Annotated in this window: 57 protein-coding genes and 8 tRNA genes; 41 read left to right on the top strand and 24 right to left on the bottom strand. The window is 40.1% G+C overall.

All coding sequences use genetic code 11. From position 1 onward, the window contains the following. Nucleotides 1-128: 128 nt before the first annotated feature. On the top strand, nt 129-1,433 hold the full coding sequence (locus tag B9T24_RS07975; protein ID WP_143223739.1) for an FAD-dependent oxidoreductase: 1,305 nt from the start codon (nt 129-131) through the stop codon (nt 1,431-1,433). Between the two features lie 5 nt (nt 1,434-1,438). Then, on the top strand, nt 1,439-2,266 hold the full coding sequence (locus B9T24_RS07970; protein WP_086165285.1) for an SAM-dependent methyltransferase: 828 nt from the start codon (nt 1,439-1,441) through the stop codon (nt 2,264-2,266). A gap of 97 nt (nt 2,267-2,363) precedes the next feature. Here B9T24_RS07970 and B9T24_RS07965 read toward each other — a convergent pair. From B9T24_RS07965 to B9T24_RS07940, 6 genes are all read right to left on the bottom strand, one after another. Beyond that, nucleotides 2,364-2,439 (bottom strand) — tRNA-Thr (locus B9T24_RS07965). Nucleotides 2,440-2,559: 120 nt separating this feature from the next. Further along, entirely contained in the window at nt 2,560-2,793 is a 234-nt protein-coding gene (locus B9T24_RS07960) for a hypothetical protein (RefSeq protein WP_004650715.1), read from the bottom strand. Nucleotides 2,794-3,060: 267 nt separating this feature from the next. Then, the gene (locus B9T24_RS07955) at nt 3,061-4,119 is read right to left on the bottom strand and encodes an asparaginase (RefSeq protein ID WP_416224353.1); all 1,059 of its coding nucleotides are present in this window, start codon (nt 4,117-4,119) and stop codon (nt 3,061-3,063) included. Between the two features lie 539 nt (nt 4,120-4,658). After that, nucleotides 4,659-5,768 carry a protein adenylyltransferase Fic gene (fic, locus tag B9T24_RS07950; protein WP_086165407.1) on the bottom strand — a complete coding sequence of 370 codons (1,110 nt, stop codon included), beginning with the start codon at nt 5,766-5,768 and terminating at the stop codon, nt 4,659-4,661. 379 nt (nt 5,769-6,147) lie between these two features. Continuing rightward, nucleotides 6,148-6,852 (bottom strand): integrase arm-type DNA-binding domain-containing protein, encoded by a 705-nt coding sequence (locus B9T24_RS07945; protein ID WP_213032947.1) that lies wholly within the window; start codon nt 6,850-6,852, stop codon nt 6,148-6,150. A 179-nt stretch (nt 6,853-7,031) separates the two neighbouring features. Further along, a tRNA-Ser gene (locus B9T24_RS07940) sits at nt 7,032-7,121 on the bottom strand. A gap of 122 nt (nt 7,122-7,243) precedes the next feature. Between B9T24_RS07940 and B9T24_RS07935 the strand changes: the two genes are divergently transcribed. Then, nucleotides 7,244-9,124: a potassium transporter Kup gene (locus B9T24_RS07935; RefSeq protein WP_086165283.1), complete on the top strand. Its 1,881-nt coding sequence runs from the start codon at nt 7,244-7,246 to the stop codon at nt 9,122-9,124. Between the two features lie 80 nt (nt 9,125-9,204). Here B9T24_RS07935 and B9T24_RS07930 read toward each other — a convergent pair whose 3' ends face one another. Continuing rightward, nucleotides 9,205-9,897, bottom strand: a complete 693-nt coding sequence (locus B9T24_RS07930) for a hypothetical protein (protein WP_086165282.1) — start codon at nt 9,895-9,897, stop codon at nt 9,205-9,207. 254 nt (nt 9,898-10,151) lie between these two features. On the opposite strand from B9T24_RS07930, the gene B9T24_RS07925 reads away from it, so the two are divergent. From B9T24_RS07925 to B9T24_RS07915, 3 genes are all read left to right on the top strand, one after another. After that, nucleotides 10,152-11,297 (top strand): DNA/RNA non-specific endonuclease, encoded by a 1,146-nt coding sequence (locus B9T24_RS07925; protein ID WP_086165281.1) that lies wholly within the window; start codon nt 10,152-10,154, stop codon nt 11,295-11,297. 75 nt (nt 11,298-11,372) lie between these two features. After that, complete coding sequence (locus B9T24_RS07920; RefSeq protein WP_086165406.1) at nt 11,373-12,434, top strand: DNA/RNA non-specific endonuclease; 1,062 nt, start codon at nt 11,373-11,375, stop codon at nt 12,432-12,434. Between the two features lie 68 nt (nt 12,435-12,502). Next, the gene (locus tag B9T24_RS07915) at nt 12,503-12,748 is read left to right on the top strand and encodes a hypothetical protein (RefSeq protein ID WP_086165280.1); all 246 of its coding nucleotides are present in this window, start codon (nt 12,503-12,505) and stop codon (nt 12,746-12,748) included. A 119-nt stretch (nt 12,749-12,867) separates the two neighbouring features. Here B9T24_RS07915 and B9T24_RS07910 read toward each other — a convergent pair whose 3' ends face one another. Then, nucleotides 12,868-13,866, bottom strand: a complete 999-nt coding sequence (locus B9T24_RS07910) for an AraC family transcriptional regulator (RefSeq protein ID WP_086165279.1) — start codon at nt 13,864-13,866, stop codon at nt 12,868-12,870. 105 nt (nt 13,867-13,971) lie between these two features. On the opposite strand from B9T24_RS07910, the gene B9T24_RS07905 reads away from it, so the two are divergent. After that, entirely contained in the window at nt 13,972-14,589 is a 618-nt protein-coding gene (locus tag B9T24_RS07905) for a sterol desaturase family protein (RefSeq protein ID WP_086165405.1), read from the top strand. 367 nt (nt 14,590-14,956) lie between these two features. Here B9T24_RS07905 and hisF read toward each other — a convergent pair whose 3' ends face one another. After that, the gene (gene hisF / locus B9T24_RS07900) at nt 14,957-15,718 is read right to left on the bottom strand and encodes an imidazole glycerol phosphate synthase subunit HisF (RefSeq protein ID WP_322853450.1); all 762 of its coding nucleotides are present in this window, start codon (nt 15,716-15,718) and stop codon (nt 14,957-14,959) included. Nucleotides 15,719-15,828: 110 nt separating this feature from the next. Between hisF and B9T24_RS07895 the strand changes: the two genes are divergently transcribed. Genes B9T24_RS07895 through B9T24_RS07885 form a run of 3 tightly spaced genes read left to right on the top strand, consistent with a single transcriptional unit; the run spans nt 15,829 to nt 17,843 of the window. Beyond that, entirely contained in the window at nt 15,829-16,779 is a 951-nt protein-coding gene (locus B9T24_RS07895; protein ID WP_086165277.1) for a homoserine kinase, read from the top strand. Between the two features lie 14 nt (nt 16,780-16,793). Beyond that, nucleotides 16,794-17,420: a DUF1294 domain-containing protein gene (locus B9T24_RS07890; RefSeq protein WP_086165276.1), complete on the top strand. Its 627-nt coding sequence runs from the start codon at nt 16,794-16,796 to the stop codon at nt 17,418-17,420. A 30-nt stretch (nt 17,421-17,450) separates the two neighbouring features. Further along, entirely contained in the window at nt 17,451-17,843 is a 393-nt protein-coding gene (locus B9T24_RS07885) for a DUF4870 family protein (protein ID WP_086165275.1), read from the top strand. Between the two features lie 343 nt (nt 17,844-18,186). Here B9T24_RS07885 and B9T24_RS07880 read toward each other — a convergent pair whose 3' ends face one another. Continuing rightward, nucleotides 18,187-18,546 (bottom strand): helix-turn-helix domain-containing protein, encoded by a 360-nt coding sequence (locus B9T24_RS07880; RefSeq protein ID WP_086165274.1) that lies wholly within the window; start codon nt 18,544-18,546, stop codon nt 18,187-18,189. A gap of 98 nt (nt 18,547-18,644) precedes the next feature. On the opposite strand from B9T24_RS07880, the gene B9T24_RS07875 reads away from it, so the two are divergent. Beyond that, nucleotides 18,645-19,976 (top strand): APC family permease, encoded by a 1,332-nt coding sequence (locus B9T24_RS07875; RefSeq protein WP_086165273.1) that lies wholly within the window; start codon nt 18,645-18,647, stop codon nt 19,974-19,976. 43 nt (nt 19,977-20,019) lie between these two features. Continuing rightward, nucleotides 20,020-21,432 (top strand): NAD(P)/FAD-dependent oxidoreductase, encoded by a 1,413-nt coding sequence (locus B9T24_RS07870; RefSeq protein ID WP_086165272.1) that lies wholly within the window; start codon nt 20,020-20,022, stop codon nt 21,430-21,432. Between the two features lie 52 nt (nt 21,433-21,484). On the opposite strand, the gene B9T24_RS07865 is transcribed toward B9T24_RS07870, so the two are convergent. Next, nucleotides 21,485-22,381, bottom strand: a complete 897-nt coding sequence (locus B9T24_RS07865; protein WP_086165271.1) for a DMT family transporter — start codon at nt 22,379-22,381, stop codon at nt 21,485-21,487. Nucleotides 22,382-22,469: 88 nt separating this feature from the next. Between B9T24_RS07865 and B9T24_RS07860 the strand changes: the two genes are divergently transcribed. Further along, a complete protein-coding gene (locus B9T24_RS07860) occupies nt 22,470-23,021 on the top strand; it encodes a helix-turn-helix domain-containing protein (protein WP_086165270.1) in 552 nt (183 codons plus the stop codon). Nucleotides 23,022-23,072: 51 nt separating this feature from the next. Here the strand turns inward: B9T24_RS07860 and hisA are convergent, their stop codons facing one another. The 5 genes from hisA to hisB form a co-directional block, all read right to left on the bottom strand. Then, nucleotides 23,073-23,804 (bottom strand): 1-(5-phosphoribosyl)-5-[(5-phosphoribosylamino)methylideneamino]imidazole-4-carboxamide isomerase, encoded by a 732-nt coding sequence (gene hisA / locus B9T24_RS07855; protein ID WP_086165269.1) that lies wholly within the window; start codon nt 23,802-23,804, stop codon nt 23,073-23,075. A gap of 69 nt (nt 23,805-23,873) precedes the next feature. Next, complete coding sequence (locus B9T24_RS07850; RefSeq protein WP_086165268.1) at nt 23,874-24,554, bottom strand: 3'-5' exonuclease; 681 nt, start codon at nt 24,552-24,554, stop codon at nt 23,874-23,876. A 107-nt stretch (nt 24,555-24,661) separates the two neighbouring features. Then, nucleotides 24,662-25,180 carry a DUF805 domain-containing protein gene (locus B9T24_RS07845; RefSeq protein ID WP_086165267.1) on the bottom strand — a complete coding sequence of 173 codons (519 nt, stop codon included), beginning with the start codon at nt 25,178-25,180 and terminating at the stop codon, nt 24,662-24,664. A 134-nt stretch (nt 25,181-25,314) separates the two neighbouring features. Continuing rightward, complete coding sequence (hisH, locus tag B9T24_RS07840; RefSeq protein ID WP_086165266.1) at nt 25,315-25,932, bottom strand: imidazole glycerol phosphate synthase subunit HisH; 618 nt, start codon at nt 25,930-25,932, stop codon at nt 25,315-25,317. Beyond that, nucleotides 25,932-26,525 (bottom strand): imidazoleglycerol-phosphate dehydratase HisB, encoded by a 594-nt coding sequence (gene hisB, locus B9T24_RS07835; protein ID WP_086165265.1) that lies wholly within the window; start codon nt 26,523-26,525, stop codon nt 25,932-25,934. Before hisB ends, hisH begins: the two co-directional genes overlap by 1 nt. Nucleotides 26,526-26,621: 96 nt before the next feature. Between hisB and B9T24_RS07830 the strand changes: the two genes are divergently transcribed. The 5 genes from B9T24_RS07830 to B9T24_RS07810 all read left to right on the top strand — a co-directional run bounded on the left by B9T24_RS07830 (nt 26,622) and on the right by B9T24_RS07810 (nt 29,074). Continuing rightward, nucleotides 26,622-26,999 (top strand): GNAT family N-acetyltransferase, encoded by a 378-nt coding sequence (locus B9T24_RS07830; RefSeq protein ID WP_086165264.1) that lies wholly within the window; start codon nt 26,622-26,624, stop codon nt 26,997-26,999. 198 nt (nt 27,000-27,197) lie between these two features. Next, nucleotides 27,198-27,273 (top strand) — tRNA-Phe (locus B9T24_RS07825). A gap of 135 nt (nt 27,274-27,408) precedes the next feature. Next, a tRNA-Phe gene (locus B9T24_RS07820) sits at nt 27,409-27,484 on the top strand. Nucleotides 27,485-27,612: 128 nt separating this feature from the next. Next, the gene (locus tag B9T24_RS07815; RefSeq protein WP_086165404.1) at nt 27,613-28,347 is read left to right on the top strand and encodes a class I SAM-dependent methyltransferase; all 735 of its coding nucleotides are present in this window, start codon (nt 27,613-27,615) and stop codon (nt 28,345-28,347) included. A 268-nt stretch (nt 28,348-28,615) separates the two neighbouring features. Then, nucleotides 28,616-29,074 (top strand): hypothetical protein, encoded by a 459-nt coding sequence (locus B9T24_RS07810; protein WP_086165403.1) that lies wholly within the window; start codon nt 28,616-28,618, stop codon nt 29,072-29,074. A 156-nt stretch (nt 29,075-29,230) separates the two neighbouring features. Here the strand turns inward: B9T24_RS07810 and B9T24_RS07805 are convergent, their stop codons facing one another. From B9T24_RS07805 to fadB, 6 genes are all read right to left on the bottom strand, one after another. After that, nucleotides 29,231-29,677, bottom strand: coding sequence for a hypothetical protein (locus B9T24_RS07805; RefSeq protein WP_086165263.1), 447 nt, complete (start codon nt 29,675-29,677; stop codon nt 29,231-29,233). Nucleotides 29,678-30,069: 392 nt separating this feature from the next. Further along, complete coding sequence (locus B9T24_RS07800) at nt 30,070-30,768, bottom strand: hypothetical protein (protein ID WP_086165262.1); 699 nt, start codon at nt 30,766-30,768, stop codon at nt 30,070-30,072. A 180-nt stretch (nt 30,769-30,948) separates the two neighbouring features. Then, nucleotides 30,949-31,572: a PH domain-containing protein gene (locus B9T24_RS07795; protein WP_086165261.1), complete on the bottom strand. Its 624-nt coding sequence runs from the start codon at nt 31,570-31,572 to the stop codon at nt 30,949-30,951. A gap of 235 nt (nt 31,573-31,807) precedes the next feature. Next, nucleotides 31,808-32,659: a hypothetical protein gene (locus tag B9T24_RS07790; protein WP_086165260.1), complete on the bottom strand. Its 852-nt coding sequence runs from the start codon at nt 32,657-32,659 to the stop codon at nt 31,808-31,810. A gap of 173 nt (nt 32,660-32,832) precedes the next feature. After that, complete coding sequence (fadA, locus tag B9T24_RS07785) at nt 32,833-34,005, bottom strand: acetyl-CoA C-acyltransferase FadA (protein ID WP_086165259.1); 1,173 nt, start codon at nt 34,003-34,005, stop codon at nt 32,833-32,835. A 12-nt stretch (nt 34,006-34,017) separates the two neighbouring features. Further along, nucleotides 34,018-36,171, bottom strand: coding sequence for a fatty acid oxidation complex subunit alpha FadB (fadB, locus tag B9T24_RS07780; RefSeq protein ID WP_086165258.1), 2,154 nt, complete (start codon nt 36,169-36,171; stop codon nt 34,018-34,020). A 501-nt stretch (nt 36,172-36,672) separates the two neighbouring features. Here fadB and B9T24_RS07775 point away from each other — a divergent pair. The 4 genes from B9T24_RS07775 (at nt 36,673) to pgsA (ending at nt 40,589) form a co-directional block, all read left to right on the top strand. Next, on the top strand, nt 36,673-37,086 hold the full coding sequence (locus tag B9T24_RS07775; protein WP_086165257.1) for a PH domain-containing protein: 414 nt from the start codon (nt 36,673-36,675) through the stop codon (nt 37,084-37,086). Between the two features lie 102 nt (nt 37,087-37,188). After that, nucleotides 37,189-38,994, top strand: a complete 1,806-nt coding sequence (uvrC, locus tag B9T24_RS07770; RefSeq protein WP_086165256.1) for an excinuclease ABC subunit UvrC — start codon at nt 37,189-37,191, stop codon at nt 38,992-38,994. 104 nt (nt 38,995-39,098) lie between these two features. Then, the gene (locus B9T24_RS07765) at nt 39,099-39,893 is read left to right on the top strand and encodes a thioesterase family protein (protein ID WP_086165255.1); all 795 of its coding nucleotides are present in this window, start codon (nt 39,099-39,101) and stop codon (nt 39,891-39,893) included. Nucleotides 39,894-40,001: 108 nt separating this feature from the next. After that, entirely contained in the window at nt 40,002-40,589 is a 588-nt protein-coding gene (gene pgsA, locus B9T24_RS07760; RefSeq protein ID WP_004650677.1) for a CDP-diacylglycerol--glycerol-3-phosphate 3-phosphatidyltransferase, read from the top strand. Between the two features lie 495 nt (nt 40,590-41,084). On the opposite strand, the gene B9T24_RS07755 is transcribed toward pgsA, so the two are convergent. Together B9T24_RS07755 and argH are read right to left on the bottom strand one after the other, a co-directional pair. Then, on the bottom strand, nt 41,085-41,357 hold the full coding sequence (locus B9T24_RS07755; RefSeq protein WP_004650676.1) for an oxidative damage protection protein: 273 nt from the start codon (nt 41,355-41,357) through the stop codon (nt 41,085-41,087). Between the two features lie 13 nt (nt 41,358-41,370). Beyond that, nucleotides 41,371-42,801 carry an argininosuccinate lyase gene (argH, locus tag B9T24_RS07750; RefSeq protein ID WP_086165254.1) on the bottom strand — a complete coding sequence of 477 codons (1,431 nt, stop codon included), beginning with the start codon at nt 42,799-42,801 and terminating at the stop codon, nt 41,371-41,373. Between argH and B9T24_RS07745 the strand changes: the two genes are divergently transcribed. From B9T24_RS07745 to B9T24_RS07655, 19 genes are all read left to right on the top strand, one after another. Beyond that, the gene (locus B9T24_RS07745; protein ID WP_086165253.1) at nt 42,792-43,946 is read left to right on the top strand and encodes a sensor histidine kinase; all 1,155 of its coding nucleotides are present in this window, start codon (nt 42,792-42,794) and stop codon (nt 43,944-43,946) included. The genes argH and B9T24_RS07745 overlap by 10 nt on opposite strands. Nucleotides 43,947-43,999: 53 nt before the next feature. Next, nucleotides 44,000-44,740 (top strand): LytR/AlgR family response regulator transcription factor, encoded by a 741-nt coding sequence (locus tag B9T24_RS07740; RefSeq protein ID WP_086165252.1) that lies wholly within the window; start codon nt 44,000-44,002, stop codon nt 44,738-44,740. Nucleotides 44,741-44,847: 107 nt separating this feature from the next. Then, nucleotides 44,848-45,765: a hydroxymethylbilane synthase gene (hemC, locus tag B9T24_RS07735; RefSeq protein ID WP_086165251.1), complete on the top strand. Its 918-nt coding sequence runs from the start codon at nt 44,848-44,850 to the stop codon at nt 45,763-45,765. A 1-nt stretch (nt 45,766) separates the two neighbouring features. Continuing rightward, complete coding sequence (locus B9T24_RS07730; protein WP_086165250.1) at nt 45,767-46,546, top strand: uroporphyrinogen-III synthase; 780 nt, start codon at nt 45,767-45,769, stop codon at nt 46,544-46,546. Continuing rightward, nucleotides 46,543-47,376, top strand: a complete 834-nt coding sequence (locus B9T24_RS07725; RefSeq protein ID WP_086165249.1) for a hypothetical protein — start codon at nt 46,543-46,545, stop codon at nt 47,374-47,376. The genes B9T24_RS07730 and B9T24_RS07725 overlap by 4 nt, the downstream gene beginning before the upstream one ends. Nucleotides 47,377-47,383: 7 nt before the next feature. Continuing rightward, entirely contained in the window at nt 47,384-48,577 is a 1,194-nt protein-coding gene (locus B9T24_RS07720; RefSeq protein ID WP_086165248.1) for a hypothetical protein, read from the top strand. A gap of 12 nt (nt 48,578-48,589) precedes the next feature. Next, nucleotides 48,590-49,018 (top strand): acyl-CoA thioesterase, encoded by a 429-nt coding sequence (locus tag B9T24_RS07715; protein ID WP_086165247.1) that lies wholly within the window; start codon nt 48,590-48,592, stop codon nt 49,016-49,018. 150 nt (nt 49,019-49,168) lie between these two features. After that, nucleotides 49,169-49,495, top strand: a complete 327-nt coding sequence (locus B9T24_RS07710) for an H-NS family nucleoid-associated regulatory protein (protein WP_004650666.1) — start codon at nt 49,169-49,171, stop codon at nt 49,493-49,495. Nucleotides 49,496-49,667: 172 nt separating this feature from the next. Next, nucleotides 49,668-50,411 carry a type II secretion system protein N gene (gene gspN / locus B9T24_RS07705; protein WP_086165246.1) on the top strand — a complete coding sequence of 248 codons (744 nt, stop codon included), beginning with the start codon at nt 49,668-49,670 and terminating at the stop codon, nt 50,409-50,411. Beyond that, a complete protein-coding gene (locus tag B9T24_RS07700) occupies nt 50,411-51,253 on the top strand; it encodes a type II secretion system protein N (protein ID WP_086165245.1) in 843 nt (280 codons plus the stop codon). Before gspN ends, B9T24_RS07700 begins: the two co-directional genes overlap by 1 nt. Nucleotides 51,254-51,296: 43 nt before the next feature. Continuing rightward, nucleotides 51,297-53,561: a type II secretion system secretin GspD gene (gspD, locus tag B9T24_RS07695; RefSeq protein WP_086165244.1), complete on the top strand. Its 2,265-nt coding sequence runs from the start codon at nt 51,297-51,299 to the stop codon at nt 53,559-53,561. A 69-nt stretch (nt 53,562-53,630) separates the two neighbouring features. Further along, nucleotides 53,631-54,362: an FHA domain-containing protein gene (locus tag B9T24_RS07690; RefSeq protein WP_086165243.1), complete on the top strand. Its 732-nt coding sequence runs from the start codon at nt 53,631-53,633 to the stop codon at nt 54,360-54,362. An 89-nt stretch (nt 54,363-54,451) separates the two neighbouring features. Then, complete coding sequence (locus tag B9T24_RS07685; protein ID WP_086165242.1) at nt 54,452-55,123, top strand: phosphoglycolate phosphatase; 672 nt, start codon at nt 54,452-54,454, stop codon at nt 55,121-55,123. A 114-nt stretch (nt 55,124-55,237) separates the two neighbouring features. Then, the gene (gene trpE, locus B9T24_RS07680) at nt 55,238-56,731 is read left to right on the top strand and encodes an anthranilate synthase component I (protein WP_086165241.1); all 1,494 of its coding nucleotides are present in this window, start codon (nt 55,238-55,240) and stop codon (nt 56,729-56,731) included. A gap of 98 nt (nt 56,732-56,829) precedes the next feature. Then, a tRNA-Thr gene (locus B9T24_RS07675) sits at nt 56,830-56,905 on the top strand. 54 nt (nt 56,906-56,959) lie between these two features. Beyond that, nucleotides 56,960-57,043: transfer RNA gene (locus tag B9T24_RS07670), tRNA-Tyr, on the top strand. A gap of 37 nt (nt 57,044-57,080) precedes the next feature. Next, nucleotides 57,081-57,156 (top strand) — tRNA-Gly (locus B9T24_RS07665). A 15-nt stretch (nt 57,157-57,171) separates the two neighbouring features. After that, nucleotides 57,172-57,246, top strand: a tRNA-Thr gene (locus B9T24_RS07660). Between the two features lie 147 nt (nt 57,247-57,393). Then, the coding region (locus B9T24_RS07655) for a GTP-binding protein (RefSeq protein ID WP_228145696.1) at nt 57,394-57,671 on the top strand (278 nt) is incomplete at its 3' end.

Below are 57,671 nucleotides of genomic sequence, written 5' to 3'. Positions count from 1 at the left end.
AATGTCTGGCTGATATTCATCATGATGACTTTTGTTAAAAAGATAGATTCTGGAATATTTTAATACCGCCTTTTAATCCTGCTTGGTTCATAATTTCAGTAATCTTATATAACTGACGGATAATAATTTTGGATATAGCCGTTATTGGTAGTGGCATGGCTGGGCTAGCTACCGCAAGAATTCTTAAAGATGCAGGGCATAGCATTACGATTTTTGAAGCATTGCCTGGGCGTGGTATGGATAGCCATAGTACTGAATTTGAAGGTGGCTTAATTGATGCGCCATTGCGCGTCATGAACCCGCATTTGTGGAAAAATACCTTAAGTTTGGCGACTTATTTAGGGATTGAAACTTTTCCCGTTCGTACTTATATGGCGTGTAGTTGGCTTTTTGAAGATCGTATTGAAACATGGTTAACCACCTCTCGTAGTCGTATTGGTAATTTTCCGATTATTAACAATCGCAAAGGCATTCAACAGTACGGTTGGCGCTTAGTCAAAGGGATGTTGCAACTTAAAACGGCCATCGCTAAGTTTTTCAAGTCAAAAGACCAAGAAATCACGCTGGCTGAATTTATCAATAACAATGATATAGAAGAGGTGTTTTTACATGGCGTGGTCATGCCCGTGCTGTATACCATTTGCACCTGTAGTTCTAAAACCATTGGCGAATGGCCAGCAAAACCCTTATTGATTTTCTTACGTCAATTGACCGATGGTGATGCTTTATTGCGCATGCAAGGTGGCACGCCTGCATTGGTGGACAAATTGATTGCAGGGATTCAAATTCATAATGGTTCTGCAATTACCCAAGTCAAAGAACAAGATAGTCGCGTACTGGTTGAAAATGCTTTGGGTGAACAATACATTTTTGATCGGGTCATTGTGGCAACACCGACCAATAAAATTGAAGATTTCTTAAATACTGAACAATTTGCTGATGACATTGCACTGTTAAAGAAATTTAAATTTGAACAAGGTAAATTGGTGATTCATACCGACCAAACAGTGATGCCGCCAAAACGTAAAGATTGGGCAGTACTCAGTTATATGATGGATCGTAAATTTACCCGTCAGCAATTTACAGTGTGGTTGAATGCAGTCGAACCAAGTTTAGTCGGTAAAACAGCAGTGTTCCAAACATGGCAACCCGTGATTGATATTGATCCTAAAAAAATCATTTCCACCGTGACTTTAACCCGTGCTGTGGTCGATTCACAAACCGTGGCTTTGAATAAAGAGTTACAGGTTCGTCATAAAGATGCAAACCGTAAAGTATTTTATTGTGGTTCATGGTCTTGTGATGGTTTACCTATTTTAGAGTCAGCCGTGACATCCGCCATGCATATTGCAGAAATTTTTAATGCACCCTTGCCGTTTGTTGGATTAAAACCTAAAGTTGAGGTTTCCCCACAACTTGGTTACTACTACTAAAATACATGAAATGGCTTCAAGCAATTCGTCAGCATTTTATCCAACATAAATATGCGATTAATGCAAAACAGTTAGGAGATGATGCAGCGCTGGCTTGGAGCAATTTGGGCTATTGGGATGATGCAACATCGTCCTATCCAGAAGCTTGCCGCCAACTGGCTCATCAATTGGCGCAAGCTGTGCATTTAAGCTCAGCCGATAAACTGCTCGATTTAGGCTGTGGGCAGGGCGCAAGTTTAGCTTTGTGGCAACAGCAATATCAGCTGCAATATATAGAAGCGGTTGAATTACAATCCCATTGTGTGACTCACATTCAAAAGCATCTTCCGCAACTTGCGGCAATTCACCAACAATCTTTTTTAAATTTAAAACAAATTCAATTCAAAGTCGCTTTTGACGTAGTGCTCTGTATTGATGCTGCGTATCACTCAAATTTAAATTCATTTTTAGCATCGGTCTGCGCGGTTTTAAATGCAAAGGGCAGACTGGGTTTTCATTCTTTAATCTTGTCTGAAAAGTGGTCGGCTTTAACCACCTTGCAAAAGCAAAAATATAAGTGGTTATTAAAATCTGCCGATGTGAATTTGGATGATTTAATGACGCAATCCGTCTTGAAACAAACTTTGCAGCATTATGATTTTAGCGAGATTGCAGTTGTTGATTTATCTCAAGCGGTCTTACATGGGTTTTCGCATTATATTCAACAATCGCCATCATCTCATCTAGGATTAGATGCGGTTAAAATTCAACTGACTGCAAAGTTATGCCATAAGCTATATGTTGATGGTTTGGTGCAATATGTGCAAATTAGTGCAAAAAAGAACGCGCCATAATAATGATGTGATTTAGATTTTTAAGATGCTATTTAAATTTTTAAAATAAACGTGCAAAAACAACAAAGCCCCACTAAAAGTGAGGCCAAGTATAACATGGTGCCGGCACACGGATTCGAACTGTGGACCTACTGATTACAAGTCAGTTGCTCTACCAACTGAGCTATGCCGGCGTTGTTGGATGAATAATAGCGAATTTGGTTAAAAATGCAAGCCAAAAAATGAACGATTGAATTGCACAGCTATTTTTAAGCATTAAAAAATCAACTTAAATCAAAAATTTTTTAATCTTATCAGAGAGATTTACGCCTTAAAATTTGATCGAGGTCTTGCGCACATTCTTCTAGGGTTAAAGCCATATCAATTTGCATTTGTGGTTTGAGTTCGTTGGCCAGTTTTCTCCATTGATCAATCAGTCGAATGGCTTTCTGAATTTTATGTTTGTTAATATCCTTTGCAATGGTTGGGGTGTAACCACCACGTTTAGCATTCTTGATCTGTTTGACATAATTATTGCTGGTATTCATATTTACTCCCGAATAGCAGTTTTCTATGTATTCAATGTGCTTCGATGATTCGACTTAAACTACTGTCCTATGATTGTTAGCATGGAAATATTGCAGCTTTATGATATTTTTTAAGTTTTTATTGTCTCTTGTCATGATTGAGTCAGTGCTTAAATTTATTTTAAAAGAGGTGGACAGTTCTTTTTAATTTTCGATCAACCGAGCAATTTTTTTAATATGATGAATGAAGAAAGTATCGGTAAATACTTTCTTCAGTTGAGTTAAATCTTAATATTCCCAAAACATGCGCTGAATTTCTTTTGCATCTTTGGTTTTGGTGAGGGCAAGTGCAGCCAGTAATTTTGCTTTTTGTGGATTTAAATCATGTGCCACGACCCAATTGTATTGATCATCTGGTTGTTCTGCATTTCTTAAGACAAAACCTTGTGGCACACGAGATGAACGGATAATTTGCACGCCTTGTTTTTGTAGCTCATTTAAAGTGGGCACAATATTCTTTGCAACGGATCCATTGCCCGTACCTGCATGAATAATGGCTTTCGCTCCTGCTTTTGCATAGGCCGTATAGGCATCGGGAATCATATTGCCAGAACCATATACAATTTGAACCAAAGGCAAAGTATCGCCCTGAATATTTTCAATATTAAATTCAGAGCTGTTATTAAAGCGTTTCGCGATATTTCTAAACCAATAAGCTTTACCCTCGACCAGTGTACCCAACGCACCCCACTGACTCGCAAAGCCATTGGTGTGAATATTAATGGTTTTGGTGACATCTCGTGCTGCAAAAATATCATCATTCATGAGCACAAAAACACCTTTGCCTTTTGCATTGTCGTTGGCCGCAAGGGCAACAGCACTATACAAATTTAAAGGGCCATCCGCAGACAATGCTGAAGGTGGACGCATTGAACCTACGACCACAATGGGTTTGTCGGTATGAACGGTTAAGTTTAAAAAGTAAGCTGTTTCTTCTAAGGTGTCCGTACCGTGTGTGATCACAACGCCATGTACATCTGGCTTTTTCACCAATTCATTGACTTTTCGTGCAATGGTTAACAGCTCTTTGTCGGTCATGCTTTCGGATGCAATTTGAAGTGCTTGTACACCCGTGACATTGGCAAGGTTCTGAATTTGAGGAACGGCCTTAAGCAAATCATCAACAGGCACTTTGGCCGCAGTATATGTTGCACTGTTGGTGGAGCTGGCTCCTGCACCTGCAATTGTGCCACCTGTGGCAACCACGACGACATTATTTTTAGCAAAAACTGAAAAGGGTAATAATAAACCGAGGCTTAAAGTGAGTGCCGTAAGTGTCTTTTTCATCATTTTTCCTTATAAAAAGTTCAGTACAATCCAAGCATTTTTTGTACCACTTATAACCTAATCTAAAGAAATGAGTTTTGCCTATACCAAATTGGAAATATGGATTTCATCATCAGAAATATAAGACCAATCATTTTTAGATTTGCTGAATGAGCTGGGAGACAAAGATACCGAATGATTTCTTTGCTGATAAAATCGCCATGTTGAGGGTGTGAAGGCTAATTTTGCCAAAGATGTGACATAGATGTTTTTAAGAGAGGAGATTAATAAAAGGCTAAAGCATCTCTGAATTCTAATGGGTCGCATGGGTTTTTCCCATATATAGCCCGATCGCAATACATGGAATGTCGTTGCCATAGACAACAAAAAAGGCCTAAACCCTTTAGAATTAAGCCTTTCGTTACTGCTTTGGAGTGCAGTTCTTTGCAATTTGGTGGGAGAGAGGGAATAAACTAATTGGTATAAGCTATTGAATATTAATAATTATGTAGATCAATAAATTGGTCTATACCAACAAAAAACAAAAGTACCCCTTATTTTTACCTGTAAATTGTAAATGAATTATTATCACTGGTTAATAGCTGTAATAGTTTTGGATGTAAAAAGAGTTTCTCTTTACCTATATTTATTTCTTCCAGTACACCAATTTCAACCAATTTTTTAAGGTATGTAGATGCTGATTGACGTTTTGCTATATCACGATCTACTAAGTTCGATATTCGGCTGTATGGCTGTTCAAAAATAATATCGACTAATTCCCTTGAATAGATTTTTGGGGCATCGGATTTAACGTACTCAATGGTATGTTCGTGTAATTGCCTAATGCTGTTGATTTTGGCTATTGTCCACTCGCTTGTATTTTTAACTGCCTGCAAGATGAATAAAATCCATTCCTGCCAATTTTCTTGGATAGTTACACTTAAGAGTAATTCATAGTATTTGGCTTTATTCATAATAATAAAGCGGCTTAGGTACAGAATTGGCAAAGTAAGTAGCTGGCAATCCATTAAATACAGAATATTTAAAATACGTCCTGTACGCCCATTACCATCAATAAACGGGTGTATGGCTTCAAATTGATAATGAGCGATTGCCATTTTAATTAATGGATCTAGTTCATCGTTGTAGTGTAGGAAGTGGTCTAAATTCGATAATAGATTACGGATAGCATCTTGACCGACTGGTGGGGTGTAGATGACTTCATTTGTATAGCTGTTCTTTAGTGCTGTTCCTGTTGTTGCCCTAATATCTAAATCAACACCTTTGATGGTTTGACATATCTCTATGGCTGTACTGGTGCTCAATGGACGTTCTTTGATGGATTGCACACCCTTATACAAAGCTGTTCGATATCTTAAAGCTTCTTTAGTTGCATGGTCTGCTTGATTTTCACTGCCTTGGGCATGTTGGAATAGCTTATCTGTTGTGGTGACAATATTCTCAATCTCTGAACTGTCTTTTGCTTCCAGTAAAGGGATGATGTTAATTAATATGGTTTGATTGGGTATTAGCTCGCCAGCCTGCTTTAATTCCGCCAATGCAGCTCTTGCCTCAATACAGAGTTTTAAAACCTTTTTGGTTTCTACATCTTGAATAGGTGGCAGGGTAGGTAATTCATTGTATGGGCTTGAGGCTTGCCATGCTGTCATCGTCTTAACCTTTATTGTTATGTCGATAAAACCTATAAAAATCGACATGAGATTATTGTCATGTCGATAGCATAAACATATTTATAGTGTCATGTCGATAAAACAAGAAAAAATCGACATGAGGTTGTTGATGTGTCGATGCTATAAACATGTTTATAGTGCCATGTCGATGAAATGAGAAAATATAAACATGAGGGTATTTAAATGAGGCTTCCTATCAGTTGGGGGTATATCCAAATTTGGATGTATCTTGGTCTGCATAATGCGCCCGCGCATTTTCTTTCTTGATTATCACTAAGCTATATATCGGTTTGTTGTGTTTTATCGCCGTGCATTTATTCTAAGTCGGTACGCATTGGTACGCACCAAAACAGCATATTTAAAATGCCGAATTAATTTGGTCGCGTTTTAAATGTGAGCAAGTTTGCGCATATCTCACATGTAGGAAAGGGTCGCATTTGAAATGCCTACCTACTCCATCAATTGATGGTTCAGGTAAGGCTTCTTGTAAATGTGGGGTAGGATCATTTTCTATTAAACCTTTTCGGATTGAGTACCTAAATACACGACCAGCCAAAGGAATAGAACGCTTAGCCATTTCCTGTGCGCCTCGATCTTCAATACGCTGGGCACACTCTAAAACGTCTTTACCTTTGATTTGATCAATTGGCAGATTACCAATGTATGGGAATAGGTCTTTTTCAAATACGGATAAATCCCTTAAATACGTCGGCTCTTTGATTACCGCCTTTCTACTGTCCAGCCATTCAAGGGCAAGTGTTTTAAAGAGGCTACTTTCATCTATTTCTATTTTTTGTTCTTTCTTCTGTTCTGCTGGGTCTAATCCATTGGCTAAGGCTTTTCTAGCTTCTAAGTGTTTCATTCGTGCTTGTGCCAATGACATGAACTCATAAGAGCCTAGAGTAATATTTTTCTGTTTACCGCTAAAACGGTACGCATATATCCATGTCATACGCCCATTAGGGAAAACGTGTAGCTGTAGTCCGTTCCCATCACTGTATTTATCAGGTTTTTTTGCATTTAAGGGTGGTTTTAAACGCTTTATCTTTGAGTCGGTTAGCATGGGTTTCCCCTAATTTGTTGGTATCAAATGCTGGTATTGAAAACGATACCAACAATTATACCAACACTATACCAACGATTGCAGCGTATTGCACTTCATTGCCATAGACAACAAAAAAGGCCTAAACCCTTTAGATTTAAGCCTTTCGTTGCTGCTTTGGAGTGCAGTTCTTTGCAATATGGCGGTGAGAGAGGGATTCGAACCCTCGATACGCGCAAACGTATACACACTTTCCAGGCGTGCTCCTTAAGCCACTCGGACACCTCACCATTCGGCCGCGATAATAACCAAAAAAATGGACTCTGCCAAGTTGAAACAATTGATTTAGAGCAAAAAAAATTTCTCGGTGATATTATTCGGAAAAATTCTGTCTACATTAGAAGACGCATATATGCAAAATACCGCAAAAAAAGCGGCATTGCCTGCAATTACCTTAGCAGCACTAGGTGTTGTATTTGGAGACATTGGAACCAGTCCATTGTATGCCCTGCGGCAATGCTTCCTCACCGCACATCTCGCTATTACTGAAGCGACAGTTCTTGGAATTCTGTCGCTGATTTTTTGGTGCATGATGCTGACGATCAGTTTTAAATACGTCACCATCATCATGCGTGCAGACAATAATGGTGAAGGCGGGATTATGTCTTTGCTGGCATTGAATTTGCGAACCACTCGGATCGCTGAGAACAGGAAAATTTATCTCATTGCTTTAGGCTTTATTGGTGCATCGCTATTCTTTGGTGATGGCATTATCACGCCAGCAATTTCTATTCTCTCTGCAATTGAAGGCTTAAGTATTGCTACACCGATGTTTAACCAATGGCTCATGCCTTTAGCGATTGGTATTTTGGCAGGATTATTTTTAGTACAGCGGCATGGTACAGCCACCATGGGTAAATTTTTTGGCCCATTAACCATGACTTGGTTTCTTTCTATTGGCGCAGTGGGCGTGTGGAGTATTATTCAAACCCCATTTGTATTGACGATGGTTAGTCCACATTGGGCCTTTAATTTTATTGTTCATCAACCCTACGTTGCTTTTCTGACCATGGGGGCTGTCATTTTAACCATGACAGGTGGTGAAGCTTTGTATGCCGATATGGGGCATTTTGGTCGTTTACCTATTCGCCTTGCTTGGTTCATTATTGTTTTACCGTGTCTACTGTTTAACTATGCAGGACAGGGGGCATTATTACTACGTAACCCAGAGGCGATTTCGAATCCATTTTATATGCTGGTTCCGGATTGGGGTTTATATCCAATGATTGGCTTGGCGACAGCTGCCGCAGTCATTGCCTCTCAGGCAGTCATTACGGGTGTGTTTTCAATGACCAATCAGGCCATTCAACTACGCTATTTACCCCGTTTAACCGTGCATCACACCTCGGATGTTGAACAAGGTCAAATTTATTTGCCGTTCATTAATTGGGTGCTGTTTATTTCCGTGGTGATCCTGATTTTATTGTTTGAAAATAGTGCCAATTTAGCCAGTGCTTATGGGGTTGCCGTGACCATGACCATGCTGTGTGGGACGATTTTAATTTCGTTCCTCGCCTATGGTTTTTGGCGTTGGCCCGTGTGGAAGGTTCTGCTCTTTACGATCCCATTCTTGTTCATTGATTTGATCTTTGTTGCCTCTACATCGTTAAAAATTATTGCGGGTGGCTGGGTGCCTATTTTAATTGGTGCAGTAGTTTATAGCATTCTGATGACATGGAAAATGGGACGAGAAATTGTCTTTGCACGTCTAGAAAAAGATGCTTTACCGATTGATCTGTTTATCAAAAGTATTGGCATGAGTGCTGAAACACAATTTGTTCCCGGTGTAGCCGTATTTCTGACGGGGACACCCAATATTGTGCCGCATGCCATGTTGCATAATATTAAGCACAATAAAGTGCTGCATGAACTGAATATGATGGTGACTGTGGTGACTCGCGATATTCCTTATGTTGCCGCAGAGGAGCGCATTCAAGTTGAAAAACTGGATGAGCATTTTTATCGGGTCTCGATGTATTATGGTTTTAAAGATCAACCGAATATTCCACAAGCGCTTCAGCAAGCTTATGCACAATTAGGGCTTGAATTTGACATGATGCAAATCAGCTTCTTTATTTCTCGTGATCGATTGATTCACACGGTTGGAGATGGAATGTCTCCATGGCGGGAAAAACTGTTTATTTCGATGCAACGAAATACCAGTCCAGTCAGTGATTTTTATCAAATTCCACCGAATCGTGTGGTCGAGCTGGGCAGTCAAATCGAAATTTAGTCATGAACTGAATAATAGATAAAAAAACCAAGGTCAATCCTTGGTTTTTTTATTGGAGGATAAAGCTCAATACAGAGTGATTAGTTCTCTGTTATTTCTGCAATGGGTGCTTCTGGAGATGCATTGACTGGTGCATCGCTAAGATCTGCTTCTGGTGCAGCTTGTACGGCATCATTGGGTTGGGCGATTTCAGGTGCAGCAGCGATGGCTTCATGAGTCATCATTGTTTCAGCAGCATTTACAGGTGCAGCAGCAACAGCTTCTTGGGTGACATCAACTTGTGGGCGATCTGCCGCATTGACTGGCGTGTCGGCAGAAGATGAAATCATCGGTGCAGCCGTTTTTTGATTTAAAGCTTGTTCTGTTTGTTGTGCAGCTAATTCAGCATGGGGTTGCATTGCTTCGACCTTGTCAGCTGCAATTTGAGCCGTTTGCTCAATCGCAGGAGCATTGGCTTGCTCTACAGCAGCAGGTGAGCCCATTTGTGCTGGGGTATTTATGTCCGCAGTTTGTGCTGTGGTTGCATTTACAGCTGAATGGTTTTGTATTTCTACTTCAGTGCCGACTTGAGCGGCTTGGTTGGCATCAAGAATACGAATTTGACCACTGGCGATTAAATCTTGAATTGAACCTGCTTGACCATTCACTGTGGTGCTCACTTTTACTTTAGATAAACTTTCTAAAGAATCACCTGCTTGAATAGCAGGTTCTGCAAATGCTGTTGCACTCATCAATCCTGTAATCAGGCTTAGACCTAAAAGCTTAGCGTGCATAAAATACTCCCTAGATAGAATCATTTTGAAATCTTGCTTGTTTTACCTTGTCATAATCTTGATCGGTTTTTCAATCAAACATACCGAAAGCCATTAAGAGTCTTTATAAAAGCTGTAGAAAATTAGACATATTGTTACAACAACTGTGCTTTTGTTGGTCAGATATTGTTTAATTGTTAAACAAACAACTTTGGCTACATATACTTCAATTTGCTTGCTTGTTAAGCTCGTGAAAAATGAGTGTTTATCTAAAAATGGCAATTAAGAAACGTAAAACGAGTAAGTCTTGGGTTCAACTTTTAAATCAAAATAGTTTAAAAATTATTTTAGGTTTAGTTGCAACCAGTAGTTTTGCAATTGCTTTTGGACAAGAAAAAATCCAACAGTTTGTTTCGCTGCCATCATCCTCAAATTCGGCTTGTTTAGATCAGTTTTATCGCGATATTCCACCTTATTTAGCCAAAGAAAGCCTCAATAAAAATACCTATCCCTTGTGTTTTAATGGTTTTAACGTGATGTATTCGGGTGTTTCTAAAACACCGTTATGGGTTGCTGAAGCATTAACGCCGCAGCGCTTAAGTCAAAAAATTCCGCGTGAAGACAGTTTTCATGAAGAAACCAAAGTCAGAGCAGAGCACCGTGCCACCTTGTCGGACTATAAAGCCTCAGGTTATGACCGTGGGCATATGGCGCCAAATGCCGATATGCCCACCAAAGCTGCGCAAAGTGACAGTTTTTCCTTAGCCAATATGGTGCCGCAAGCACCGAAAAATAATCAACAGGTTTGGCGTGAATTAGAAGAAGCTACACGAGCTGTAGTTACCAAGCAAAAGCAAGATGTTTATGTAGTTACGGGACCAGTATTCCCATTTGCAAATAAAAAGAACAAAATAAAAGTCATTGGTAATAATAATGTATTTGTTCCGACAGCAACCTATAAAGCCATTTATATGCCTAAAACAGGTGTAGCAGGGGTGTATTATGCAGACAATGTTTTAAAAGAGACTTCGCCAAAAATACATATCATCAGTATTTGTGCTTTAGAAGAAATGGCCGGTATTAACATTTTTCCGCAGTTGACCGAAGACCAAAAACGTAATACTTATAATTTGCCATTGAAAGCAACAGCAGTGAAAGCCACTCAAAAAATTGCGTATTCACATTGGGATGCCGAAAGCCAATGTGCGGAAGATGTCAGCTCCGATAAACTGACCGAGGTACAGAAAAATTTTAAATCTTCATCTGTAGCTGCTACCTCGAATATGACCACCCAAACCAATGCAGACCAGAATGAGGCACCGACGGTCGATACAAATACCCAAGATGCCATTGTAAAACAACTGATTGAAGCTTTATTGCAATACATTTTACAGTTGATTGGTAATTCAAGTTCAAAGTGAGAAAAGATGTTGAGATAGATTATTTTATTGAGGTTTAATTAATTGTTAGCGAATGAACATAAAGAAAAAAAAGGATTGATAAATAGCTTTAGGATAAAAGTTGTTTTAGGCTTAGTTATTGTGGGTAGTTTTATTTTTGTATTTAGACAAGAAAAAAATCAGCAATTTGTGTCTACAGTAGCGTCATCTAATTCAGCCTGCCTAGATCAATTTTATCGTGATGTACCACCTTATTTAGTTCGTGAGAGTCTGAATAAAAATAGTTATCCGCTGTGTTTTAATAGTTTTAATGTGATGTATTCGGGTGTTTCTAAAACGCCATTATGGGTCGCTGAAGCATTGACGCCGCAGCACTTAAGTCAAAAAATTCTACGTGAAGATAGTTTTCATGAAGAAGCCAAAGTAAAAGCAGAGCATCGTGCCACCTTGTCGGACTACAAAGCTTCAGGTTATGACCGTGGGAATATGGCACCGAATGCTGATATGCCCACTAAAGCTGCGCAAAGTGACAGTTTTTCCTTAGCCAATATGGTGCCGCAAGCACCGAAAAATAACAGACAGGTTTGGCGTGAATTAGAGGAAGCCACCCGTGCGATGGTCACTAAACATAAATATGATGTTTATGTGGTTACAGGGCCTGTTTTTGCAGCAAGAAAATTAAAAACTATTGGCAAGGGCGTTATTGTTCCAACCGCAGTTTTTAAAGCAGTTTATATTCCTAAAACGGGTGCAATTGGTGCCTACTATGCACCTAACGACAATTCACAACAGGTTAAAGTCGTCAGTGTTTGTTATTTGGAAGAACAATTGGGCATAAATTTGTTCCCACAACTGACCGAAGAACAAAAACGCAATACTTATAATTTGCCATTGAAAGCAACAGCAGTGAAAGCCACTCAAAAAATTGCGTATTCACATTGGGATGCAGAAAGCCAATGTGCGGAAGATGTCAGCCCTGATCAACTGACTGCGGTACAAAAAGAGTTTAAATCTTCATCTGTGGCTGCTACTTCGAATACGACCCAAACCCATGCAAGTCAGAATGAAGCACCGACGGTCGATACCAATACCCAAGATACCATTGTAAAACAATTGATTGAAGCATTATTACAATACATTTTACAGTTGTTGAAGTAAGCTATTTTTCGCTAGGATGATGTGAGTCATCCTAGTTTTTAAAAACAATAAAGTTCAGTGAGCAGACCATGTTTAAACCTTTTGAAAATGCGACAGCGTCACATGCGATTCATGACTTAACGCTGGAAAACCAAGAAGATTGTGTCAGTATTTATGGTAATTTGCAGATCACCAAAGATCAGGAAGGTTTACAGGCGGCTAAAGTTTTACAAGCCTTTTTAAATGATGTGGTAAGTGCTTTAGAAAATGAACAAAATTTGCCTGAAAAAATTGATCGTCAAGATGAACAGGAAATTGAAAATCCATTTTTATAAAATTTTAGCGCTTACAGTGTTCCATGTGGAACATAAAAAAGTACCTATAAAGCATTAAATCGAACCTTTTTGTTGATCGAAAATGAAACATTTCTTAGTCACAACATGATGAGATATTTTTAATCTTGTTGTTTGCGCCATTGTTGTGGGGTCGAACCCGTCCACTGTTTAAAGGCACGTTGAAAAGCACTTTGTTCCGAGTAACTCAGTAATAACGCAATTTCTTGTAAAGCTAGATGTGGATCTCTTAAATATTGTTCCGCCAATAGATGTCGAACTTCTTGCATACGTTGTTGATAGGTCGTGCCTTGTTGTTGTAAGTGGCGCTGAAGTTGCCGTACCGACATATTTAATTGTTTGGCGATGGGTTCAATCTGATACAGGTTTTTTTGTAAGCCGGTTAAAATGGCCTGTTGAATACGCTGATCGAGTTGTGTGGAATGAGGCAGTTTTTCTAATAAGGCTTGCGCTTGTTGCATCAGCAATTGCTGTAAGGTCTGGTCACCTTGCCGAAACGGTTTTGCCAGTTCTTGAATGGGTAAAATAATTTGAGCGATGGCTTGGGAGAAGCGGACTTTGCAACCGAAATATTGCTCATATAGCACAACATTTTTAGGCGCAGAATGGGTGAAATGAACCTCATGGATATGAACCGTTTCAAATTCCATAAAAAGGCGAAGAAATTGCAGCATTAATGCAATCGCAATTTCATTGGTCACTTGAGTGGTCAGGTTAAAGGGGATATTGCCCCAGTTAATAGCGACATAGTCCCCCTGTATATTCACCTCTAAAGGACTACCATCGTAAAGCAGGCGATGAAAGTCATGATAACGATACAAAGCCTCACCTAAGGTATTACAAGACAGTGCAATATAAGCAATGATTCCCAGATGTTTTGGTTGTACATATTCAGCAATATTTAAGCCCAGTGCAGGGACTTGAACATGCTGCTCTATATCTGTCAGTAAGTCGCGCCAAAGACTGTAGTCAAAGCGTTCTAAATTTTGAACTTGTTGCAGTTTTTCAGAAATAGCTAAGCCTTTGGCTTGGCTATAAGCATAAAGTAAATGTCCAAGTCCACCGTAGACAGAGCCTGTGTAATCTTTAAATTTCTGCATTTTAATCTTTTTGTTGTCGTAATTTGTCAATGAAGTTCCATTTCACAGTCAATATTTAGCACATTTCATCCTCTATATTCAATACTATATAGGGAGTAAATGAAAATGTGGAAAGGTTTTTTGGTTGGACTGGTGGTGGCCAATGGCTTTGAATGGGTTGCGCATAAGTATATTTTGCATGGTACGCATCGTAGTGGAAAACCACGTTATAGCCCCGTACCAGACAGTATGAAGTCACATTGGGAACACCATCGTGAAGTGCGTAAAACAGATTTTCATGATCATGGCTATGTCGAAGGAATTTCGAATTGGCGGACTAAAAATGAAATCGTTTCTTTAGCGGTGGTGGCGGGTACAGCCAGTGTATTATTTTATCCGCTATCGAAGGGAATGGCTGCGGCTGCGGTCTATAGTGCATGTAATTATTATTACATTCATCGCCGTTCACATTTAGAACCTGATTGGGCAATCAAAAAAATCCCGTGGCACTATGACCATCACATGAATTCGAATCAGGATGCCAATTGGTGTGTGACCAAGCCGTGGTTTGATTATCTTTTGGGTACACGGGTTATTTCATCGAAAGATTTGCAAGAACAAAATCCATTGGGCATTGCACTTCCACAACCGATTGCAAAAGGACTCAATTTTGTAGCAGAACGCTATTTTCCAGCTAAATGGGTAGAAAAAGTGTCTAAATTAGAGCTCAAGGCAGAGGTGTAAAAATAGGCTGTCCTGACATTTTGAGTTTGATGACATTGATTTTATTCATTGATATTCGGTGAATTATTTCGCCTGTTTAAGTGTTGTTGTCGCAATTTGTCAATATTTTTGGCATGAATGGTCAATATTATGCTGATTTTTTAATCTATATTTGCAGCACTGTAAAGTTGTAAGATCCTTAAGTTGGTGAGGGTCTGTAGGCTTTATGGTATGGTTTAGAGATTGCAAAAAACCACGCGCTGTTGTTTTTTGAGTTTATAGGGAGTCTTAAAGGCTCCTTTTTTTTATCACAAAGTTTTGATCCTGATTAAAATAAAAAAGAGTGTTCTTTAAACACTCTTTTTTATTTTAATGATCAATGGGTCTATTAAAGACGCATTTCAATCCCTTGAGCTGCAAGATATTGTTTCGCTTCAGGAATGGTGTGTTGACCAAAGTGGAAAATAGAGGCAGCTAAAACAGCATCTGCACCGCCTTGTAAAATACCATCAGCCAAATGCTGTAAACATCCGACACCGCCTGATGCAATGGTTGGAATGGTGACACGATCATTGATTTGACGCATCAATTTAAGATCATAACCTGCTTTGGTACCATCAGCGTCCATCGAGGTGATCAGCAGTTCGCCTGCGCCAAAATCAGCCATTTTTACCGCCCATTCAATCGCATCAATTCCCGTTGCTTTACGACCGCCATGGGTGAAAATTTCCCATTTGTTATTGCCCGTTTTTTTCGCATCAATAGCAACTACAATACATTGTGCGCCAAAACGTTGTGATGCTTCTTGTACAAATTCTGGATTAAACACCGCAGCGGAGTTAATGCTGACTTTATCTGCACCTGCATTTAACAATAAACGAATATCTTCGACTTTACGAACACCACCACCCACGGTTAACGGCACGAATACGCTTTCAGCCATACGTTCAACAGTACGGTAAGTGGTGTCACGACCACCCGATGTTGCGGTAATGTCTAAGAAGGTAATTTCATCTGCACCTTGTTCATTATAACGGCGTGCAACTTCAACGGGATCGCCTGCATCACGAATATCAAGAAATTGAACGCCTTTCACTACTCGACCATTATCTACGTCAAGGCAAGGAATAATACGTTTAGCCAGCATAATTTTTTCCAAAAATAACAGTCGATTATGAAACTTCGCCACGAAGGTGCTACACCTTGGTAGTGGGAGAAGGTATTCTAGCAAAATTATGTAAGTTTTTTTGCAGGTTTTCTATGTCGGTTTATACCACTTTGACTTTACAGGAAGTTCAGACTTTTGCAGCGCCTTATGGCTTAGAGGTCGTTGATCTGATTCCCATTCAAGGCGGTATTCAAAATACCAACTATTTTTTGGTTGGTAAAAATGCAAAGCAGTATGTACTGACTGTATTTGAAGAAATGGATGAGCAAGGTGCAGCAGAGTTGGTTCCTGTACTTGAGCATTTAGCTCAGCATGGTTTGGCCGTACCCGTACCTTTAAATTATGCGGGTAAAGCGATTCATAGCCTGAAAGACAAGCCTGCGCAAATTGCGCCACGCATGATGGGTGAACACCCGATGCCGTCGACTTTAGCACAGGCAGAAGCCATTGCGATTGCACAGGCAAAAATACATGTGGCTTTACAAGACTTTCCACTGGAACGGGCAGAATATCGCAACCATGATTATTGGTTACAAGTCGCTAAAGAATTAAAACCGACTTTAAATCCTGCGGATGCTATTTTATTGAGTGAAGTCCTTGGTTTGTATGATGCACTGACTGCGGTCTATCCAAATCGTCCGATAGGTTTTATTCATTCCGACTTATTTCGGGATAATACTTTATTTAATGGCAATCAACTCAACGGTATTCTAGATTTCTACGAACTCAATAAAGATGAGTTTCTGTTTGATATTGCCATTACTTTAAATGACTTCTGCACCGAATATCCTGAAGTTCATTTAAATGAAGTCAAAGCACAGGCTTTTTTAGCAGCGTATGAAACGGTGCGTCCATTAACCGATGATGAAAAAGCCTGTTTGGAAATTTATTTGGCGATAGCCGCTGCACGTTTCTGGCTCATGCGTTTACAAGTCGCACAAAAAAATACACAACAGGGACGAACTGGGGGTGATATTTTGCAGAAAAACCCACAAGAGATGCGTAATATGCTTATAGAACGACTAAAGTTTGTTACGGCTTAAATAGGGAAGTGAACATGCGTGATCAGGGTCGCTTAGTCGAATGGTTTGATGAAAAAGGCTATGGCTTTATTCAACCGAATGAGGCGACGAAAGATCGCGTATTTTTACATATTAAAGATTTTGCGCGTCAAGGGCCACGACCTATCGTGGGCTGTGCACTGGAATATAAAGTCTTACTGGATGGACAGGGACGTTTCCGTGCGCAACAAGTTACCTACCTTAAAGCCTCACAAATGCAGGAAAAAATCACGAAACTGAAAAAAGGAAATGGACAGCAACAACAAAAATTAAAAGCGATGCAAATCGCTTGTATTGCTTATATTTTGGCACTGGCTGTTTTTAGTATCGCTGGATTACTCAATGGAATGGTGTTGTTGTTTATTAGTATTATCAACGCCATGACTTATTGGATGTATGCACAAGATAAAGAAGCGGCGCTACAGGGCAATCGCCGTGTACCTGAACAGACTTTACATATTTTATCTTTTCTTGGCGGCTGGCCTACAGCGTGGTTGGCACAAGAAAAATTGCGACATAAAACAGAAAAACAACCGTTTAGAAAGATTTATTTTTGTACCATAGCCTTAAACATTCTTTTGATTCTATGGCTCATTTCTCCTTTAAATGTCCTAAAGTTTTAAAAGGGAATGACGACTTTAAAAGGTATAACAATGAATTATTCTATTGATAAAGATGCGAATCGTACGCTGACTTTAGTGCTCTATATCCTTTATATTATTGCTATTTTCTCTGGTGGTTTGTTGGCGATCGTGGCGTTAATTATTAACTATGTCAAACGCAGTGATGTCCGTGGTTCTATTTTTGCAAGTCACTTTACTTGGCAAATTCGCACCTTTTGGTGGTATTTATTTTGGAATATTATTGCTTTTATTCCCTTCTTTTTCTTGTTTTTTACTGGTGAAAATGCCGATCTTTTCGCAGGTGTTGCACTGATTGCAACCACGTTCTGTATTCTCGTGGTTGGGATTTCTTGGATTTGGATTGTCTATCGTGCCATTCGCGGTATGATTCGATTGAATGATAATCAAGCAATGTATCAGTAGTTTGATTTGAATGGATGTAAAGGATGGCAAATGCCATCCTTTTTTATGTCGACTGCGTTGTGTTGATGCCAACTCTTAGCGCAATTTGCACTATTTTTTTGCATGGCTTGCACGATATCTTGCATATTACACAAACAAACCCTACTTTTTGAATTTAATAAATTTACATTTTTAATATTATTAATTTATTTTTTTAATAAAATAAATTTACTTTTTTATTTTTAGTTATTTACATTTTTAATAATTTTAATTTACGTTTTTAATAAAATAAATATACTTTTATGTACATTTAAATATATAAATTAAGCATGGTGATTGATATAAAAATATGAGAATTTTTTAATCAAGCATAGAAGCGTCCACGACGACGACGTAAGCCTAAAACATGAATGGCACGGACTAAAACAGCATAGGAAACAGTGTAACCAAATTCTTGTTCAAACAATGGAACAAGATCACTAATATTTTGAAATTTTGTTTTTTTTACAAATACTTGAAATTTATTCCAATCTTTAATATGACTGGGTGCACCACGGTTTTTACTGGGTTTAGGGTGGAGTTCTCCCGTTTCTTCTTCGAGCTTAATCCAAGCATCTAAGGTGACCCGAGAGATGTTAAATTCTTTGCAAACAGCAACCTTATAATCGGTTTTTTTGTAAGCCTGAATGGCTTCTTTTCTAACCTCAAGTGAGTATTTCGGCATTTATTTATCTCATTTATAAAATCCTGTCTTTTTATTATATGGCATAGTCGTTGCAAAAGAAAAATTAACGACAATGAAATATAGTTCAGGTGGCATAAATGGAAAAAACGCAAGTTGCTTTCAAAAAAATGTCTTTGTGGCAAGTGGTGGTTATTGGGGTGGCTTACATGACCCCAATGGTGGTATTTGATACCTTTGGCATTGTGTCAGGTATTACCGATGGACGTGTGCCGATGGCATATATTTTGGCATTAATCGCGATGTTACTCACTGCGGTCAGTTATGCACGTTTTAGTCAGGTCACTGACAATTCAGGTTCGGCTTATACTTATACAGCAGAATCTTGTGGCGCAAAGGTGGGTTTTTTTGTCGGTTGGTGTTCCTTATTGGACTATATTTTATTGCCTTTAGTTAATGCGTTATTGGCAGGTATTTATTTAGAAGCGGTTATTCCAAGCGTACCGTATTGGATCTGGGTCAGTTTGTTTGCTGGACTTGTGACGCTGATTAACTGTTTCCGAATTAATATTTTAGCAAATTTAAGTTTGATCTTTGTGTCCGCACCATTGCTGTTGATGGGCCTGTTTGTTTATTTGGTCATTCAGGGCGTTGGATCGGCACAAGGTTATGAACATGTTCTGACCATTGCACCGTTATTTAATGGTGATAGCTCAATTCTGCCGTTAATTGCAGGGGCTTCAATTTTGTGCTTTTCATTCCTTGGTTTTGATGCTGTGACCACCATGGCGCATGAAACCAAAGACCCGAAATACACAATTCCACGTGCAGTGATTTTAACGACTTTGCTGGGTGGGGTGATTTTTATTACGGCATCTTGGTTCATTCAATTGTATTTCCCAAGCAATGTTCGTTTTAATAATCCAGATGAGGCTTTACCAGAAATCGTGTTGTATGTTGGCGGAACATTATTCCAAGCAGTTTTTCTGTGTGCACAAATTATGAATACTTTTGCATCAGGGTTGGCAACACATGCCAGTGCATCTCGTCTTATTCATATTATGGGTAAAGATGGCATTTTCCATAAAGGAACTTTTGGTCAGCTACATAGCAAATTGGGAACGCCATTGTACGCTGTCCTGACCATTGGTTTTATTTCCTTAACCGCGATTGCTCTTGATTTAGCGACGGTTGTGAGCATGATTAGTTTTGGTGCACTGATTGCCTTTACCGCAGTTAATTTCTCAGTTTTTATGAAATTTTATGTGATAGAGAAACAACGCCAAGGTTTTAAAAATAAGTTGAAAAATTTAGTTCTACCGCTCATTTCTGTAGCCGTCATTATGTGTTTATGGTTCAACCTTGAAAAATCGGCACTGCTTTGCGGCTGTGCATGGTTGTCTGTTGGTGTGCTGATATTCCTGTATAAGAAACTGAAAAAGCAAAATATTGTGATTGGCAATGCGTACTGAATTTACGTTTAAATCTGAATTAAAAAAATAGAGAGTGAACAACATGAAAATCGATAAGCCAGTATTTGTAGCAGACGTTGAATTTAAAGAAAGTCGGAATCAGCAAAGTGGAAAAGAATGGAACTGGGTTAATCCTCGGTGTGGTGAGTTTAATTTTCCTGCAAACTATTATGAAAGCTCACTGCAACAGTGGCATCAGTTTGAGGCACTAAGTGCCGACATTGAGTGTGATGTGGTGGTGATTGGGGGCGGTTTATTGGGTGCTTCTACCGCATTACATTTGTCTGAGCAGGGCGTAGATACGGTACTGGTTGAGAAAAACCGAATTGGTAGTGCAGCTTCAGGTCGCAATGGTGGACAACTGACGCCTGGCCTAGCGCGCTGGGAAGCTTCCGAGATGATTGAGCGATTCAGTTATGCCGATGCTAAAAAACTATGGCATTTCACCTCGACTGAAGCGATGTCCTTAATTGATTCTATTGCCGATCAATATGATTTGGAGTTACAACGTAAGCGCGGTCATATTACCGCAGCCGTGCATGAAGGACATTTGGTTGGCCTGACTCAAGGTTCTGATGCACGTAAATTTCTAGCTGAGTCACATACGCAAGTTGTTGGTAAGCATGAGTTGATGGAACACATTAATTCCGACAACTACTGTGGTGGTTTATTGGACTCATTGGGTGGGCATATTCATTCATTGGCTTTAAACCGTGGCTTGGCTTATGGCTTCTGTAAAAATGGCGGTAAAATTTATGAGCAAACCGAAGTTGTATCTGTAGAAGAACGTGCAGATGGTATTTATGTCACGACCAATTCAGGCATTATTAAAGCGCGTAAAAGTGTGGTGATGGGCGTGCATCATGCTTCATTTAAACTGCTACGTGAACATAACCAAACCACCATTCCGTTTTATACGTATGTCTGTACCACAGCACCTTTAGAAGTTGATTTACAAGTATTACTGCCGAGCGATGCACCAGTGTATGACACACAGTTCCAGATTGATTATTACCGTGGTGTCTCTAAAAACCGTTTATTGTTTGGTGGTGAGGGAACGGGTTCGTGTTGGAATCCAGAAAAAACTCATCAATATTTATTGGGGCGAATTAAACATGTGTTCCCACAATTGAAAAATGTCGAACTTGATTTTGTTTGGAGTGGTACCACAGATCTCACCATGAATGGTGCTGCGGACAGTCGTAAATTTGGCAATAAATTCCCAATCTATGCCGTGCAAGGATGGAGTGGTCATGGTGTGGCACAAACGGTGCGTATTGGTAAAGCCATTGCGGATGATTTTTGTGGCAAAGCAGATGACTTTAATATGCTGACCAGTATTCAGCATCAAGACATTCTATTTGGCCGTGCGCTTGCACCTGTCATGATTCCAGTGGCCAAAAGTGCTTATGGGCTAGGGGCAATGATTAATCCCGGAAAAATGGTGTCATTCTAGAACGTACGATCAAAGGGAGTCGGAATGACTCCCTTCTTTTTGGCGTAATATTTTAGTCGAGCATTTCTTTTTTCTTCAAAAACTTAGGCTTCCATTCACTTAAAATCACTCCGATCACCACCAATAATCCACCCAATAAAGCCATGGCAGGCAAACGCTCTCCTGCAATTCGTCCAAAAAGTGCTGCCCAAACGGGTTCCCCTGCATAAATAATTGCGGCTTGAGAGGGAGCAACTGAACGTTGAGCCCAGTTCATGGTTAATTGAATCAGTGCACTGGCTAAGCCTAATCCAACTGTGACTGCAACCAAAGTCCAAGAAAATGAAGGTAAATGCTGTTCACCCACCAAAGGCATGGATGCAAAAGCCAATAAGGATGCTATGGCCAGTTGAATGACCGTAACACGTTGAATATTCACCTTTCCGGCAAAATAACTGATCAGGATAATTTCCAGTGCAATGGCAATTGAACCTAACAGTGTCAAAATTTGCCCAAAATTAAGTGAAATTTGCTGTAGACCATTACCGGTGAGAAAGACTAAACCGATAAAGGCAAAAGATACCCCCATCCATGTCATCACATGAGGACGTTTACGGAAAATCAACCACAGTAAAATTGGGACTAAGGGCACATACAGCGCGGTTAAAAAAGCCGATTCACTGCTACTGATACTTTGTAAGCCAATGGTTTGGCTGCCGTAACCCAGCATAATGGTGAACCCAATTAAGCTGCCTGCATACAGTTCTTGTTTGGTGATGCTTTTTAAATGAGATCGGGTCAGTAATCCGATCATAATCGTTGCTGCTAAAAAACGACAGCCGACAAAAAACATTGGAGAGCTATAATTGAGTGCATATTGTACGGCTAAAAATGTCCCTCCCCAAATGAGGGTGATCAGGATTAAAGCCACTTGAGGTGCTTTGTTATGTTGGGCAAGTGCAGTGTTCATTTGAATGCTTGTGCAATATATTGCACGAATCTTGCTTCATTTTTATCTTTTGTGCAATATAGTGCGCATTGATTTTGAGTAAAAAAATATGAGTCAACCCAGTCAAGTCTTACAACATGTCAGTCATAATGTGCGCTATTTTCGAGATTTGAAGCAGTTGAGTCAGCAACAGTTGGCTGATTTAGCTGGGGTGAGCCGACGTATGATTGCTGGCATTGAATCGGGTCAGGATAATATTAGTCTCGCCAAACTGAGTTTAATTGCGAGTGGATTAGGGGTCGATTTTGGTAAATTAGTCAGCCCTCTGAGTCAGCAGGATCAAGCTGTGATTAATGAATTGGCATGGCAAGGCAAAAGCAAAGAAAGTTTTGCTAAACTGATGACATCTATACCAGCAAAACAAGTCGTTGAGCTTTGGGTGTGGTCGCTGGAACCCAAAGAGCAGTATCAAGCAGAAGCTGATCCACAAGGCTGGCATGAAATGCTGTATGTCATTGAAGGGCAGCTCACACTGGATGTAGCGGGTGTGTCAAAGGTTTTGCAAGCAGGAGATTCACTGGTGTATTCCAGCGCAGTAAAATACTGTTATCAGAACTTAAGTGATCAAACAGTGAAATTTATTCGTAATGTGGTGTACTAAATTTGAAGCATCAACAAGAGGTCCGAAGACCTCTTTTTAGCCTCTGTAAACTTAGAGAGCTTCGTTATCCCATAAGGATTGTGCTTCACGAAGGTTCAATGTGCCTTCGTAAATAGCACGACCTGTAATAGCACCTAAAATACCTGGTTGACCTTTTAAGTTGCGGACATCATCTAGGTTGGTGACACCACCAGACGCAATCACAGGTAAGCCTGAGTAGGTTGCTAAATTTACCGTTTGCTCAATGTTCACGCCTTGCATCATGCCATCACGTGCGATGTCAGTATAAACAATGCTTGATACCCCAGCATCGGCAAAACGTTTTGCCAAATCAGTGGCCTTAACGTCAGTCACATTGGCCCAACCATCTGTTGCGACCATACCATTCATGGCATCGATACCGACAATGATGTGACCGGCAAATTTCTTACATGCTTCTTCAACAAATGCAGGGTCTTGAACGGCTTTAGTGCCAATAATCACAAAAGATACACCGGCATCTAAATAGTGTTCGATGGTTTCAAGTGAGCGAATGCCACCACCAATCTGGATAGGGAGTTCAGGCTGTGCACGTGCAATTGCTTCAACCACAGGTTTGTGAATTGGCGTACCTGCGAAAGCACCGTTTAAATCGACCAAATGTAAGCGACGTGCGCCTTCATTGACCCAATGCTGTGCCGTTGCAACGGGATCATCAGAAAATACGGTATCGTCTTCCATACGACCTTGTTTTAAACGGACACATTTGCCATCTTTCAGGTCAATTGCTGGAATGATCAGCATGCTTGCGCTCCTAGCCAAATCTTATAAAGAATGTATTACCTGCAATCTTAGCAAAATATTGGCAAATTTCTAAGCATCAGTTTCAGCTTTTATTGTGTTCGGCTGCATGCTTAATTTGAATAAATGACTGGTAATCGTTTTGGGCAATAGATCCAAACGTAATAATTCTTCAAAAACCAGTACAGGCGCATAGGCATCGGCAGCGGCATATTGAATTTGATGTGGGGTGAGTATTTTTCGTGCCCAGTTTGAGGTACTTATTTTTTTACTTTTGGGGAAGTTGACTTGAAATAAAAGCGCCATGGCATTTTTCAGCCCCACTGGGTTACTAAAGCCAAATGTTGAAAAACATTTAGATAATTCAATTACATTATGCAGTTCAATGCCTTTTTTACGGAATAAGTGAGCATCATTTTTTAAACCAAAGCCGACTTTCATTTGATTTTTATTTTCAAAAATAGCTTTTAGGAACTCAAGTATTGAGGGATTTATTTGGAATAAATAGGCTTGATCACGACTTGCCAATTGAATGAGATGAGGGCCAGTTGAAACCTCACCTTTGTTAAACGTCGGTTTAGATTCGGTGTCAAAACCGAACAGGGTGCAAGTTTTGAGTTCTTGTTCAATGGCATGGCATTGTTGCAGCGAGTGAATCACCTGAATTTGTTGTAATGGAAGATTTTGAAATACAGGTAATTGCTGAATTTGTTCTTTGCTGGGTAAAACTTGATGAAGGCTGAAATTATTCATTAGAAATAAAACTTAAGCTTTTTTGAAGACTAACGTGTTTTAAGCGTAATGGCAAAAATAAAGCCCGCACAAATGCAGGCTTTAGAGCTGTGTTTTGATGTATCGCTTTACTCCGCTTTTTGCTGTATTTCGATTTGCCCTTCATGAGCACGCTGCACATAGTCTTGATAAGCGGGTATCGCAATGGCGGCTAAAATACCGATGGGGAAAATTAACACATAAATCCAACCCAAAACTTTTTCCCATGTTCGAGTTACTCTTGGCAAACCAAACTGGTTTGCATACGCATCGCCTTTGGCAAAAGTTAAATACAGCGCCATACCAATATTCACAAAAGGCACCAGCATCAGCAAAGAGAGCCAGCCGCTGTGATTGCGGTCATGCAGGCGGCGAACAGCGAAAATAAAACTAAAATAAATGAGGGCAATATACAGTATGCCTAAAATAATCATGGCAAAGACAGGCATATCTTGATTCGTGTCTGGAGCAGAACTAGGGAGTGCTATGGCAACGATGATGCCTAGAAGCATCATGACGAGTAATAAGAGGCCATTCCACCCAAGGTAAGAAAAGCGACTAAAGCGCCCAGCAGCATTCAGCACAGAGTCATTTACAGAGTTATTCATTATTATGTTCCAGTTTTTTAGTTGGTCTTTTTAACAAGCAGTCAAATAATAATCGGTTTTTAGCCAAGATTAAACAGCAGATAGTACATCAATAAAAAAGCCCGCATGATGCGGGCTTTTTTGCGGGAATAAAATTAAATATCCCATTCCACAAAGTTTTTCAATAATTGTAAACCTGCGGTATGACTTTTTTCTGGATGGAACTGAGTCGCGAACAAGTTTTCTTGATGAATTGCCGTACAGAATTCTAGACCGTAATCACAGGTTGCAGCCACAAGATTGGCATTTTTTGGTTCAACATAGAAACTATGTACGAAGTAGAAACGTGCATCTTGTTCAATGTCTTTCCACATGGGATGGCTTGGGTCTGCCTGATGCACTTGGTTCCAGCCCATATGGGGTACTTTTAAACCTGCCATATCAGGAAAACGCTTCACTTCACCTTCAAAAATACCCAGTGCATCTGCACCGCCATTTTCCTCAGAGTGTTGCATTAACGCTTGCATACCAACACAAATCGCCAGCACAGGCTTATTAAATACAGCATGGCGTACCACGTCATCAATCCCTGCTTCATGCATGCCTTGCATACAGTCACGCATTGCACCGACACCGGGAAAGACAATTTTATCCGCTTGGGCAATCAGTTTGGGATCATTGGTCACATCTACAGTTGCACCCACATGTTCTAAGGCTTTGGCGGCAGAGTGTAAATTTCCCATGCCATAATCAAGAAGGGCAATACGGGTCATTACAAGCTTCCTTTGGTTGAAGCCACTGTGTTTTCTGCACGTGGATCAATTTCACAGGCCATACGCAGTGCGCGTGCAAAGGCTTTAAAGACACATTCAATTTGGTGATGACTATTTTTACCTTTCAAGTTGTCAATGTGTAATGTCATCAGCGCATGATTCACAAAGCCTTGAAAAAATTCAGAGAATAGATCAACATCAAAGGTGCCAATACGTGCGCGAGTGAATGGAATATCCATCCATAAGCCGGGACGACCAGATAAATCGACCACGACACGACTTAAAGCTTCATCCAGTGGCGCATAAAAATGACCATAACGACGTAAGCCTTTTTTGTCACCCAAGGCTTGTGCAAATGCTTGACCAAGCGTTATACCACAGTCTTCTACGGTATGATGATCGTCGATATCTAAATCACCATCACAGTGAATGTCGATATCGAATAAGCCGTGTCGCTTGATTTGATCAATCATATGGTCTAAAAATGGAACACCTGTATTGAGGGTGCCTTGACCCGTACCATCAAGATTCACACGAACTCGAATTTTGGTTTCGTTAGTGTTTCTTACCACTTCACTGATACGCTGCGTCATAGACACGTTCCTCAAAAACGTCAAAAATGATGATGTAAAATGTTTTTTCGCGGTGACGAAATCACCGCATATTAGATTGCTCAGGAGGGTTAATCAATGCCTATTACCGTACATGCTTATACTTCACTAGAAAATGACGAAGTGCGCAGCCAGCTTGAGCGACTGTATGACACCAGCCCAGAATTTAGTGATGGGCAGGATGCCATTGAACAACTAGAGCAAAACTTGGTTCAGTATACCTTAGTTTACACAGCAGAATTTAATACTAAAGTGATTGGGGCAATTTGGTGCACTGGACAAGGGGAAAGTAAGACCTTGGAAAATATCGTGGTTCATCCGGCTAACCGTGGGCGTGGTGTTGCGGAAAGGCTGGTGAGTGAAGTTTGTCGTATGGAAGAAGCCAAAGGCGTTAAAGTTTTTGAACCCGGATGTGGCGCAATTCATCGTTGCTTAGCCAATTTAGAAAAAATTTAAGCTGGATTGAATGATAAAAAAGCAGCCATTGAGCTGTTTTTTTATCGGGTAAGAAAAGTAAAAAGTTGAATAATGGCTTGAGTATTCACTAAAAAATCATCAAATCAGTATGGATTTGCTGTAAAAATAAACGGTTGTTTTAAAAAGCACAAAAGTAACTTGACTGAAAAACACTTAAACTGTTTAATACGCGACATTGGCGTGATAGCTCAGTCGGTAGAGCAACGGATTGAAAATCCGTGTGTCCCCAGTTCGAACCTGGGTCTCGCCACCATATTCAAAATCTATTTCAAGATTTCAATCCCTGATCCCATCAGGGATTTTTTTTGGGTAAAAAATATTCAATCAAATAAAAATGTGATGAATTATATTGACTAATGTCCTGAGATACGGCTTAATACACGGCATTGGCGTGATAGCTCAGTCGGTAGAGCAACGGATTGAAAATCCGTGTGTCCCCAGTTCGAACCTGGGTCTCGCCACCATATTCAAAAAACCCTCAAACATTGTTTGAGGGTTTTTTTATGCTTGAAATTGTTAGACAAGTTGCATGACAGTGGGTTATTTTTCTGAGTATAGTCATTTTATAAAAATTGATTTGAACATTAAAACAATGAAAGATCTCTTTTCTCAGCATAGTCTGCTTTATAAACAAGCCCGTCCAAACTATTCCATACAGATTTTAAAAGAAATTTTACAGCATGTGCCAGAGAGTGGCTTTGCATGGGATTGTGGCGCGGGTTCTGGGCAATTCACCCAATTGTTAGCACCGTATTTCGATCATGTGGTGGCAACCGATATCAGCGATGCCCAGTTACAACATGCGCCTTATTTCGACAATGTCAGCTATCAAGTGCAAGCGGCAGAGCAGACCACTATTCCCACGCAATCTATAGATTTGGTCACGGTGGCCCAAGCTATTCATTGGTTTGACTTTGAGGCATTTTATCTTGAAGTGAAACGCGTGCTTAAACCGCAAGGTGTTGTGGCGGCTATTGGCTATGGCTTAATTCAGCTGCAAGATGCTGCACTGAATCGTTTGATTCAGCAGTTGTATTTTGAAACCTTAAAGGATTATTGGGACCGTGAGCGCCGTTATATTGATGAACTCTATCAAACCATTCCCTTTCCTTTTCAAGAAAAGGCTGTACCAGCGCTATCTTTACACTATCAATGGACAGCGCAACAACTGCTGAGTTATTTAAATACATGGTCAGCACTAAAACATTATCAAGAGCAGCATGCTGATGATCCACTTCAATTGATTTCAAAGGCCTTAAAAGCTGCGCCTGAACACTTAGATGTAACATTTCCTGTACTTATGCGTGTTGGAACGCTGAAAAAATAAAGCGTTAGCACGTTCTTTACAAGTATGATGCTCATGTTGTAATTTTAATATAAGATCATGATTTATAATTATTTAATATGATTGGTATTGTGTTTTTGATACAGGATTTGATCTTGTTAAAGAGGAAAAATTAAATTATTTTTGAACAAAAGTTGGAATTTGCTTAAGACCATTGATCAGAACAAAAGGCATTCATTCGATGGTTTATTATATAATTATAGCTGTTGAAGGTTGTTTATTTACTTTTATTTTTTTGAGTAGAGCTGCCATGAATCTCCTAAAATATGCGTCTTTTGTGATTGTTACACTTGCTTTCAGTTTTCCTATCTCTGCGACTTTTGCCGATACGGTTGAACTGCCGATGTTAAGAACTTTAGCAGAACCTGAGTTAAGAGCTGAAACAGGAATAATTCAATATCAAGAAGATCCTCAAGAAGTCAAAGCTTTGCAGCATAGAGTCATGAAAATACAGCTAGATACTCAAAACTTTGTGGTTGATCCAACCATTGTGACCACTTTAGATCTTGTGCCTGAGGGGCCAATGCCAGATTTAAACACCTTGCCATGGGGGTTACAGCAACATGTTTTGGCGATTGCAAAAGGTCTGCAATCCCCAGATCCCCGAGAAGGTTTGTATATTATGCTCGCACCTTTTGGTATAGACCGTAATGCGACCAATGTACAAATTAGTCGAGAGCAATTTTCATTTGGTGTGATCAATCGTTGATGGGTGAAATGAGATCGATTATCTGTCTCAACCAGCGGTAACTGCACCAAATAGCACGATGCGCTACCATCTACATAAACACGAATATTTTGATTTAAAAAAAGGATGCTAATGAATAGCATCCTTTTTTATCAATACTTTGATTTTAAGCCGAAATTACGCAGCTTTCTTTTTAAACCAAGAGAAGAATGATTTTTTCTCTTCAGTTTTTACCGCTTCAACTTTTTCTTCAGCTTGAGCAACTTGTTCAGTTACAGCTTGTTTTACTTCTTCTGTTTCAGCAGTAACGCTGTCTTTTGCTTGAGTTATTTGTGCTACAGGCGCGTCTTTTACTTCAGTCATTTGAGTAATGGTTGCATCTTTTGCAGCAACAATTTTTTGCGCAGCCGCATCTTTCACTTCAGTCGCTTTTTCTGTAACAGCAGTCGTTGTGGTTTTGGCTTGTTTTTTTGCAACAGTTGTCGTTTGAACTGCATCTGCTTTAATGTGTGCTTGAATAGTGGCAACTTTTGCAGCTGGAGTTGCTTCTACAGGTGTAGTCGCCATCGCTGAAGTCGTAGCTGCAACGAAAACCAGTGCCATAGCAGTTTGAAGAGCATTCATGAGTCACAATCCTGAATAAATAATGTGGAATATTTGAAGTGATGTATGGTAGCGCTTATTGTTTTTAAGTTTTGATATATGCTGAATAAGTCACCTTTAATTGTGTGAATATTCCACTAAAATTACAGAGTTATAACAGGATGTTGCGCAATGGTTACATGCTATTAATGGTTGGAGATGACCTGATATTAATTTATTCAACGTGATGCTGAGAAATCAAAAGAGCATCACCAGTATGCTTTTGAAAATTTTTCTATGAATTTTGAAGGAAAGGGGGAATTCACCGTACATTTAAAGGTCTTTAAATCAAAATCCCCGCACTTAGCGGGGATTTTTTTATTGCACTATTGAAGAATTAAACAGGTTCAATAACCATAAGCAATTAAATTGAATTAATCAAAAATCTTTTCAGCCGCTTGAAAAGGTAAAGAAATAACATCAATGGCGACCGCAAATGGCAGTAAAACCAATTTTTCTAAGGGATTCATTTTTGAACTTGATTTATAGCTTTCTTGATTGTTGGTATAGATCATCACTTGATAAGGTTTGCTTAATGCTTTGAGCGAAGCAATATTGTTTGCAACAGGGTAGACCACGCCTGCTAATTTTAAATTAAAGCAAAAGCGTTGAGCATTCATGCGTCTATCACTTGACGTTGAACATTCTTCTGCACCATTTTCGATAAAAAATGCTAAATCCTTTTTGCTAATATCTTCTTGTAACTTGACATAAGATAAAGGCAAGATTCCTGAAAAATGACCATCATTTTTTTCAGAGAAAAATTGTAACTCTTTGGTTATTTGGATATTGCTAGGATCAAGTTTACTGATTAAGTTGACAAACTGTGCGCCACCTTGAGTCAGAATATAGCTATTTTTTTGTCCAGCAATGACTAAACTATTTTGCGGTAAATTGGCTGTTGTTTGAGCAGGCTTGCCAAAAGCAACCACAGTATCTTCAACCAGTGTGACTTTGTTGGTTCTGGTGTAGGTTTGAGTGTCTTTTTTAATTAAAGTTGAAGTTGCACATCCTGTGAGGATTGTTGCAATGATGCCTAAGCTAATCGTTGTCTTTGCGAGTGATATAAACATCCATTTACTCCCAGTATTTTGAATATTAAATAGTAATAAATACTTATAAAAATCTTGATAGAACAATAATAAACAATCCCCACAAAAGCGAGGATGTTTACAAAAATATTAAATATTCCAAATATTTAAATCAGATTGAGACTGCATTTTTTCAATTTGACGGTGATTCTATAATGCTATTTATTGTTTGAGGTAGCGTTCAAAAATTGTAGAAAAATCATAGTTTTCAATTTGTTTACGACGTTTAGTCAGATTTTCTTCAACTTGAAGTGTGGTTTGGCAAATAATGTCGGGTAAGTTAAGTACAACTTGTTCAGGCAGCTCACGCAGAGAAAACATATTATTCACGGCTTGTTGTGTTTGCATCAGCGTTGATGTTTGACGTTCAATTTCTTTGCATGCCTCGCCAATACTAAATAGTGCCTTATATAAATCACGGACTTTCTCAATTTGTGATTTTTCAATATCAATTGAATAAGTTGCTGCTCCAAGTTGGAACTTGAGTTCAACGTCCCGATCAATCGTGCCCGCCGTTTCAAGTAACACTCGACTGATCTGATAATGTTTATATGGATAGCGATTTAAAGTCCGTTTTTTACTCACCGCACTCGTACCATCAAGATGAATAAAAGCAGTATTGGTAAAACAATATTCATCTGTTTTAGCTTTGATTAGAAAAAATATTTTTTCATTGTCTTCATGAAAAATATAGTCATCTATATCAGTCTTATCATAATCTCTCGGTTCAATAATTTTACCGATATCACTTGTTCCCATTAAATCGGCTGCCATATTTTTAAACATTGTTAGAACCTTATTATTTGTTGAAATTGTGATAATAATTTGCAGTGCGTTGTTCTGTCTAGTTCATGTTTTTGAATTTTAATCATTCAAAAAATATTAAAACGCATATTGATGTGATAAAAAATCCCTGCATAGAGCGGAGATTCTTCTTTTATCTTGGTATTTAACTAAACATTACTCGCCATATTTCATCTAGCTGAAAGTTTTTATACTGCTTTGAATGATAATATTGCGATTAATTCGTCGTAGTTTCAAATAACGGATTTAAAATTGCATCGGCTTGGACAGTATGGTTTTTAGCAGAGAAAATTCTGCCCTTAAGCATGTCATATTTATTCCACACAAATCCTTGTTTATCTAAATCCAAAAGGCGTACAGAATAGTGCTGACCTTCTTTGGGTAAGTATGCTGTCACTAATCCTGCACCTGCGCCCATTGTTGCAAGTGTTACACCTACACTTAACGCGCCAAACGCGAATTTTGAGCCTACGGAAGCATCTAATCCATCTAGTGATGCAACAAAAATGTAGTTAGATTGTGACCAATCTTTTAATGTATGAATCGTCGCATCATCTAATTTCGGGCTTGCTAGATTCGCTTTTTGATTTTGAGCATTTGCTAAATTAACTTCATCTGACTTAGCAATGAATTGATTTAATGCTAAAACGGCTGCACGTTGTTCTGCAGTCATATTGGCATTGCCCTGATTGAGAAGCGGATATGTGTTGATTGATGCTCGTTTTGTATTTGGAGTTGTTTGAAATTCATATTTTTTGAGTTGTTCTTCAGACATTGCCCCGCAAATGAATGGAGCAGCTGTTTCACTTACTTTTACACCGTGTTGGTTTAATTGCTGTGTAAATGTTTGAATAAACTTTTCACTGGTGAGCTGAGATGGTTCGTTCAGCACTAAATCTTTACCAAGCTCATTGGTAAGCAAACATGAGTTGACTAAAATTGCAACGGGTTTTACTTGAATCTCAGACTGTGTTCGATTTAAATATTGGCGCGCTTCAGGGGAAATTTTTGTAGTTGCACAACCAGTAAATGCCAAACTAGCAATAAGGGGTAATACAATTTTTTTCATAAGTGCTCTTATTTGATTTTGATGAATTTGCTTGAGCATTATGCATAAATAATATTAAGCTTTAATAAAAATTTTACTTTAAATGAATATATTTCAGCATCTTAATTTTAAAAATAGATAAAAAGAACCCCGCACTAAGCGGGGTTCTTTTTATCTCAGTATTTAATTAAACATTAAACACGTTCGATAATGGTCGCGATACCTTGACCCAAACCGATACACATGGTCGCAAGACCAATTTGCGTATCTTGCTGTTCCATTACGTTAAGCAATGTCGTGGTGATACGTGCACCAGAACAGCCCAATGGGTGACCCAGTGCAATTGCACCACCGTTTAAGTTGATCAGGTCTTGTTTTTCATAAATGCCTAAGCCTTTCATGACAGACAAGCCTTGTGCAGCAAATGCTTCATTCAATTCAAATGTTTGAATGTCGCTAATGCTTAAGCCAGCGCGTTTAAGCGCTTTTTGCGTTGCTGGTACTGGACCGTAACCCATGATCGCAGCATCACAACCTGCAACCGCCATAGAGCGAATTACAGCGCGTGGCTTAAGACCTAATGCTTGAGCACGTTCAGCAGACATCAATAACATTGCAGAAGCACCATCAGACAAAGCTGAAGATGTCGCCGCAGTTACTGTACCGCCTTTAGGATCAAATACAGGACGTAACGATTTGAATGATTCAAGGTTAGCGTCTGGACGAATAACTTCGTCGATGTCGCATAGGATTTTGAAGCCATTTTGATCATGACCTTCAACACCCACGATTTCATTATTGAAACGACCTTCTTGCGTAGCAGCCCAAGCACGGCGGTGTGATTCAACACCAAACGCATCTTGTTCTTCACGCGAAATGCCATTCATACGACCTAACATTTCAGCGGTTAAGCCCATCATGTTCGACGCTTTTGCATAATGTTTAGATGCTTCAGGATTCAGGTCGATGCCGTGCATCATACCGACGTGACCCATATGCTCTACACCGCCGATGATGAACACATCACCTTGGTTGGTCGCAATTTGCGCCGCAGCAGTATGAATAGACTGCATAGATGAACCACAAAGACGGTTCACAGTTTGACCTGCAACAGTTTTTGGTAAGTCAGCCAATAACGCAATGTTACGACCAATGTTCATGCCTTGTTCTAGGGTTTGGTTAACACAACCCCAGATGAGGTCTTCAACTTCGTTGACATCAAACTGGTTACGAGCAACTAAAGCACGAACCAATTCAGCAGATAAGCTGTCAGCACGTACATTGCGGAACATACCGTTTTTGGTTTTACCCATTGCTGAACGTACGCCATCAACGATGACAACGTCACGCGGATTTAAAGTAGCCATTCACGTTGCTCCTTAACCGTAGAATTTTTTGTTGTTAGCAGCCATGTCACGCAACATTTGTGGCGCTTCATAAGCTTTACCTAAGTGTGCATATTTGTCGCAAAGTGCTACGTATTCAGCTACACCCGTTTGGTCGATGTAACGGCATGGACCACCACGGAATGGAGGGAAACCAACACCCATAATCATCGCCATATCTGCTTCAGAAGCAGTCGCTACAATGTTGTCTTCTAGGCAACGAACAGTTTCGTTACAGAAAGTCAGCATCATACGATCAATGATTTCTTGTGCATCAAACTCGTGTTTTTCAGTGGTCGCCATAGATGCAACAAGCTCATACGCTGTTGGATCAACTTTTTTGGCTTTCTTGCCTTTACGATCAAGTTCGTACTTGTAGAAACCAACGTCATTCTTTTGACCAAGACGTTTGTTTTCGTACATGATTTCAATCGCGCCTTTGTAGTCAGGCTTCATGCGGTCAGGGAAACCTTCCGCCATGACTTCAGCACCATGAACACCTGTATCAATACCGACAACGTCAATAAGATAAGCAGGACCCATTGGCCAGCCGAATTTTTCCATGACTTTGTCGACTTGTTGGAAGTCAGCACCATCTTTAAGAAGAAAGTCAAACGCACCAAAGTAAGGGAACAATACACGGTTCACAAGGAAGCCCGGGCAGTCATTGACTACGATTGGTGTTTTACCCATTTTTTGAGCAAGAACCACAGTCGTCGCGATTGCTTCATCAGAAGTCTTCTCACCACGGATCACTTCAACCAAAGGCATCATGTGAACTGGGTTAAAGAAGTGCATACCGACAAAGTTTTCAGGACGTTGTAGGCTTTCTGCCAAACGTGTAATTGAAATCGTCGAAGTATTTGATGCAATGATGGTGTTTTCACGCACTGATTTTTCAGTGTCCGCAAGCACAGCAGCTTTGATTTTTGGATTTTCAGTTACTGCTTCAATCACGATATCCACTTCTTTAAACTCATCTAAGCTTAAAGTTGGACGAATGCGCGCAAGGGTTTCACCCATTTTTGCAGCAGTCATTTTTTTGCGTTCAACTTGTTTGGTCAACAGTTTGTTCGCTTCAGACATACCCAGTGCAAGTTGTGGATTACCAATGTCTTTCATGATGATTGGTGTGCCTTTGCTTGCCGCTTGGTAAGCAATACCGCCACCCATAATACCCGCGCCCAATACAGCCGCTTGGTTTACAGGATGCGCACCTTTCTCATGTTTTTTCGAGGTTTTTTTCACAATTTGGTCATTGATGAATAAACCAATCAATGCACCTGCTTGTGGTGTTACCGCAGCTTTAGCGAAACCTTCAGCTTCAATTTTTAAGGCTTCGTTACGTGGAAGGCTTGCACCTGCTTGTAAAGAATCCAATAATAATTTTGGCGCTGGGTATTGAGCTGGGTTTGCTTTTGCAAGCACCATACCTTTAGAAGAGTTAAACGCCATCATTTGTTCGATTGGGCTTAACTTCACAGGGTCTAGTTTTTCTTGGCGTTTTGCTTTCCAGTCTACGCGACCAGCAAGCGCTTGTTTAACCAAGTCAATTGCAGCATCTTTAAGTTTGTCCGCAGCAACAACTGCATCAACCGCACCATCTTTCAGTGCAGCAGCAGGTTTTTTAGGATTAGCCATCGCCATCCATTCAACTGCATTGTCAATACCAATGACACGGCTTAAACGAACCGTACCACCGAAACCAGGGTAGATCCCGAGTTTGATTTCAGGCAGACCGACTTGAGCGGCATCAGACATGACACGGTAGTCACATACTAAGCACATTTCAAAACCACCGCCCAATGCCATACCATTGATTGCAGCAACTTTAGGAAGCTCTAAATCTTCAAAAGCATTGAAGATGTCGTGAACAGGCATTGCCCAATCCACAATTGCTTTTTCGCCCTGAGCAAAGTTTTCACCAAATTCAGTGATGTCTGCACCCACGATAAATGTTGATTTACCGCTGGTCACAATTAAACCTTTAACGTCGCTATTGGCTTTTACAGCATTAATAGCGGCTTTAAAATCTTCAATGGTTGCACGGTTAAATTTGTTGACCGACTCACCTTGTAAGTCAAAGCGGAATTCTGCAATTCCGTCCGAAAGCATTTGGACGGTAATGGCATTGCCAGCGTGGATCATGCCTGATCTCCTTTATTTTGGAGGACTTCTTAAGTTGATGTTTTGAAGTATGGACGCAGTTTTCACGTACATTAAACTTCGCTAATCTTACGATAACTATATCTAAAAAGAACATAACAAGTTGTATCAAGCCGTGACGCAAGGGTCATCAATTTTTTTTCAATAATCCCATATGTTTAACAGTTCATTTTTGGATATATTTTATTGCAATGTTATAAAACTTTTGTTTCAGTTCACATTTTTTACTTTTTAAGCTTATTTTATATTGGGTAATTGAATCTAATTTCAAGCTATTTTTATCTTGATTTTTAGTCAAAAAAGTCAATTGCTCTTTAAACGGGCATGGCGTGATGCATGTTTCGCTGTAGGAGCAAGCTTAGTGTGCATGTATTTTCTAGATTGCAATTTAAAGAAAAAGTTTAAATCCATAAAATAAATAGGTCTTTATATGTTTCATCGACTTTGCTTTGTGTAAGATATAAGCCTAACCAAGGAAGCCCTATGCAAAAGTTTCGTTCAAAAATAGATTGGTGGATTTTAGCTTTTTTTATTGCGATGTCTGGTCTGTTGCTACAGTTGGTGTTGACCATGTATGCAAAGGGGACACTCAGTCAAAACCTATTATTTGCGGTGGTCTATGCGTTAACCATTGTGTTGATTTGGTGGCCGGTACTGAATACCCGATATGTGATTGATAAAGACACATTGGTCATCACCTGTTTATTTTTAAAATGGCGCATCCCACTCTCCAGTATTCAAAAAGTGACAAAAACAGATTTTTCCATTTCATCGCCAGCGTTGTCTTTAGATCGCTTGCGGATTGATTATTTAAAAGATGGGCAAACAAAATTTATTTTGCTTTCACCGCGAAATAAAGAGGCTTTTTGCCAAGCGCTTAATGTCACGCTGCAATAATTTTTATTTCACTTCAATAAAAATAGATTGACCGATTTAAAGCTTGAAAAAGCCTGTAAAAGCATCACATCATGTCATGTCTATTTAGATTATAGGTTTGTCGTGAACGAAAACGCACGTGACAATATTGAAAAGATTTTAGCCCATATGACGACCTTGCCCGGTGTTTATCGCATGCTCGGCAAAGACGGTGAGTTGCTGTATGTCGGCAAAGCAAAAAATCTGAAAAACCGCGTGTCGAGCTATTTTGTAAAAACCATCGAACATCCCAAAACACAGGCGTTGGTGGCACGTATTTATGACATTGAAACGCTGATTGTTCGTTCGGAAACTGAAGCCTTATTGCTTGAACAAAATCTGATTAAGTTGCATCGACCACCGTACAATATTATGTTGCGCGATGATAAATCCTACGTTTATATTTTTATCTCCAGTGACAAGCCATATCCACGAATTGCCAGTGGGCGGGGTAAGGGCAAACATCAGCAAGGTAAATTTTTTGGACCCTATCCAAGTGCCTATAATGCCCGTGATACCTTGTTGATTTTACAAAAACTCTTTAACGTGCGCCAATGTGAAAATAGCTATTTTTCCCAGCGTAAACGTCCATGTTTGCAGTATCAAATTAAACGCTGTACCGCGCCATGTGTGGGTTTGATTTCGCCAGAAGATTATCAGCAAGATGTCCAAAATTCGATTCGCTTTTTACAAGGTGATACCAAAGAACTCAATCAAGAGTGGATTGCCAAAATGGAAGCTGCTGCTGAAGCTTTGGAGTTTGAAAAAGCAGTATTTTACCGTGATCGTATGGCATTGCTACGCGATGTGCAGTCACAACAAGCGATTTATACAGTCAAAGGGGAAGCCGATATTTTGGCGATTGCCTATCATGCAGGGGTAACCTGTGTGCAGATTATGTATGTTCGCAACGGTAAAATGTTGGGCGGAAAAAGTTATTTCCCCGATATGTTGGGCGATGATTTAGGACAAATGTTATCGGACTTTATGGCGAACTTTTATTTTCAGGTGGCAGATGAAGTTCCCAATGAGTTGATTATCAATACCGAATTGCCAAACAGCAAAGAATTAGAACAGGCGCTGCAACAAGAATTTTCCAAGAAAGTGCAGATTAAGCACAAGGTACGCGAAACCCGTGCCGAGTGGCTTGAGCTGGCCAATATGAATGTTCAACATGCCATCAAAGGACAACTGGCCAACCATTTTGAATTGAATGAACGCTTTCATCAGCTTGAGCAAGTGGTGGGGCGACCGATTGACCGAATTGAATGCTTTGATATCTCGCATACTATGGGCGAAGCCACGATTGCCTCTTGTGTGGTGTTTGATACTGGCGGTGCGCGAAAACGTGATTATCGTCAATTTTCCATCGAAGATATTACTGGCGGTGATGATTATGCTGCCATGCGCCAAGCACTGACACGGCGTTATAAAAAAGCCATGTTGCCTGATTTACTCTTGATTGATGGTGGTAAAGGTCAATTGCACATGGCCATGCAAGTGATGCAAGAACTTGGATTAGATGCATTTATGGTGGGGGTGTCTAAAGGCGAAGGGCGCAAACCAGGATTGGAAACCTTACATTTCACCGATGGCACAAAAATTCAATTAGCAGAAGACCACAAAGCGCTGCATTTGATTCAACAGGTGCGCGATGAAGCCCATCGTTTTGCCATTACCAAACATCGTGCCAAACGTGATAAAAAACGTGGTGGTTCAGTCTTGGAAGCCATTCCGGGATTAGGGCCGAAACGTCGCCGTGATTTATTGACTCATTTTGGTGGCATTCAAGGCGTGCTGAAAGCTTCAGAAAAAGAACTCATGCTGGTATCTGGACTGGGTGAAGTGATGGCCAGAACCATTTATAAAATTTTGCATGAAGCCATTTAGGGCAGATTAGCAAAAATGCTCACTGACGCATGAGTCATTGATCATTCACAACACTACAAAATCAGTGAAAGATAGCGTAAAGCAAAAACGATAGAGGACGAAGCATGTCATTGCGCCAATTATTCACAGAAATTGAACAGGATGAGTGGGTCAATATTCCGCAAGGTTGGCTACAAGGGCGCACCATTTATGGTGGTTTAGTGGCAGGGATGATGATGCAAAAGGCTTTGGTGATCATCGCTGATCCAGCAAAACGCTTACTCAGTACCAGTGTTACGTTTGTCGGTCCAGTGCAAGAACGTAAGGCACGACTTACGGCTGAAATTTTAAGACAAGGCAAGTCAGTCACCACCATTGAAGTGCGTTTATGGCAAGATGATGCGGTACAAAGTATTTTAATTGCCAGTTTTGGTACACAGCGTGAATCAAGCATTCAAGTAAAACAAGAGCGAACAGCGCCCATCTATCCAGAGCCACAAAGCCTCGCTAAACTTCCTCAGCAGGCCGCGATGCCACAGTGTTATCAACAATTTGATGTGTGCTGGGCAGAAGGCAATTATCCTTGTACTGCCAGTGCTAAACCTGACTTTGGTGGCTGGTTCCGTTTTAATCCAGCGCAGCATGAAAATGATCACTTGACGGTTGCAGAATTGATGACCTTACTGGATATCTGGCCACCAGGGGTATTACCGATGTTTCAAACACTAGCACCTGCCAGTTCCCTGACATGGCATGTGACTTATGTTCATCCAGTACAGCACCAATTATACGATTGGTTTAAATATAAAGTATTTACTGACTATGCATCAGAAGGTTATTCCACCGAATATGCACATCTGTGGGATGCAGAAAATAGATTGATTGCAATTTCTAGGCAGACAGTTACCGTGTTTGCCTAGTGACACTGTATAGCAATTCGTATAAAGTGAGTCTGAATTAACGATGAATCAATTCTCAGAATATGTGTGGTTTTTCATCGTACATAAAGGGGAACATTGGCGGTGTCTATGACTACAGGTCGAATCCTGAATATTCCAAATATCTTGACTTTGGCGCGTATAGCTTTAATACCCGTTTTTTTATTGGTGGCTTATTGGCCACCAATAATCGGTGCTGCTGAGCAAGACAGTAACATGACTCGTCACATGATTTTAACGGCTATTTTTGTGGTTGCTGCTATAACAGATTGGTTCGACGGGTATTTGGCGCGTTCACTCAATCAAACTTCCGCATTTGGTCGTTTTCTTGACCCTGTGGCAGATAAGCTGATGGTCGCAGCCGCACTGATTGTTTTGGTGCAATGGCAACCCAGTATTTCGATGGCATTTGCCGCGATTGTGATTATTTCACGTGAAATCACGGTTTCTGCTTTACGTGAATGGATGGCCGAACTGGGTGCACGTACCAGTGTTGCGGTATCGACTGTGGGTAAATATAAAACAGCTTTTCAGATGATTGCAATTTCAGTGTTCTTGTTGAATTGGCAACCGCTTGAAACCTTAGCTTATCTTTTGCTCTATACCGCTGTAATTCTAACTTTGTGGTCAATGTTTATTTATTTAAAAGCCGCGTGGCCTTACCTTAAACAGCCTTAAGTTGCGCTTGAAGAATTCAGTCAAAACGCCTCTATGAAGGCGTTTTTTTATTTCAATGGATTGATTTTAAAAATCATCAACAAAAATGTGAGACAAAAAAAATCCTAGATTTTGGGGGAAACCTAGGATTGAAATCGAAAATACTTGTATTTTTATAAGATGTTTAACCATCTTCTTGGGATTGAGTATAAGAGAATGAGTTTCTAGAATCATGTAGGTTATTGTGTTGTAATGTATCGTTTTATTTAAAAATGTATTTTCGGTTTACAGTTATTTCTAAATGTTAAAAAATGACTGAAACATCGCTATGCTTTTCGGGTTCTAACCAGTGAGCTGTTACGCTTAAAAACAAAATTTGGTGCAAATAGAGAGCAAAAAAGCCCCATTGAAATGGAGCTTTTTATTAAAGCGGTATGAACATTGCTTTAAGTCTTCAGCACTTTATGAATCAAAGCCAGTGCACCGTGCTAGTCTGACAGAAAATAAGGCTGTACCTTATTTTTCGGCAGTCCAACCTTCAGCTTTTTCCACAGACTCATCATTGCTAAAGAATTTTTCACGTTGTTCTTCTAAAAACTTCTTCGCATCGGCTTCAAACACATTTAAACGCTTTTCATTGATTAACGTCGTTTGGTGCTTTAGCCATTCTTGCCAAGCTTGTTTAGATACAGTTTCAAAAAATTCTTGACCTTTTGCACCCGGAAAAGGTGCAAAGTCTAAGCCTTCCATTTCTGTTTGATATTTACGGCAAAAAACCTGTCGAGACATCTCTCATTCTTCCTTAAGCGTAAAGTTTTTCTAAGCGAGTATAAGCACGTGCAATCGCAGCTTCTACTTGAGCAGGTGCAGTCCCGCCAATGTGATTACGTGCATTGACAGAAGCTTCGAGCGTGAGGGCTTTTTCAAAAACATCTTCAGAAATTAAATCTGAGAATTGTTGTAATTGTTCAAGCGTAAGTTCAGATAAATCTTTAGACTCTTGAACACCCAGTGCGACCGCTTTACCGACAATTTCATGGGCATCACGAAATGCCACGCCATTCTTAACCAAATAATCGGCCAGATCGGTTGCAGTTGAGAAACCACGCAGTGCAGCTTCACGCATAATTTCAATGTTAGGCACCAGTGCAGGAATCATGTCTGCAAATGCCATCAGTGAACCACGAACGGTATCAATGGCATCAAATAACGGTTCTTTATCTTCTTGATTGTCTTTGTTATACGCCAAAGGCTGACCTTTCATCAGGGTTAAAAGACTCATTAAGTCGCCATAGACGCGACCCGTTTTACCCCGAATGAGTTCTGGAACATCTGGATTTTTCTTCTGCGGCATAATCGAAGAACCCGTGCAGAAACGGTCAGGAATATTGACAAATTTGAACTGTGCAGAAGTCCAAAGAATCATTTCTTCCGACATACGCGACAAGTGCATCATAATAAGCGATGCAGCAGCATTGAATTCAATGCCAAAGTCACGATCAGAAACCGCATCCAGCGAGTTTTCACACACTGCTTCAAAACCTAACAGTTCTGCGGTGTATTCACGCTCAATTGGATACGTTGTGCCTGCAAGCGCAGCAGAACCTAAAGGTAAGCGATTGACACGTTTACGACAGTCAATCAAACGCTCAGAGTCACGCACTAACATTTCAAACCATGCCATTAAGTGATGACCAAAAGTCACAGGCTGTGCTGTTTGTAAATGCGTGAAGCCCGGCATAATGGTTTGGGTGTTTTTAGCCGCTAAGCCCAAGATCCCTGTTTGTAGTTTTTCAAGTAATTTTAAAATCGCATCAATTTCGTCACGTACGTATAAACGAATATCTGTTGCGACTTGGTCATTACGGCTACGACCAGTATGTAATTTTTTACCTGTGATCCCAATACGTTGAGTCAAACGCGACTCAATGTTCATGTGTACATCTTCTAGGTCAATACGCCATTCAAAGTTACCCGCTTCAATGTCTGCTTGAATTGCCGTTAAGCCGGTGATGATGTCGTCACGTTCTTGCTCAGTCAGTACGCCCACTTTTGCGAGCATAGTTGCATGTGCAATAGAACCTGCAATATCTTGTTTATAAAAGCGTTGGTCAAATTGTACAGATGCTGTAAATTCAGCAACAAAAGCGTCAGTAGCTTCAGAGAAACGACCGCCCCACATACCCGAAGTTTGGGTTTGTGACGGATTTGAGGAATTAGAAGATGTGGTCATGTCGGCTCAATAAGATAAAAAGCATTAGAACTAAGAACAGTATAACAAATTCAGGTTCACTTGCCGAAGGACAAGATGACCAAACTTTTGCTCATACAAAGGGAAATAAGACATACGCCTATTTTTTTACCAAAATCGGGCGTTGGCAACATTTAATCGAATTATTTATTGCCAGTAATATTTTGGCGATGATTTTAGCTTTAGCAGAAGCGCAATCATGGGGCGCTTTAAGTGTAGACCGATTGCTGCAATATATGTTGTTTATCAATTGGATTTTACTGTGTTTTGTCGCATTGATTGAACGATTTCAGCAAAAATTTCAGCATTTAAGTTTTGCACAAGCGTTATGTACTGGCTTTATTCTGTTGCAAGTTATTTTGTTGCTGACCACTATTGCACTCAATGGCTTGATTTATTTCGGACAAAATTTTCATCTACATCATTTAACGGCAGATATTTTATTTGATGGTGTGATGTTACATTTGAGCTATGGGGTGCTGATTGGGACATTTTGTTTTCGCTATTTGTATTTGCGCGAGCAATGGGCACGTCAACAAAATAGTGAACTCAATGCACGTGTTCAAGCCATGCAAGCCCGTATCCATCCACATTTTCTGTTTAACAGTCTAAATAGTGTGATTAGTTTAATTAGCATCGACCCCGATAAAGCGGAGCAAATGTTACTGAATTTATCACGGTTATTTCGTGCAAGTTTTCAAGAGCTTAAACTGGTCAGATTAAGAGATGAGATTGAACTGTGTCAGCGTTATTTAGCCATTGAACAGATTCGATTAGGTGATCGATTGCAAGTAGAATGGAAATATGATGAGGAAGTTCTCTTTTCTCATATACAAATTCCGTTATTAACTTTACAACCTTTAGTTGAAAATAGTATTTTTCATGGAGTTGAAAAATTCTTAACAAAGAGTACGATAAGTATATTGGTCGAAATATTGCAAAATCAAGTCAATATAGTCATTACTAACCCTTACACACAGGATAAAATAACATTACGACAAGGAAATGGAATTGCAGTTGATAATGTAAAACAGCGTTTACAAGCTTATTATGGACGCGGTGTGGTTTTTCAGACCTATGCTGGGAAGGGGATATTTACCACAGTTGTGCAATATCGATATAAATAAGAAATCATAGTTAACCTATAAAAAAAATGATGTTGACTGGGAAAGGAGGAGAAATGGACATCCTAATTTGTGATGATGAACCTCTCGCAGTAGAGCGCTTATCACGTTTAGTCACTCAACTAGGGCATCAAGTCGTTGCAACAGCCACACATGGTCAGCAGGCGCTTGATCTGGCTCAATTTCACGAGCCAGATGTGGTACTTTTAGATATTCAAATGCCTGAAATGGATGGCTTGAGTTGTGCACAGTATTTGCGTCAGCTTGATTTTATGCCCGCCATTATCTTTTGTACTGCTTATGATGAACATGCTTTAGATGCATTTAAATCACATGCAGAGGGCTACTTATTAAAACCCGTGATGCAGCAGGAATTGCAACAGGTTTTAGATCATTTAACAAAACTGACTCAAGCACAAATGAGCACGTTAAAACAAAAAGAAGATATGGACGAATTAAACATAAAACGCCATCAAATCGTGGCGAAAACCTACCGAGGTGTAGAGTTGGTTCCTGTGGAAAATATTTATTATTTTTTAGCAGATCAAAAATATGTAACGGTACGGCATAAGAATGGCAATTTACTGATTGATGAAACCTTAAAAGATTTAGAAAACGAATTTGGCGATCAATTTATTCGTATTCATCGAAATGCTTTGGTTTCAGTGCAGTTTTTGGATGGGCTTGAAGTGATTAGTTCAGGACAGTATCAAGTTCGTTGTCGTGAACTGGAGGAGCGTTTGGCCGTCAGCAGGCGTCATTTGCCGCATTTAAGAGAGCGAATTCAGAAAATGTAAAGCTGATGTTCATAATTTTGCTGACAACAAGTGCGCAAATTTACTTGCATTTTTAAGTCAGCACGTTAAGTTTAGAACAACGCACTTATTGACTGTTTCTAAAATTTATGAAAATTTTGAAGATTGCAACTCGACAAAGCCCGCTTGCCTTATGGCAAGCCGAACATATTCGTGCCCGTTTAGAGGCAATGCATGCTGATCTTCAAGTTGAGTTGGTGACCTTCGTAACGCAAGGTGACAAAATCTTAGATACGCCTTTGGCCAAAATTGGTGGCAAAGGTTTATTTGTGAAAGAGTTAGAAGAAGCCTTGCTCGATGGTCGTGCTGACCTAGCTGTTCATTCTATGAAAGATGTGCCTATGGCATTGCCTGAAGGATTAACGCTTGCTGTGATCTGTGAACGAGAAGATCCGTTGGATGCTTTTGTTTCAAATACATATCACAGTTTTGCTGAATTACCGCATGGGGCAAAAGTCGGTACTTCAAGTCTGCGTCGTAAATGCCAGATTTTAAAACAGCGCCCAGATCTTGAAATTGTTGACTTGCGCGGTAATGTGGGTACGCGTTTATCTAAATTAGATGCAGGTTTATACGATGCCATTATTTTGGCCAGTGCGGGTTTAAAGCGCCTCGGTTTAGCAGATCGTATTCGCCACACCCTACAAGTTGAGATTAGTTTACCTGCCGTTGGACAAGGTGCATTGGGCTTGGAATGTCGTGCAGCGGATCAAGCGGTATTGGATCTTATTTTGCCGCTGTTACATGATGAGACTGATATTTGTGTGCGTGCAGAACGTGCTTTCAATGCGTATTTGGAAGGCGGTTGCCAAGTACCCATCGCAGGCTATGCTTCTTTAAATCAAGGTCAGCTCCACATTGAAGGTCGTGTCGGTAGTGTTGATGGTGCAACTTTATTGAAAGTTACACTCAAGGGGACTCCTGAGCAAGCTGAACAGTTGGGTGAAACGCTGGCTCAGAAGTTACTTGAACAAGGCGCAGGCGATTTGCTTAAAGCGTTCTATTAAAATGTTGTTTATTAATACCCGTCCCCAAGATCGTGCCGAAAATTTGAGTCATGCATTACGCATGGCTCAAATTGAAGTGTTGGATTTACCTTTATTAGAATTGGTGGCCCAGCCTTGGTCAGACACCCTATCAGATCTTTATCAACGATTGCCTGCTACTCAGGTGATTGTTGTGGTCAGCCCAACAGCGGTTGAAATTGGGATGGCTTATTTAACCCAAGCTTCTTTATCACTTGAGGCTATTCAGCATATCCAGTGGATTGCCATCGGGGACACCACAGCGCAAGCTTTAGCTCAATATGGGATTACGGCAGAAGTTCCTTTGGTGGAAACATCAGAGGGGATGTTACAGCTGCCTATTTTACAAACCTTGAGTGCGGGGACGGGTATTGCTTTTTGGCGTGGTGAAGGCGGTCGTCTGTTTATGATGGATCATTTGAAACAGCAAGGCCTAGATATTCTCAATTTTGTGTTATATCAGCGCCGTTGCCCTATGTTGACCCAACAGAATTTCCCTCATTTATTGGCTAAATTGGCACAAGAAAAACAATATTATATGGTGGTGAGTAGTGAGGCGAGCTGGATCAATTGGATTGATCTTGTGCAAGCTGAAGATGAGATTATTACCAAAGGACATTATTTGGTTTTGGGGCAGCGCTTGTATCAAGTTGTTTCAGATTATAAAAAAAATCATCAAGCATGTTTTAATGTCACGCGATTATCTGATTTAAAAACAGATTCAATTTTGCAGCAGATTGCAGTTGTGCAAGGGAACACATGAAGAAAATTTTCATTTTATTACTCGTTTTAGGTCTGCTCTGGATTTTAAAATTAAGTTATGACGTATTTGAAATCACTGCACAACAGACAGAACTCACCAATAGTCTGCACCGTATTGAACAAAGCAATGCAAATTTAAATGATCAGCTGGTGGCTTTACAGCGTCATGTCAATGTTAAAGATGAATCAGGCAGTCCAAATCAACCTGATTTAACAACAATAGAATCTTCGAGTATAGATCCGATTTTTGTTGTGAAGCAGCAACTGGATTTAATTGAATTTATGTTGCAACAGCAAAAGTTTAATGATGCCCTAGATAAACTCATGCATCTCGATCGTAATTTAGAGCAATATGCTTTAGCACCGTCATTGAAGCAAAGTTTGCATCAGGTGATTCAGAAAGATCAACAAGCGATTCAGCAATTTGTTCGTGCTCGAGTTGCCCAGCAAGAAAAACTCGATGTGGTTATGCGTCAGCTTGATCAAGCATTAACACAAGAAATCAAGACGCCACAATTAAATGCCAGCCAACCACAAAAGAAATATTTTTGGCAGCGTTGGATTGTGATTGAACCTGCGAAACAACCCGCCGTGGCTTTAATGCAAAGACCCTTAATATTAAAAGAAGTGCAACTGCGATTATTACTTGCACAGCAAGCTTTGCAACAAGGTCAGTATGTGGAATATCAAAAATCGCTAGCGGAAATGATTGAACTACTGAATCAGATACCCGATCAGAAATCACGACAACTGATTCAAAATATCCAAAAAATAAAAGGATTTACGGTTATTCCTACGCCAATTTTAAATACGCGTGCATTATTGGGGTAAGAAATTAATGAAACAGGTTTTACTTGCATATGCTTTTATTAGTTTAATTATAATCGCAGTACTGAGCGTTTTAAGTTACGGTTATGGTGCAGGTTATGTCTATTTATATTGGCGTGAATGGCAAATTCAAACCAATATTTGGATCATTTTTATTTCTCTCGCTGTGCTGTCTTTAATGACGCAATTATTTTGGTTGTTTATTAAGCGTTATTTAACCCGAGAGCAACGTAAACTAGAAACTATTTTTAATTTTAAAAATTTGCATCCTTATGAGCAATTAGCGGTGGTTTGGTTATTAGAAGCTGCTCAAGACCAACATGCGTTTATTCAAGGTGTTTTTTCTCAATCTGGTTTATTAAAAGGGATTATTGATTCACGACTCTATTGGATGCAGCAACAATATCCACAAGCACTTGCACAATTAAATCAAACCAATGCCATGGCATTTGAATTGGCTGAAATTCAACGGATTGAAATTTACCTTGCGCAAAATGACAGTGAACAAGCCTTAACCCATCTTGAGTTTTTAAATCAGCATGAGCTTTCACCTTGGTTAAACGATGTAAAAAGTGCCTATGATTTACGTTTAACAGCGCTATGGGGAAAGTTTGCCCTTCAATTTCCATGGATTTATTTGCGTTCGACTAAATATGGACATTTGGGCACCGAAACCAAACAAGCATGGTTACAACAGTTATTACTTGATTTTGATCAAGCGGATATGGAAAGTTTACAAAATTTACAACAGCGTTATTTAGACTTGGCAGATCAAATTTATAATCGAAATTATGAGATAAAGACGTTATGGTTGAAAGTATTATCTCGTATGCCRGAATTTACTGGGCAACATGAAGATTTGGCATTACATTTATTAGATGAACAATTTAATCAAGACGTTTTTTATTTATGGTTCCAACAACAATTATTAAAGCAAAACCCTGATTATTTAAAGGTTGAGCAGCGAATTGAATATTGGGAAAATAAATATCCTTCTTTACCTGTATTTTCCTTTGCGAAATGGCATATCTATACGGCGACAGCACGAGAAGAAGAAGCGAATAAAATGCTTGAATTATATCCAGATAACGTAATGATGAATTATTTACGGGTGAAGTCTACCTTAAAAGGTCAGGATGATTTGATCAAACAGTTAAATTTAATATTTGAAAATAATGCAAATTTTGTAGAAATTAAAATATAGCGAGTAGATTTAATGTTAATGCTGTCAGATTATCCCATTGTTCATATACAGTCAGTCGCATGGGGTGATATGGATGCTTTTGGTCATGTAAATAATGTGCTGTATTATCGTTATATGGAAAGTGCTCGCATTCGTTATATGGATGAACTTAATATTTTTCAACATGATGTTTATACAGTGGTTGCATCAAATCAGTGCAAATATATTCGTCCAGTCTTTTATCCAGATCAACTTAAAATTGGTGCACGTGTAGAAGAAATGCGTAATAGTGCGCTTCGAATGAGTTATTTATTATGGAGCGAGCAGCAGCAGGCTATTGTTGCATTAGGCGAAGCGGTGATGGTTTGTGTGGATAAAGAGAATATGCTTAAACTGCCTATTCCTGAAATAATTCGGCAGAAAGTGACAAAAATTGAATTAATGGTTAATCATCAAATTTAAAAATATTTAGAAATGTAGTCATTAAAATATAGAAGTATGGAATCTGTTTAAATATTGTTGATAATTTAAATTTTTATATTGTATATCTTGGGCAATAAAAATATTATGTCGGCGTTGTATAAATAAATATAAAATCTAGTTGGAGTTAATATGATGCCAGACATTAGTAATTTATCGGTTGAAGAGTTAAAACATTTACAGGTTGAAGCGGAAGCATTAATTGCTTCTAAAAAAGATCAAGCGATTGAAGATGCTTATCAGCAAATTTTAGCCATTGCAGATAAAGTTGGTTTGACGATTGAGCAGCTTTTAGAGTTTGGTGCAACTAAACGCAAGAAAAGTACCCGTAAGTCTGTCGAGCCACGTTATCGTAGCAAACAGAATCCTGTTGATACTTGGACGGGTCGTGGTAAACAACCGCGTTGGTTGGTTGCTGAATTAGAAAATGGTGCAAAATTGGAAGACTTTCTAATCTAATTGCAAAATTCATAAGAATGTCATCCAAGCGGATTAGACTGAAAAAACCAAGCATTTATGCTTGGTTTTTTTATATCTTAGAATTGGCGTTGTGGAAAAAGTATGCATAATGTGTGTAGAAAGATAATATAGTGACTCAAGGAAGAATAATCGATATGTTGGTCGTGCTGGGATGATAAAAAAACCCAAATATATGGCGTGGTGGATCTTTGCTATCCTCGTTTTTTTTATTTTTGTATTACTCCAAATACCAGCGGCTTGGCTCATTTCAAAATTTTATAAAAACAACCAAGTCTTGCAAAATGTAAGTGGTAATATTTGGCAAGGGCAAGCAGATTGGCATCAAGGTAATTTACGAGGATCGTTGAGTTGGAAAACACGACCATTGGATCTGTTTTTGTTGCGTTTAGGGGCACAGCTAGAAGTCCATAGTGGGCATACACAACTGGATGGTGTGGTCGGTTATGGTTTTGGCAAAAAAATAACCATTCATGATTTGAATGGACAAATTGCACCTGAAACTTTGAAAAACATAGTGGATTGGCAGTGGCCGACCAATACCATTCAACTGCAAAATATTGAATTTAATTTTAACCAACAGCAGGGTTTTACACAGGCTGACGGTCAGTTGCAATGGGCGGGTGGTGAGCTGATTTATAGCTATGCTCAGCGTCAAGATCGAATGAATATACCGTCATTGAAAGGAAAGCTATCAGATGAAAACAATAAACTGATGTTTGATATTCGTGATCAGCGCGATCAAAAGCTAATGGCATTGGCCGTTGATCAAAACTTGATGTTGGATGTGCAATTGACGCAGCGTTTATTGATGAATATTCCTTCGTATGAAGGGAAAGCAGGTTTAGACACTTATGTCATTAGTTCGAGACAGCCTTTATTTAAAGGTGGTTTCTAATGAGTGAGTGGATTGAAAAAATTCAACAATTAAATTGGAAGCAGGCCGGTCGGGCAGCTCCAATACTTTTACTTTTGCTTATTTTATATTTGTGCTGGAAATTGGCGAGTATTTTTTGGTTGCTTGTTGCGCCGCCTCAGGTGATGCAAGTCGAACGTATTGCCTTGGGTTCACAACAAGCTCAAGTCCCGAATATTGCTTCATTTGCATTATTTCAAGAAGTGGGTGCAACAGCGGCTGCCGATGAAAGCATCAATCTGGTTTTGCAAGGTGTGATGGTGGGTTACCCAAGTCAGTTTTCCTCTGCGGTGATTAAGATGAATGAAGTGGCAGATCGCTATCGGGTGGGGGAAAACATCGCCAACACCTCTTACCAACTTGCGCAAGTGTATTGGGATCGAGTGCTGTTGCGCCAAAATAATGGCACAACCCGAGAGTTAAAGTTTAAAGGCATTGAAAATGGCTTGGATCAATCGATTGTTCAGCCTGTAGAGAATCCATCATCTTCTTTTAATAATCAAGCGACGCAAATGCCGCAGAGTCAGGAACAGAATGCATTAGGACAAGCAGTACAAAAAATACAGCAAGATCGGGAACAATATTTAAAAGATATGGGGGTGAATGCTGGGGGTGAGGGCTATGAAGTGACTTCAAGAACACCTACAGCATTACGCAGCAAACTGGGTTTGCAACCAGGTGATCGGATTATGTCTTTAAATGGGCAGGCTGTCGGTCAGGGGCAAAGTGATGCCCAATTGCTAGAACAGGCTCGACGTGAAGGTCAAGTTAAAATAGAAATAAAGCGTGGTGATCAGGTGATGACCATACAACAGAGTTTTTAAGTGATGCATCGTCACATTATAGGATTAGGAAGCACGAAATTTTATGGCTTTATTTAATCATCATCGTTCAGTTTGGGCTTTATTCGCTGCTGCACCGCTTATGGCTATGGTGAGCACGGCAAGCTATGCACAAACATGGAAAATTAATTTACGTGACGCTGATTTAACAGCATTTATTAATGAAGTTGCCGATATTACAGGGAAAAACTTTGCTGTTGATCCGCGTGTACGTGGCAATGTGACGGTCATTTCCAATAAGCCTTTAAATAAAGCGGAAGTATATGACTTATTTTTAGGGGTTTTGAATGTCAATGGTGTTGTGGCCGTTCCTTCAGGCAATACCATCAAACTTGTTCCCGATAGCAATGTGAAAGGCTCAGGTATTCCATACGATGCCAAACAACGTGCAACGGGTGATCAAATTGTCACTCGGGTCATTTGGCTTGAAAACACCAATCCCAACGATTTAATTCCAGCATTGCGCCCTTTAATGCCGCAGTTTGCGCATATGTCTGCGGTGGCCGGCACCAATGCACTGATTGTTTCCGACCGTGCCAGTAATATTTATCAGATTGAAACGATCATTCGTAATTTGGATGGAACTGGGCAAAACGATATTGAGGCCGTCACGCTGCAATCGAGTCAGGCGGAAGAAATGATTGGTTTGCTGGAGTCCATGAGTTCCACAGGTGCGGCAAGAGACTTAAAAGGCTCCCGTATCCGAATTGTTGCCGATACGCGAACCAATCGTATTGTGTTAAAAGGTGATACGGCAACGCGTAAGCGCATTCGTCAGATGATTGAAATGTTGGATGTGCCTACGGCAGATCGTTTGGGTGGATTAAAAGTCTTTCGTTTAAAATACGCCAGTGCAAAAAATCTGGCTGAAATTTTACAAGGCTTAGTGACTGGTCAGGCGGTTACCAGTTCATCAAATTCCAATACTTCATCGTCTTCGAACAATAATAATGCGACGAACTATTCAGGCAGTAGTAGCTCGAATAGTTCAAGCGGTGGTTCATCCAGTATTGCCACGCCAAGTATTAATTTGGGGGGTGGATCGAACAGCAATAATCAAAATTCAATCACCAGTTTTAATGCCAATGGGGTCAGTATTATTGCTGACGATAGTCAAAATGCTTTGGTGGTGAAAGCAGATCCACAGTTCATGCGTGAAATCGAATCGGCCATTCAGCAACTGGATATACGTCGTCAACAAGTCCTGATTGAAGCTGCGATTATTGAGGTCGAAGGCAGTGATGCCGATCAACTGGGTGTGCAGTGGGCATTGGGGGACTTAAATAGTGGTATTGGCTTAATCAATTTTAGCAATGTGGGAGCGAGTATAGCTCAGCTTGCAGCGGGTTATGTGACGAGTGGGGCATCGGGTGCTGCATCCAAGTTGGGTACAGGAACATCGCTGATTCTGGGTGATTATAAAGAAGGTGCTGACGGCTCACGTAAATTATACGGTGCACTCATTCAGGCATTAAAGAGTAAAACCAAGTCTAATTTACTCTCTACGCCTTCTATTGTAACGATGGATAATGAAGAAGCTTATATCGTGGTGGGGCAGAATGTGCCTTTTGTCACGGGATCAGTCAGTACGACGGGTGGTACAGCCAATCCTTACACATCAATTGAACGTAAAGATGTCGGGGTGACGCTGAAAGTTGTGCCACATATTGGTGCCGATGGTACGGTGCGTTTAGAGGTGGAACAAGAAGTTTCAGCTGTGCAGCCAAAAGGCGAAGCTCAGGATTTAATTACCAGTAAACGTGCCATTAAAACTTCAATTTTAGCTGAACATGGTCAAACCATTGTATTGGGCGGTCTGATTTCTGATAACTCCATTTACAGTCGTCAGTCGGTGCCAGGATTGGGTGCTCTTCCTGGTATTGGTCGTTTATTCCGTGCCGATGCAAAATCTAATGAAAAACGTAATCTGTTGGTGTTTATCCATCCGACGATTGTGGGTGATAGTCAAGATGTGAATCGTTTGTCGCAGCAGCGCTATAGCCAATTATATAGTTTACAGTTAGCGATGGATCAGGATGGTACTTTTGCCAAGTTACCAGAAAATATGGATGATCTTTATCAACAACGGCTTCCTGTAACGCCTTCAGCACCGAAAGTACCAGATTATCAAGCCGTACCTTCGGCTGCTCAGCAGTCTTCGAGTGCTATTGTAACGACACCCGTTGCGATTGAGCCGATGGTGCAAAGACAAGCTATTCAGGCACCCAGTTCAACGGTTAAAAAAACCAAAAATATAGTGACTACAACCACGGTTCGATCAGGTTCTTAATAGCGTTTGTAAAGAATCGAAGATTTGCCGTGATATGATGAAAAAAAATCGCAAAGAGAAGTGCATTTCATGACTTGGAAAATACAAGCAATTACCAGTGAATTGACAGGACAAGAAATTGACATTGACCGTGATATGGTGGTCGGTCGTCATCAGAGCGCAGATATTGTATTGCAAGCCGCAGAAATTTCACGCAAGCATGCAGCATTTTTGCTAAAAGACCAAGCTTTATGGGTGCAAGATTTAAACTCATCGAATGGTTCATTCGTGAATGATTTACGTATTGAACATGAAACCTTGTTGAAAGAAGGTGACATTGTACAATTTGCCAGTTTGAAATTCTCAGTACTTGCACCTGCACAACAGATTGTCGCTGTAACAATGGAGTCAACTGAGGTTGTGTCTGACCCTATAGTTACGCAACCCGAAGTGATTCCTGCGACTGAGCAACCTTCAGAAGCGGTTGCTGTGTCTGAAACTGAAGCAGCACAGGTTGAAGATGTACCTAAAACAGTGGCGCAGCAAATGAATGAGCAAGGTATGCCGAGCTTAACCGAGCGGGATCGCGAAGTTCAAGTCAGTCGAGACGGTATGCCACAACAGGTTGCTATACCCAAGCCTGCACCGATTCCGCAAGGTATCGATGTTCAGGCACAGCCTGAACCGCAACCGATTGCAATTGAACAGCCGGTTTCACGGGTTGAACAAGTCAAAGAAGAGCAAAAAAATGCATCGATTGGCTTAATATCTATTATTGCATTGATTATTCTTGCAATCATTGCATGGTTATTATTTAAATAAGCCGTGTCAAATAATAATGAAGGCATGCACTCGCATGCCTTCATTATTTGGGTTGATGTTTCTGTGTGAAATAAATGGAGAGGGATGAGATGTCGGTAGCACAATTGGCAAGTCGTGAGCTTATTTTGTTTGACTTAGATGGCACTTTGGTGGATTCCGCATTCGATTTATATCGAGCCATGAATATGAGCCTAAATGCTTTGCAACTGCCTAGCGTGACTGAGGCACAGGTGCGAACATGGATTGGTAAGGGAACCGCACTGTTTTGTCAGAGCACTCTGCAACATTTAACTGGTCAAGTCGATCCTACTCAACATCAGCAATTATTAGAAACCTTTTTAAACATTTATAATGCCGAACCCTGTGTCGATACCCAGCCTTTTAATGGGGTGATTGATTTTTTAGAATGGGGTTTAAATCACAACAAGCAAATGGTCTGTGTCACCAATAAACCAGAACAGCCTGCACGGATGATTGTTGAAAGCTTGGGCTTAACGCAGTATTTTGTGGATGTGATTGGTGGTGATCGTTTTGAGGAGCGTAAACCACACCCGCGTCAGTTGCTGTTTTGTGTGGATCAATATGGAGTCACTGCGGCAGAAACACTGATGATTGGTGATTCAAGCAATGATGTAGAGGCAGCACGACGTGCAGGGGTTGATTGTATTGTGGTGAGCTATGGCTATAATCATGGTGAAGATATTTATGATTGCCAACCACAGCAAGTGGTCGATGATTTAACAGAATTGCTCGCGAAATAATTTAAAATAAGGATATTGGAATGAGAAATTGTATGGTTTTTCGATGGCGAGACTAAGTCAGATAACACGAAAACGAACTTAAATACGCCCATATCGAAAACATAGAGAATACTCATGACAACGCAAACTCAATTCGACCAGTTAGCATCAGCTGGCTATAACCTTATTCCTGTTTACCGTCAGCGCTTAGCGGATACTGAAACCCCACTTTCAGTTTTTGCACGTTTTAAAGATCATCAGCAAGCTTATTTATTTGAATCGGTTGAGGGTGGGGAGAATTGGGCACGCTATTCGATTATTGGTTTAGGTGAATCGACGGTTTTTTCCTGTAATCAAGGGGTGCTCACCATTCAACAGGCGGATGGTTCGCTTGAGACGCAAGCATGTAGCGACCCATTTCAATATATTCGTGCTTTCCAAGCTCAGTTTCATGTGCCTACACAACAAGATTTACCTGCCTTACCAAGTTTTACAGGTGGGCTTGTCGGTTACTTTGGCTATGATGCGGTACGTTATATTGAGCCGCGTTTAACCAATGTTCCAGCAGCTGACCCCGTTGGATTGCCAGATATTTGGATGATGCTGTCTAAAACTGTGATTGTGTTTGACAACTTAAAAGACACTTTATTTTTAATTGTGCATGCAGATGTCAATGATCCAGAGGCTTATGCTAAAGCACAACAGCAACTTGATCAGTTGGAAGCACTGTTGGCAACACCGATTAGTCTGCAAGCCCAAAAGCATACGGCACCCCATTTCGAGTCATTGACAGGTAAAGCCAAGTATTTGGAATCGATTGAAACCGTCAAAGAATACATCCGTGCGGGTGATGTGATGCAGGTGGTTCCGGGGCATCGTATGGTGTCCAATTTTGATGGCGAGGCTTTGCAGGTCTATCGTGCGCTACGCCATTTAAATCCATCGCCTTATTTATTTTTGGTGCAAGGACAAACCTTAGACAACAAAAAACCCTTTCATATCGTTGGATCTTCTCCAGAGATTTTATCGCGTTTGGAGAATGGCATTGCAACGGTACGTCCATTGGCTGGAACGCGTCCACGAGGCAAGACCAAAGAAGAAGATTTGGCATTGGAAAAAGATTTGCTTTCCGATGAAAAAGAAATTGCAGAGCATTTAATGCTGATTGATCTGGGCCGAAATGATGTTGGTCGGGTATCAAAAATTGGCAAAGTGCAAGTCACAGATCAAATGGTGATCGAGCGTTATTCACATGTGATGCATATTGTGTCGAATGTACAAGGTGAAGTTCGCGATGATGTCGATGCGCTTGATGTTTTTAAGGCGACATTTCCTGCGGGCACATTGTCTGGTGCGCCAAAAATTCGTGCGATGGAAATTATTGATGAAGTTGAACCAGTAAAACGCGGCGTTTTTGGTGGTGCAGTGGGGTATTTAGGTTGGCATGGTGAAATGGATATGTCGATTGCCATTCGTACCTGTGTAATTCGTGAAAATAAGGTCTATGTTCAGGCAGGAGCGGGGCTCGTTGTCGATTCAAATCCTGAATCTGAATGGAATGAAACGCAAATAAAAGCGCGTGCAGTGATCAAAGCGGTTGAATTATCATCAAATGGTTTGATTTTATGAGTTTTTGAGGTTTTTTTTGAAAAAAACACTTGCAAGGATTCAGAGTTTTGCTAAACTGCACACCGTTCCGATACGAAACGTACGAAACACTAAGAAACGCCGGCATAGCTCAGTTGGTAGAGCAACTGACTTGTAATCAGTAGGTCCACAGTTCGAATCCGTGTGCCGGCACCATCTTAATGTCAAGGATGTAAGTAAAAAGAATAACACTGATAGTAAGTGTAAAATGGTGAGGTTCCCGAGCGGTCAAAGGGGGCGGACTGTAACTCCGCTACGAAAGTTTCGAAGGTTCGAATCCTTCCCTCACCACCAATTTTAAGACTTCAAAAAGTGGATGTGCCAACATCGTGCGGGAGTAGCTCAGTTGGTAGAGCGGCAGCCTTCCAAGCTGCATGTCGCGAGTTCGACCCTCGTCTCCCGCTCCATTGAAGCGAAAATTTGCTCTTATAGCTCAGTGGTAGAGCACTCCCTTGGTAAGGGAGAGGTCTCCAGTTCAAATCTGGATAAGAGCTCCAGATATACAGTTTAGTGACTTGTTCACACAGTTTTCCCAAAGCAGGCTTTTTAGTCTGCTTTTTAAGTATTAGGTGTCTAATTTTTTAGACGATAGGTCGATGCTGAGTTGTTTAAAACCGTGTTCGACGTAAACGAGGAAGATCATCATGGCTAAAGCTAAGTTTGAACGTAATAAGCCACACGTAAACGTGGGCACAATTGGTCACGTTGACCATGGTAAAACAACTTTAACTGCTGCGATTGCAACAATTTGTGCAAAAAACTACGGCGGTGAAGCTAAAGACTACGCAGCAATTGACTCTGCACCAGAAGAAAAAGCACGTGGTATTACTATTAATACTTCACACGTAGAATACGATTCTCCAGTTCGTCACTACGCTCACGTAGACTGTCCAGGTCACGCCGATTATGTTAAAAACATGAT

Origin of the sequence: Acinetobacter sp. ANC 4654, assembly GCF_002135425.1 — a bacterium.
Taxonomy (GTDB): domain Bacteria; phylum Pseudomonadota; class Gammaproteobacteria; order Pseudomonadales; family Moraxellaceae; genus Acinetobacter; species Acinetobacter kyonggiensis.
Note: the sequence above shows the minus strand (reverse complement) of the source record. Positions and strands in the feature narration are given on the sequence as shown.

Bases quoted from the DNA above. Each gene is read 5' to 3' on its own strand.
- B9T24_RS07910 (WP_086165279.1), bottom strand. From the start codon at position 13,866: ATGCAGAAATTTAAAGATTACACAGGCTCTGTCTACGGTGGACTTGGA.
- B9T24_RS07710 (WP_004650666.1), top strand. From the start codon at position 49,169: ATGATGCCAGACATTAGTAATTTATCGGTTGAAGAGTTAAAACATTTA.
- gspD (WP_086165244.1), top strand. From the start codon at position 51,297: ATGGCTTTATTTAATCATCATCGTTCAGTTTGGGCTTTATTCGCTGCT.
- trpE (WP_086165241.1), top strand. From the start codon at position 55,238: ATGACAACGCAAACTCAATTCGACCAGTTAGCATCAGCTGGCTATAAC.
- B9T24_RS07870 (WP_086165272.1), top strand. From the start codon at position 20,020: ATGAAAATCGATAAGCCAGTATTTGTAGCAGACGTTGAATTTAAAGAA.
- B9T24_RS07805 (WP_086165263.1), bottom strand. From the start codon at position 29,677: ATGAATGCTCTTCAAACTGCTATGGCACTGGTTTTCGTTGCAGCTACG.
- B9T24_RS07810 (WP_086165403.1), top strand. From the start codon at position 28,616: ATGAATCTCCTAAAATATGCGTCTTTTGTGATTGTTACACTTGCTTTC.
- B9T24_RS07745 (WP_086165253.1), top strand. From the start codon at position 42,792: ATGTGGTCATGTCGGCTCAATAAGATAAAAAGCATTAGAACTAAGAAC.
- B9T24_RS07845 (WP_086165267.1), bottom strand. From the start codon at position 25,180: ATGAATAACTCTGTAAATGACTCTGTGCTGAATGCTGCTGGGCGCTTT.
- B9T24_RS07795 (WP_086165261.1), bottom strand. From the start codon at position 31,572: ATGTTTAAAAATATGGCAGCCGATTTAATGGGAACAAGTGATATCGGT.
- B9T24_RS07685 (WP_086165242.1), top strand. From the start codon at position 54,452: ATGTCGGTAGCACAATTGGCAAGTCGTGAGCTTATTTTGTTTGACTTA.
- B9T24_RS07730 (WP_086165250.1), top strand. From the start codon at position 45,767: ATGTTGTTTATTAATACCCGTCCCCAAGATCGTGCCGAAAATTTGAGT.
- B9T24_RS07755 (WP_004650676.1), bottom strand. From the start codon at position 41,357: ATGTCTCGACAGGTTTTTTGCCGTAAATATCAAACAGAAATGGAAGGC.
- B9T24_RS07865 (WP_086165271.1), bottom strand. From the start codon at position 22,381: ATGAACACTGCACTTGCCCAACATAACAAAGCACCTCAAGTGGCTTTA.
- B9T24_RS07885 (WP_086165275.1), top strand. From the start codon at position 17,451: ATGAATTATTCTATTGATAAAGATGCGAATCGTACGCTGACTTTAGTG.
- B9T24_RS07725 (WP_086165249.1), top strand. From the start codon at position 46,543: ATGAAGAAAATTTTCATTTTATTACTCGTTTTAGGTCTGCTCTGGATT.
- B9T24_RS07955 (WP_416224353.1), bottom strand. From the start codon at position 4,119: ATGAAAAAGACACTTACGGCACTCACTTTAAGCCTCGGTTTATTATTA.
- B9T24_RS07790 (WP_086165260.1), bottom strand. From the start codon at position 32,659: ATGAAAAAAATTGTATTACCCCTTATTGCTAGTTTGGCATTTACTGGT.
- B9T24_RS07895 (WP_086165277.1), top strand. From the start codon at position 15,829: ATGTCGGTTTATACCACTTTGACTTTACAGGAAGTTCAGACTTTTGCA.
- hemC (WP_086165251.1), top strand. From the start codon at position 44,848: ATGAAAATTTTGAAGATTGCAACTCGACAAAGCCCGCTTGCCTTATGG.
- B9T24_RS07850 (WP_086165268.1), bottom strand. From the start codon at position 24,554: ATGAATAATTTCAGCCTTCATCAAGTTTTACCCAGCAAAGAACAAATT.
- fadA (WP_086165259.1), bottom strand. From the start codon at position 34,005: ATGGCTACTTTAAATCCGCGTGACGTTGTCATCGTTGATGGCGTACGT.
- B9T24_RS07775 (WP_086165257.1), top strand. From the start codon at position 36,673: ATGCAAAAGTTTCGTTCAAAAATAGATTGGTGGATTTTAGCTTTTTTT.
- fadB (WP_086165258.1), bottom strand. From the start codon at position 36,171: ATGATCCACGCTGGCAATGCCATTACCGTCCAAATGCTTTCGGACGGA.
- hisB (WP_086165265.1), bottom strand. From the start codon at position 26,525: ATGACGCAGCGTATCAGTGAAGTGGTAAGAAACACTAACGAAACCAAA.
- B9T24_RS07740 (WP_086165252.1), top strand. From the start codon at position 44,000: ATGGACATCCTAATTTGTGATGATGAACCTCTCGCAGTAGAGCGCTTA.
- pgsA (WP_004650677.1), top strand. From the start codon at position 40,002: ATGACTACAGGTCGAATCCTGAATATTCCAAATATCTTGACTTTGGCG.
- fic (WP_086165407.1), bottom strand. From the start codon at position 5,768: ATGACAGCATGGCAAGCCTCAAGCCCATACAATGAATTACCTACCCTG.
- B9T24_RS07890 (WP_086165276.1), top strand. From the start codon at position 16,794: ATGCGTGATCAGGGTCGCTTAGTCGAATGGTTTGATGAAAAAGGCTAT.
- B9T24_RS07700 (WP_086165245.1), top strand. From the start codon at position 50,411: ATGAGTGAGTGGATTGAAAAAATTCAACAATTAAATTGGAAGCAGGCC.
- B9T24_RS07765 (WP_086165255.1), top strand. From the start codon at position 39,099: ATGTCATTGCGCCAATTATTCACAGAAATTGAACAGGATGAGTGGGTC.
- B9T24_RS07905 (WP_086165405.1), top strand. From the start codon at position 13,972: ATGTGGAAAGGTTTTTTGGTTGGACTGGTGGTGGCCAATGGCTTTGAA.
- B9T24_RS07690 (WP_086165243.1), top strand. From the start codon at position 53,631: ATGACTTGGAAAATACAAGCAATTACCAGTGAATTGACAGGACAAGAA.
- B9T24_RS07880 (WP_086165274.1), bottom strand. From the start codon at position 18,546: ATGCCGAAATACTCACTTGAGGTTAGAAAAGAAGCCATTCAGGCTTAC.
- B9T24_RS07860 (WP_086165270.1), top strand. From the start codon at position 22,470: ATGAGTCAACCCAGTCAAGTCTTACAACATGTCAGTCATAATGTGCGC.
- B9T24_RS07945 (WP_213032947.1), bottom strand. From the start codon at position 6,852: ATGCTAACCGACTCAAAGATAAAGCGTTTAAAACCACCCTTAAATGCA.
- B9T24_RS07930 (WP_086165282.1), bottom strand. From the start codon at position 9,897: ATGCACGCTAAGCTTTTAGGTCTAAGCCTGATTACAGGATTGATGAGT.
- B9T24_RS07815 (WP_086165404.1), top strand. From the start codon at position 27,613: ATGAAAGATCTCTTTTCTCAGCATAGTCTGCTTTATAAACAAGCCCGT.
- hisH (WP_086165266.1), bottom strand. From the start codon at position 25,932: ATGACCCGTATTGCCCTTCTTGATTATGGCATGGGAAATTTACACTCT.
- B9T24_RS07960 (WP_004650715.1), bottom strand. From the start codon at position 2,793: ATGAATACCAGCAATAATTATGTCAAACAGATCAAGAATGCTAAACGT.
- B9T24_RS07800 (WP_086165262.1), bottom strand. From the start codon at position 30,768: ATGTTTATATCACTCGCAAAGACAACGATTAGCTTAGGCATCATTGCA.
- B9T24_RS07970 (WP_086165285.1), top strand. From the start codon at position 1,439: ATGAAATGGCTTCAAGCAATTCGTCAGCATTTTATCCAACATAAATAT.
- B9T24_RS07830 (WP_086165264.1), top strand. From the start codon at position 26,622: ATGCCTATTACCGTACATGCTTATACTTCACTAGAAAATGACGAAGTG.
- B9T24_RS07915 (WP_086165280.1), top strand. From the start codon at position 12,503: ATGTTTAAACCTTTTGAAAATGCGACAGCGTCACATGCGATTCATGAC.
- B9T24_RS07935 (WP_086165283.1), top strand. From the start codon at position 7,244: ATGCAAAATACCGCAAAAAAAGCGGCATTGCCTGCAATTACCTTAGCA.
- argH (WP_086165254.1), bottom strand. From the start codon at position 42,801: ATGACCACATCTTCTAATTCCTCAAATCCGTCACAAACCCAAACTTCG.
- B9T24_RS07715 (WP_086165247.1), top strand. From the start codon at position 48,590: ATGTTAATGCTGTCAGATTATCCCATTGTTCATATACAGTCAGTCGCA.
- hisA (WP_086165269.1), bottom strand. From the start codon at position 23,804: ATGCTGATCATTCCAGCAATTGACCTGAAAGATGGCAAATGTGTCCGT.
- gspN (WP_086165246.1), top strand. From the start codon at position 49,668: ATGATAAAAAAACCCAAATATATGGCGTGGTGGATCTTTGCTATCCTC.
- B9T24_RS07925 (WP_086165281.1), top strand. From the start codon at position 10,152: ATGGCAATTAAGAAACGTAAAACGAGTAAGTCTTGGGTTCAACTTTTA.
- B9T24_RS07875 (WP_086165273.1), top strand. From the start codon at position 18,645: ATGGAAAAAACGCAAGTTGCTTTCAAAAAAATGTCTTTGTGGCAAGTG.